We start from the raw sequence: 53589 nt of genomic DNA on the forward strand, positions 1-53589 counted from the left end.
GGCAGCGGATGGTCGCAGCAGTGAATTCCTGCTCTGACTTAAGGGCAGTTCAGGCGGGCTCGGGCCTCACCTGCTCGACCAGCGCCACCAGTGCCACCCCGATCAGGAACAGGGCCGTGATCGCTCCGGTGAGCAGCAACATCGTCACCGGATCGGTGGAGGGGGTGAGCACGGCGCCGGCCAGGGCCGAGCCCAGCACCACCCAGCGCCAGGCCCCCAGCATCGTGCGGGATCCCACCAGCCCGAAGGCCCCGAGCAGCAGCTGCAGCACCGGCAGCTCGAAGGCCAGTCCGGTGGCCACCATCAGCAGCAGCACGAAGTCGAGGTAGCGCTCGATCGACCAGATCGGTTCAACCACATCGGCCCCGTAGTTCACTAGGAAGCGCAGAGCTGCCGGCACCAGCGCCCACCAGGCGAAGGCCAGGCCGGCGATGAACAGCACAGCTGATGCCGCAACCGCGGGGGCCACCAGTCGCCGCTCGCGCCGGGTGAGCCCAGGCAGCACGAAGGAAAGCAGCTCATAGAGGATGTAGGGGAGCACCAGGGTGAGTCCGGCGTAGCCGGCCACCTTCAGGGAGACGAACAGGAATTCGCCAGGTGCCAGTTGCAGAAAGCGCATGCCTACTGCCGGCACCTGCAGCACACGCACCAGGGGGCGCACCAGCACCAGACAGACGGCCGCCGAAACCACCAGGGCCAGCAGGCTGCGCAGCACGCGACGCCGCAGCTCCTCCAGGTGTTCCACCAGGGTCATCTCCACTTCTGCGGGGAACTCATCCGGGCGGCTCACGCGGATGGGTGCCGGCGCGGGCAGGGCGGTTCCGGTGGCTCCGCCGCTGGCTGTGGATGGGGTTGGTTCGCTCATGGCCCTGGCTCCGCTGGGACCTTAGGCACAGATTCCGCCGTCGCGAGCCAGTGGGCGGCCCGCTCGGGCGATGCCCAGACCACCTCCCCTCCCTTGTGGGTCACGGTGCCGGCGGCAGCCCCGGCAAGTCGTTGCAGCTGATCGCAGGGCACCTTCAACACCGGCACCCTCACATTTTGACGAGCTCGGCTGAAGTGGGCGGCCAGATCAGCGGCCAGCTGGAGGTCGGCGTCGGCTGCCACAGAAGCTGAGGCCTTGAGCATCACATGACTGCCAGGGCATTCCTGGGCGTGGAACCAGAGATCACCTCGGCGGGCCTGGCGGATGCTGATCCACTCGTTCTGGCGGTGGTTGCGGCCCACCTGCACCCGCAGGCCGCCGGGCGTCAGCAGCTCCAGGGGGGAAGGGATGCTGGCCGGGCCTGGGCGGGGCGGACCGCGGCGGCCGGAGCGGCGCCCTTCGGTGCCCCCCCTGGCCAGCAGCTCCTCGCTCTCCTGCTCAAGGGCCTCCAGCTGGCTGAGGGCTTCCTCCAGGTCTCCGTACGGGTGGCCGCGGCCGGGGCTGATCTCAGGGCTGTGCAGGGCGAGGAAGGCCAGGCTGGCGTCGATCCGCTCCAGCTGGCGCTGATGGAGCTCCAGCCGTGGGGTGATCGAGACCACCGAGCGCCGCAGCCGCCGGGCACGTCGGTAGAGGGCCTGGGCCTCGGCCACCTGCTCGCGGCTGGGGGCCCCCAGACAGAGCAGCGCGTCGGCTTGGCGTCGCAGATCATCCCCGCTCTCCACCTGATCGAGCAGGGCTTGCTGCTGCTGCCGCTGGCGTTCTTCCCGCTCCCGGGCCGCCAGCAGTTTCAGCTCCAGGCTCGCCCGGCGTCGCTGCAGTTCCCCCTGGCCGAGCCGCTGCCGGTAGTAGGCCGCCAGGGGGGCGTTCACGGGGCCTTGGCTGGCGGTGCCCCAGCAGCGGTAGTGGCTGGAGCCGCCAGAGCCAGTCGTGGAGTCACAGTCTTCCCAGCCGAAGCGCTCCTGCTCCAGGTCCTGCAGCCAGCGCTGCCAGTTCGCCCAGAGGTGATCCCAGTCCTCCTGCCTGAGTTCGCCCACCGGTTGGGCCAGCAACTCCACCGCCGGCACCGGCGCCCCATCGGCCAGCTGCAGCGCCAGGGCTGGACTGATCCCCTGGTAAGTCTGTTGCAGGGCCTGACGCAAGGACACCGGCACCAGCTGCAGCCGCCGCAGCCAGCGTTCCTGGGGCTCCTTGAGGCTGGGTGGATCCGACTGCAGGGCCGGTGGGCGTACGTAGCTGGAGCCACTGGCGATCGGCCGCAGCCGTGACTGCTGCTCCCGTACCTGGCGGGCCAGGCTCACCACCCGCCCCTGGGCATCGAGCAGGAACACGTTGCTGTGGCGGCCCATCAGTTCCACCACCAGACGGCGGCCACTGGGTTCCCCGGGCCGGGGCGCGAAATGCAGATCCACCACCCGCTCGAAGCCCTCCTGCTCGATCGCCACCAAGGCCAGCCCAGACAGGCCGTGATGGAGAACGCGGGCCAGGGTGCTGCCGTCCCCCTGCTTCGGCGGCGGATCGATCGCCAGCAATCGTGGGGCTGCTGCCAGCCAGCTGATCTCCAGCCAGCGCATCCCGCTCAGACCGCGCAGCCCCAGCTGCAGGGTGTGGGGATTGGGCTGCTGAGCCTTCTCGAAGCGTGCCGGCACCAGCAGGGGACGCAGCTCCGCCAGCACCGCCCGCAGGGTGGTGAGATCCATGGCCTGGATGGCCGGGCTTGGCTGGGTCTGGGGCGCCATGGGCTGCCGCTCCACGCCGGAGCGTGCGGTGGGACCCCTCTACTCTGCTGGCCAGCCGAAGACCCCCATGGGATCGCCTTCAACGCCAGGACGGCTCACCGTGATCAGCGGCCCCAGTGGTGTGGGCAAGGGCACGCTCGTGGCGGCTCTTCTGCAGCGCCATCCCGATCTCTGGCTGTCGGTGTCGGCCACCACCCGTGCGCCCAGGCCTGGTGAGATCGATGGAGCCAACTATCACTTTTTCGATCGCGAGCGCTTTGAGTACCAGGTGCAGGCAGGTGGCTTTCTGGAATGGGCCGAGTTTGCCGGCAACCTCTACGGCACACCGCGGCCGCCTGTGGAGCAGCATCTGGCCCAGGGACGGCCAGTGTTGCTGGAGATCGAGCTTGAGGGGGCCCGTCAGGTGCGGCGCAGCTTCCCGGCTGGGTTTCAGGTGTTCATCAAGCCCCCCAGTTTCGAGGAGCTGGAGCGGCGCATCCGTGGAAGGGGCACCGACGACGAGGAGGCCATCAAGCGGCGGCTGGCGCGCGCACGCCAGGAACTGATGGCCGAGGCTGAGTTCGACGCTGTGCTGGTGAACGCCGACCTTGGCGTGGCCCTGGAGGAGCTGGAGCTGCTGCTGGGGTTCGGTGATGCCTGCCATGTCCAATAGACGAGACATGCGACGACTGGAACCCAAGGAGGGAGGAGCAGACATGAAAAAAGCGGCCTGTTGAAGGGCCGCTTTGAACGATCAATGAGGCCTGATGCAGGCTTCAGAGGGGGTGGATGATCAGATCCGGGAAGAAGCGGAAAATCTCGATGGTGATACCGGCCGTGAGCGTGAACCAGACGGCGGCAACAACGGGGGCGGTGGTGAGGAATTTCTTCATGGGTCCAGGAATCAGCGGGGGGAAACGGTCACTTTGGCGTCGGCTTCCACCATTTTTCCGCTGGCGAACTCACTGAAGGCTGCCAGGGGCCAGACGGCTGCGGACAGGGTGGATTTGAACGCCAGGGGCAGATCGATCTGAATTTCACGCATGGTGGCGTCCTTGCTGCCGCGGATGGCAATCAGGTAGCTACGGCCGGCCCAGCCGATCGTGCCAGCGATGTAGAGGAAGAGGAGGCCCGGGATGAGGAAATCAGCGGCATGGCTGAAGCGGCCATCAACGATCAGACGGGGCAGTCCATCGGTGCCACAGAGGGCCTGGCTGTAATTCGCGAACCGGGCCTTGGCCTGGTCGGTGGTGGCTTGGCTCGCCCGCTGCTGGAAACGGGTGCTCTCAGCACAGGGGGTCAGCCCAGCCAGATCGGCGTGCGCCATGGGGGCGAAGCCGAAGATCAGGAAGGCTGAAATCAGAACAGCAAAGAGACGGCGCATCGTGTCCGGTGCTGGGATTAAGACCTGCCGGAAGGCAGGATGTCACAGCCGGACAGTAGGGGACTTCCCTGGAGCCCATGCCCACCGTTCTGGCCGTCGAAACAAGTTGTGACGAGTCCGCCGCCGCCGTCGTGCGTGATCGTGACGTGCTCGCCAGCGCTGTGGCCTCCCAGGTGGAGGAGCACGCCCGCTGGGGAGGTGTGGTGCCGGAAATCGCCTCCCGGCGCCATGTGGAGGCCCTGCCCCAGCTTGTGGAGCGGGTGATGGCGGAGTCGGGGCTGAACTACGACGATCTTGACGGAATCGCGGCCACGGTGGCGCCAGGGTTGGTGGGAGCCCTGCTGGTGGGATCGATCACTGGTCGCACCCTTGCCCGCCTGCACGGTCTGCCCTTTCTGGGGGTGCATCACCTGGAGGGGCACCTCTGCTCGGTACAGCTGGGGGAGCCCCTGCCACCAGGCCCGTACCTGGTGCTGCTGGTCAGCGGCGGCCACACGGAGCTGGTGCGAGTCGAGGGGGTCGGCTCCTACCAGCGGCTCGGACGCAGCCATGACGATGCGGCCGGGGAGGCCTTCGACAAGGTCGCGCGGCTGCTGGGACTGGGCTACCCCGGCGGCCCCGCCATCCAGGCGGCCGCGGCCGCCGGCGATTCGAAGCGCTTCCCCTTGCCCAAGGGCCGGGTGTCCAGGCCAGAGGGTGGGTTCCATCCCTACGACTTCAGCTTCAGTGGTCTCAAGACCGCAGTGCTGCGGCTGGTGCAGCGCCTCGCGCAGGAGCCTCAGGAGCTTCCTGTGGCCGACATCGCCGCCAGTTTCGAGCGGGTGGTGGCTGAGGTGCTGGTGGAGCGCAGCTGCCGCTGCGCTCTGGATGAGGGGCTGGACACGGTGGTGCTGGTGGGCGGCGTGGCGGCCAACCGCCGCCTGCGCCAGACCATGGAGGAGCGCTGCGCCGCCCTTGGCCTGCAGTGGCGCGTCGCTCCCCTGGCCTACTGCACTGACAACGCCGCCATGATCGGCGTGGCAGCCGCGGCTCGCCTGGCCTGCGGGGCCCGTAGTGGCTGCGATCTGGGGGTGATGGCACGCCTTCCGCTCGAGCAGGCAGGCAGCCTTTACGAAATGCAGTCCGGTTGTAAGTCCCCTTAGAGTATTGACAACTCTGTCTTGGGACGAGGACAAATGGCCCCTGCCGAGATCAGCGAGAACCTGCTTGAGCCAGTCGATGTCGACCCACAGGAACTCAACGCCTGGCGCCGTGGTTTCACTCCCCAGGCTGAGATCTGGAACGGGCGCCTGGCCATGCTTGGCCTGTCTCTGGGATTGGCGACTCTGCTGCTGATCCGTCTGGTCACCCGCTCCTGAGCGGCGTCGGCACCCTCAGCTGATCCTGCCGCGCAGGGTCTGGGCCAGCTCGTTCGGTTTGAGACTGTGGGAGAGCGCTTCGCGGGGATCCACCTGACCCTCTTCCACAAGTGCGGCCAGTGATTGATTGATGGTCTGCATTCCGTCAAAGGCGCTGCGGGCCATGATCTGCTCCACCTCGTCGAGATCCCCGCGCTGGATGTAGTCGCGGCAGGCTTCCGTATTGACCAGCAGATCGTGATAGGCCCTGCGCCGCCCGTCCACGGTGCGGATCAACCCCTGGGAGATCACCGCCAGCAGGGATTCCGCCAGCTCGCGGCGCATCTGTTCCTTACTGGCCGGATCGAACAGTCCCATGACCCGGTCCACCGTGCGAACGGCTGAATTGGTGTGGAGGGTTCCGAAGACCAGGTGGCCGGTCTGGGCGGCTTCAAGGGCGGTGGTGAGGGTGTCGCGGTCGCGGATTTCACCGATCAGGATCACATCGGGATCCTCCCTAAGCGCCGCTCTCAGGGCGGTGTGGAAGTGCTTGGTGTGATGCCCCACCTCCCGCTGTCGAATCAGGCAGGTGCGGCTGGTGTGCACGAATTCCACCGGATCTTCGATCGTGATGACGTGCTTGGCTGCGGTTCGGTTGATCCAGTCGATCATCGCGGCCAGGGTGGTGCTCTTGCCGCAGCCCGTGGGGCCGGTCATCAGCACCAGCCCCTTCGGATAGTTGGCCAGCTGCTTCATCACCGGCGGCATCGCCAGTTGATCCAGGCTTGGCACCTCTAACGGGATGAGCCGCAGCACCATCGCAGGGCCGCGCACGCTCTCCAGCAGGTTGATGCGGACGCGCGCGAAGGGGAATGCGTAAGCCCCGTCGAAGTCCAGGTCGCGACGGAAACGATCCAGGTCGGCGGGCTCGACGATCTCCTCCAGCCAGCGCCGGAATTGCTCCCGGTCGGTGGTGGGCCAGCCCGTGTTCACCATCACCCCCTGGTCGCGATAGCGGGGCGTTTCGCCCACGCTGATGTGCACGTCGGAGAAGTCCCTGGCTTCGGCGATTGCCACGATCGCTTCAAGGCTGGGAGGCAGATCGCCGAAGGTCGGGCGCACGGATTCCGGCGTTGGATGGACCGAATCCACAGGGGCCGGAGCCGGCGGAGGTGGGGGCGGCAGCCTGATTGCTGCGCCATCGACCAGGGCCTGGGGAGCGTTGCTGCTCTCGAGCGGGTTCACAGGTTGGCTGCGGCCAGTGCAAGCAGCATTGCTCGAAACTGAGCCCCTGTCACGGAAGAGCCTGCGGGCCCCCTTCCCTAGGATCCGAGCCACTGCCTCGCCCCCTTGTCCGCCACCGCACCGCTCGTGAGCATCGTGCTGGGCACCCGGCCAGAAGCGATCAAGCTGGCGCCGGTGATCCTGGCTTTTCAGCGCGATCCAGGCTTCCGCACCCGGGTGGTGCTCACGGGTCAGCACCGGGAGATGGTGGCCCAGGTGATGGATCTGTTCGGGCTCACCCCTGACCGCGACCTGGCCCTGATGGCCCCGAAGCAAACCCTCACCCATGTCACCTGCGCGGCACTGCAGGGACTACGCGAGGAGTTCCTGGAGCATCGACCCGAGCTGGTGCTGGTGCAGGGCGACACCACCACCGCCTTCGCTTCGGCCCTGGCGGCCTTCTACGAGCAGATCCCCGTGGGCCACGTGGAGGCCGGGCTGCGTACCGACAACCTGCTCGATCCCTTCCCGGAGGAGGCGAACCGGCGCCTGATCTCCCAGGTGGCCCAGCTGCACTTCGCCCCCACCAGTGTCTCCGAGGCGAACCTGAAGGCGTCAGGCGTGGTGGGGCAGATCCTGGTCACGGGCAACACGGTGATCGATGCGCTGCTGCTGATGGCCGCCTCGGCACCCCTGCCCCAGGTCCCAGGTCTCGACTGGGAGCGGCAGCGGGTGATTCTGGCCACTGTCCACCGCCGAGAGAACTGGGGGGAGCGTCTCACCAGCATCGGAGAGGGATTCCGCCAGCTGCTGGACCGCCACCCTGACACAGCCCTGCTGTTGCCCTTGCACCGCAACCCCACGGTGCGGGAGCCCCTGCAGGAGCTGCTGGGCGACCATCCCCGCGCTCACCTGTGCGAACCGCTCGACTACGACGAGCTGGTGGGGGCGATCCGGGGCTGCACCCTGCTGCTCTCAGATTCCGGCGGTCTGCAGGAGGAGGCGCCGGCCCTGGGCAAGCCGGTGCTGGTGCTGCGGAGAACCACGGAACGGCCAGAAGCGGTGACGGCCGGAACGGCACGCCTGATCGGCACCGACAGGGAGTCGATCGTGGACGAGGCCAGCCGGCTGCTGGACGATCCCCAGGCCTATGCCGCCATGGCCCAGGCCCGAAACCCCTTCGGCGATGGCCAGGCCAGTGGACGGATTCTCGAGGCCAGCAGGCGCTTCCTGAGGGGAGCTCCGAACTGATCGGTTCTCTGGTCCCCGTCAGGAATCTCGCTTCTTCGCCCAGGGGGGCAGGTCGATGAACACCCTGGTGCCTTCCTTGAGACCTGTGATGATCTGTGTGTTGCGACCACTGCTCGAGCCCAGGGTCACCGGCTGAAAGCGGGGCTGATTGTCCTTGCCCACCAGCAGCACTCCCGGCCGTCCTTCCTCAGTCACCACCGCCACGGTGGGTATCAGGGTCTGTGGGGGAAGGCTGCCGGTCTGAAAGTCGATGTCGGCGGTCATGCCGATGCGCAGCAGGTTGTTGGGATCGCTGAGCGAGAGCTTCACCTCGAACGACGTGACGTTGTTGTTTTTCACCGCCCGCGGTGCCACCTGGATCACCCGTGCTGCGAATCTCTTGTCGGGGAAGGCATCGACTCGCACGCTGGCGCTCTGGCCGATGCTGATCCGGCCGATGTCGTTCTCGGGAACCTTGGCGACCACCTCCAGTCCCTGGGCCAGCTCCACCACCGATGAGCTGGAGGCGCCGGCGTTGGCCGAGGCGGAGGTGGTGGGCGTCACGAAAGCGCCGGGATCGGCGAAGCGCTGGGTGATCACCCCACCGAAGGGGGCCCGGATCGTGAGCTCAGCGCGTTCCACCGTGCGCTGGTTGAAGCGCTTGCGAGCAACGTCGAGTGAGGCCCGGGCTGTGAGGGCACGGGTGCGGAAGGACACGATGTCGTCTTCGCTGATGGCCCCCTGCTCAAACAGCTTGAGGCGGCGTTCGTAGTCGGAGCGGGCGCGGCTCTCTTCCGCTTCCGCCAGGCGCACCTGAGCCTCGAGTTCCAGCTCCCGTTGGCGCAGGTCACCGCTGTCCATCAGGGCGATCGGCTGGCCCCTGCTGACCCGGTCGCCTTCATCGACGAACAGCGACTCGAGCACCCCGCCGCGCTTGGGGCTCACGTTGACGCTGCGGCCTGCCTCCAGCTCGCCACTGGCGCTCACCACACCCGGCAGGGTGCCGCGCTGGGCCACGACGGTGAAATCGGCCAGGTTGCTGCGCTTGGCGGCCTGGCGCTGGCGCTGCCAGACGGTCACACCGCCCACGACCACAAGCAAGGCCACGGCCCCGGCCGCCACTCGCCACCAGCGGCGTCGCGGAGCCGGGGCTACCGGCCCGGCTCCAGTTGTTGCGGATACGCCGGGGGTCAGCGGAGCCTGGGGCGGCTTCGGGGCTGGGGGTTGTTCGAGCATCCGCGTGGCGATGGCCGTGCTCCATTCACTGCGACCAGTCTTCCTGGTGTTGCTCCCAGCTGTGGCCCTGTCCCCGGATGAGCCCCCGTCTAGATTTCGCCCCATGCTCAAAGCTGGAATCGTGGGGCTGCCCAACGTGGGCAAATCCACCCTGTTCAACGCCCTGGTGGCCAACGCCCAGGCCCAGGCGGCCAATTTCCCCTTCTGCACGATCGAGCCGAATGTGGGCGTTGTGGCAGTGCCTGACGGCCGGCTGCAGAGGCTCTCGGATCTCTCCAGCTCTCGTGAGATCGTCCCCACTCGGGTGGAGTTCGTCGACATCGCCGGTCTGGTGAAGGGAGCCAGTCAGGGGGAGGGCCTGGGTAACAAGTTCCTTGCCAACATCCGCGAGGTTGACGCGATCGTGCACGTGGTCCGCTGCTTCGAGGACGACGACGTCATCCACGTGTCTGGTGAGGTGGATCCGGTGCGCGACGCCGAAGTGATCAATCTGGAGCTGGGTCTGGCGGATCTGGGCCAGATCGAGAAGCGCCGCGAGCGGCTGAAGAAGCAGGCGCGCACCAGTAAGGAGGCCCAGGCCGAGGATGCCGCCCTGGCGCGGATCCAGGCGGAGCTCGAGCAGGGAGGTGCCGCCCGCAACGTGGAGCTGGGGGAGGAGGAGGTGCCCATGCTCAAGCCCCTCGGGCTGCTCACCGCCAAGCCGATCATCTACGCCACCAACGTCTCGGAAGACGATCTGGCCGAGGGCAATGCCCACAGCCGCTCCGTGGAGGAGCTGGCTTTGAAGGAAGGTGCCGAGGCCGTGCGCATCTCGGCCCAGGTGGAGGCGGAGCTGATTGAGCTGGGCGAGGCTGAGCGCGCTGACTATCTGGAGGGCCTGGGGGTCAGCGAGGGTGGGCTGCAGAGCCTGATCCACGCCACCTACCGCCTGCTGGGCCTGCGCACTTACTTCACCACCGGCGAGAAGGAAACCCGCGCCTGGACGATCACCGCCGGTATGACCGCCCCCCAGGCCGCCGGGGTGATCCACACCGACTTCGAGCGGGGCTTCATCCGTGCCCAGACCGTGGCCTATGCCCAGCTCGTGGAGGCCGGCTCCCTGCCGGAAGCCCGCAACCGCGGCTGGCTGCGCAGTGAGGGTAAGGAGTACGTGGTCCAGGAAGGAGACGTGATGGAGTTTCTGTTCAACGTCTGAGCAGATCGGCTCTCCCAGGCTCAGGTCAGGGCTCTGGATAGTTGAAGACCATCCCCTGCGGCACCCACTCGTGGTGGATGCTTGCGTCATAGACATACCAGGGGTCGGTGCGGGCGTAATCCTCCGGAAGGGTGTCCAGCAGTACCCAGGCGATGAATGCCACGGCCAGTTCCGTGGGGATCAAGTTGGGCTGGTTCATGCGGAAAAAGGCCGCCATCTCGAAGTCGGCCGGATCGGGAGTGCGCAGATCCGCCTGCATGTCCGTATCCACTTCCCCGGGGATCAGCTCGGCCACCGCCATGGTGGCCGAGCACTCCAGCTGCAGGGAGCGGCTCACGGAATGCAGGGCATGTTTGCTCATGCAGTAGAGGGAGAGCCCTGGGAAGGTTTCGTGGGCTGAGCGGGTGGAGAGATTCAGCACCCGGACTGCGGGCAGCATGCGCTGCGCCAAGGCCACACTCAGCCGCGCGGGGGCAATGGCCATGAGCGTCAGAGCCGCCGTCATGGCGTTGCTGGAGTGAGCCACCAGCGGACCGACCGGCGTGACCGCCCCGGCTCCATTCACCAGGGCTGCGATGCTCCGGGCGCCCAGGGCAAGCTCGATGCCCTCGATGGCAGCCTCGATTCCGGCGGGGGTGGAAAGATCAGCTTCCACCAGTTGCAGATCGTCGTCGTCGGCTGGCAGGGTGCAGCTCTCAATCCTGCGCACCACAGCAATCACGGGACGCCCGCGCTGGCGGAGCTGATTCACAAGCTCGCGGCCCAGGCCGCGACTGGCACCGGTGACCACGACGACGCCCGCTGGCAGTTGGTCAATCTGTGACATCGTAAAAACAATGGACGGTTAAAACCAATGGCTGGAACTCTGATGGGGTCAGGCTCCGCTTGGTGCATCAGTCTGCAGCCAGATCGAGGTTGAACCAGACTCGCTGGCGGGATTGGGATACTTGATCGCGATCACCATCGAGTCGGGCCCGAAGGGATGCTCCATCAGCGTTGTCGAGAATCCGGCCTCCTTCATCCAGCCGGTGTAGTCGGCGCAGTCGGCGCCTGTGTCATCGAAGCCGCCTGGTGTTTCGAGGAGCATGTTCATACTTATCAGCAGTCCAAAAGAATTCTGGAATCGATCGTCGTCTGAGGTACACGGCCATACCGGTCTGCAGGATTTTTTCAGGATTCACGGCTGCTGCATGGATGTCTGCTTGCCTGACTCGGTCACTCTGAATACAGGGCTCAAGACCAGTCCAGAGCCGGAAGCCCGCGGAAGGCGTGGCGTACGCCGGTGCTCCAGCCGGTGCTCAGGGCTGAGAAGTAGGGGTCGCCATCGAGGAAGCGGCGTCTGTGGCGAATGGCCAGGCTGTCGCGCTCGTACCAGATCAGGTCGATCGGCATGCCCACCGACAGATTGCTGCGCATGGTGGAATCGAAGGACACCAGTACGCATTTGGTGGCATCAGCCAATGTCGTGGCCGGGGTGATCACACGGTCGATGATCGGCTTGCCGTATTTCGCTTCGCCGGTCTGCAGGAAGGGTGTGTCTTCGCCAGCTTCGATGAAGTTGCCTTCGGCGTAGATGCGAAACAGCCGCGGGGCTTCCCCCCTGATCTGGCCGCCCAGAATGAATGAGGCGTTGAATTTCAGTGCACTGCCCTCCATGAAGGGGGCATCGCGATGCTCGATGTCGCGCATCGCATCCGATACCAGCATGGCCACATCGAACAGGGTCTGGGCGTTCCACAGGGTGGAGGTGCCATCGTTGCGACTGGCCCGCTGTTGCAGCAGGCTCACCACCGCCTGGGTGCCGGCCAGGCTGCCCGAACTGAGCAGAACGATCACCCGATCACCGGGCCGCTCAAAGGTGGTCATCTTGCAGAACCTGGCGAAATCATCGACGCCGGCATTGGTGCGCGAATCGGAGGCCATCACCAGACCCTCCTGCAGCAGCATGCCCACGCAATACGTCACAGTCTGATTTTCGCTTTGGCGGCTCCATTTTTACGGTGGACCCGCTCCAGCGTCTGTCCCGGCGGCGCCCCACTGAGGGGGGACAATGGGAGCAGCTGCAGTGGCCGGTGATGCCCACATCCCAGACGTCTCCCGCCAACGATCCGGAAGCGCCAATCAATCCGGCCGCTCCCGCCGATCACCCCCACAACTTCGAGGTTCAGAAGGAACTGCACCAGCGGATCCGCAACGACCCCGACTACGACGACTGGGAATACGGCACCGAGCCGCTCCCCCATGAGTCGGAAGCCTGGATCCGTGCCCAGAAGGCCAACGCCAACACCCAGGTCGAGGGCACCTGAGGGGCGCGCCATTGCTCAGGGGCCCGCCTGGATCCGCCGCTGACCGGGGTGGGGATGGAAGCGGTTCAGCTCCCCCACCAGCAGCAGCCCCAGCAGGCTCAGCATTGTCATCAAGAGCCAGAGGCCGGCTCCGTGCCGTTGGTTTTCCAGCAGCCAGCCCCCCACCAGAGGAGCCACAAACGAGCTGATCGCGAAGCACTGGGAGAACAGGGCCAGAGCCATCCCCTGGTGCGTTGCCGGAGTGATTTCGATCACCGCTTCACTGGCGGTTGGGAGGAAGGCCGCCGCCGCTGCCGCCAGGGGTACCTGGGCCAGCACCAGCAGGGGCAGGCTCTGCCAGCCCAGGGCTGAGAGGGCCAGCAGCAGGCTGCCGAGCGCAAAGCCAAGCAGGCTCCAGCCCAACCCAAAGGCCACCGGCCGCTCCGACAGCCAGCGCCCCAGAGGCCACTGGAACAGCAGCAGCAAGCTGAGCTGCAGGCCCAGCAGCAGGGCCCCGAGACTCTCGGGCAGCGGTGCCCGCTCCAGCCCACCGCGCACCAGATCCAGCGGCAAGGCGCTCTGCAGGAGCGACACCATGGCCGTGGCCAGCAGCGTCACCCCCAGCAGGGGGAGCAGGGGCTTCACCCACTGGCGCCAGGGCAGCCGGCGATCCCCGTCGCTGCTGGCGGCCGCCACGGGCAGAGGCGAGCGCAGCAGCAGGGTGATCACCACCACCATGCAGGCGATGTCGACCAGATAGATGCCGCGCAGGTGTCGGCTGCCCGCCAGCAGGGCTCCCAGCAGCACCCCCAGGGCCACGCCCAGGGCATCACCGGTTCTGACCAGCGCGTAGGCACGGCTGGTGGGCAGGGGCGGCGCACTCAGGGGAACCGCCAGCTCGATCGCCGGCCAGTAGATCCCCATCGCCGTGCCCAGCAGCACCTGCCCCAGCACGAAGGCGACGAAGGTTTCCGCCCTGAACAGCTGGCTGTCGGCCAGCACTGAGATCAGTGCCGCCAGCAGCACCGGCCGGGTGGTGCTGAGGCCATGGTCGAGCCACCAGCCGCTCAGCAGCCGCCCCAGGGTGCCGGCCAGTGCCGCGGCGGCCAGGCCCTGACCCACCTCCAGGGCCGAGAACTGCGCCTGGTGAAACACCACCGGGGTGAGATAGAGGATCCCCCCAGCCCCGAAGCTGCCCACCAGCCGGATCACGGTCAGTTCGCGCAGCGGCGCGGGAAACTGGAGCCACCAGATCGGTTGGCTTGCTCCTGCCTGCGGCTCAGTCACAACACGTTCGCCGGGGGCTGGCACTCCTGACCAGTCTGCTGGTGGGCTCGGCGACGCCGCTGCTGGCAGTTTCAGCTCGGGCCGCCGACCGGCTGGATGTGCAGCTCGATGGCCTCTCGCTGCCCCTCGATCTGCACCAGCTCGATGCCTGGAGCCGGGACCCGAAGGGCAGCCGCAGTGAACTGGCCATCTGGTTCGAGCTGCTCGATGAGCGCAGTCGCGACGATCTGGTGTCCTTGCTGCGGGCACCCCTGCTGCGTGACCGCGGCTTCGCTCTGCAGTTGCTGCAGAGCTGGGCTGGCCGCCAGGTGCTGCAGGAGGTGGGCGAACTGTTCGCTGGAGGGAAACCCGGCAGCGGCGTGCTGCTGCTCACCACCCTGCGGGAGCGGCTGCAGCGGCCCGAGCCGATTCGGTTCGTGGAACTGTTGCTGGCGGTGCCCACTCCCCAGCTCACCCTCGATCTCGATGGGCTGCTGCAGCTCGCGGGCCTCTGGCGGCAGCAGCTGGACGAGCAGGCTCTTGCGCTGAAGAGATTACGGGACCTGCCGCTGCGCATCCGGAAGGATTCAGCGACCAGGGAACGGCTCTCGGCGATTCAGCCTGAGCTCAGTCCCAGATCCATTGCCCTGACGGTGGCCCACCGGTCAGCCCCGCTGGAGCTTGAACTCTGGCCGGCCGCGACGCCCCGCCAGGGTTCATGGGTGGTGCTGATGCCGGGACTGGGGGGCAGCAGTGCCCAGCTCGGCTGGATGGCCCAGGGCCTGGCGGCCAGGGGCTGGCCGGTGGTTCTGATCGAGCACCCCGGCAGCAACGAGACGGCGGTGCGCCAGATGCTCGATGGCCAGCGCCCTCCGCCCGGGGCTGAAACCTTGCCCGATCGTCTGGCGGATGTGGAGGCGGTCCTGGCGGCGGAGGGGCAGGGGCAGATTCCCCGGCTTGGCCACTCGGTGGTGTTGATGGGCCACTCCCTGGGGGGGCTTTCGGCGCTGCTGGCGAGCGGTCTGCGCCCGGCCCCGGGCCTGGCCCGCCGCTGCGACCGGGCTCTGGATGTGATCCCCCTGATCAACATCTCCAGATTGCTGCAATGTCAGCTTCAGGAGGTGGCCCTGCCGGAGCCGGCCAGCGGCCAGCCGAGAACCCTGGCTGCCGTGGTGAGCCTGAACGGCTTCGGCAGCCTGCTCTGGCCTGGCCGTGGTCTGGAGCGGCTCAAGGCCCCGCTGCTGATCACAGGCGGCGGGCTGGATCTGGTCACCCCGCCGGTGAGCGAGCAGCTGGCACTGTTCCTGCAGCACCCGGATCCACGCAGCCGTCTGGTGATGGTGGAGGGCGGCAGCCACTTCTCCGTGGTGCGCGTCAAGGAGCACGAGCAGGCGCTCTGGCGGCTCGGTGATGGCCTGGTGGGGGTGGAGCCGGTGCGGGTCCAGGAGCTGCTGCTCAGCCTCACCAGCGAGTTCCTGGCGTCAGTGGACACGGCCGCGCCGATGGCCCCTCAGCGCCGCAGCCGCGATGGCGTGACGGCCTATGTGCTTGACGGCCGCAATGCCCGGCGCTGGCGCAGCCGCATCGGCCGCTGAAGGCGTGGCTCAGAAGCGGATGCGTGGATCCAGCACCGCCACCAGCATGTCCACCGTCACGCTCACCAGCACCACCAGGGCCGCCACCACCACCACAATCCCCTGCACCAGGGGGTAGTCGCGCTGGCCGATGGCCTCCTGCAGCCGGAAGGCGATGCCGGGCCAGGAGTAGGTGACCTCGATCAGCAGGGCGCCACCGATCAGAGACGCCACGGTGATACCTGTGATCGTGAGCACTGGCAGCAGCGCATTCGGCAGGGCATGGCGCAGCACCACCCGGGTTTCACTCAGGCCCCGGCTGCGGGCCGCTTCCACGTAGTCGGAGCGCAGCACCCTGCGGAGGTTGAGTCGCAGGGCGTTGGCGAAGATGCCGCTGAGCAGCAGGCCCAGGGTGCTGGCGGGCAGCACCAGGTGCCGCAGGCTGCCGGCCAGCTGCTGGGGATTGCCGGCGCGCAGGCTGTCGAGCAGATAGAAGCCGCTGCCGCTGGGAGGCATCAGGGTGGCGGGGAAGCGCCCTCCCACCGGCAGCCAGCCCAGCCAGACGGCGAAGATCAGCTGGATCACCATTGCGGCCCAGAACGGCGGCAGGGCATAGGTGCCGATGCCATAGAGCCTGCCGGCCAGATCGAGCCTGCCCTCGGGGCGAGCGATGCCGCTGAAGCCCACCGCCAACCCGAGCACCGCGGCGATCAGCAGCGCACACAGTCCCAGTTCGAGGCTGGCCGGCAGGCTCTGGCGGATCACCTCCAGCACCGGTGTCTGGTTGGTGAGCGATTCCCCCAGATTCCCCTTGACCAGATCGGCCAGGAAGTGGCCGTATTGGGCCGGCAGGGGCTGGTCGAGCCCCAGCTGCTGGCGCAGGGCCTGACGCGCCGCCTCCGGCGCCCGTGTGCCCAGCAGGGCGTCGATGGGATCCCCGGGCGCCAGCCGCAGCAGCAGAAACACCAGAGTGGCGATCAGCCAGAGCATCACAGGAGCGAGCAGCAGCCGGCTGCCCAGGTAGCCCAGCAGCTGACGGCGGCGGCTCATGGCGCAGGCCTCGAAGCGGCAGGCCGCTGCTGAAGCTGGCTGAGCACCACGCGGCCGGAACCATCGAACACGGGAGTGCTCAGGCTGGCCTGGGCCCAGGCCCGTGGCGCCACCAGCCAGACCGGGATGTAGGGGGCGGCGGCGGCGGTGTCCCGCTGCAGACGCCTCAGCAGCTCGATCCGCTCGCTTCCCTCCAGGCTCTGGCTGAGGAGCAGCTCCTCGTTCAGGCCCGGGCGGGTCCAGAAGCTGCCGCTGGCGGCACTGGGCCCTTCCAGGCAGCGATAGCCCACGGCCTTGTTGCAGCCCAGCAGCGGCTGCAGGTAGTTGTCGGCGTCGGGATAGTCGCCCATCCACTCCAGCAGGATCGAGGCGAAGGCCCCCTCGCCGAGCTGACGGTAGGCGGTGGTGGATTCCATGCCGCTCACCTCCAGAACGATGCAGTCACCCAGATCCCGGCGCAGCTGTTCCTTCCAGATCAGGGCGAAGAGTTTGTCGGCGGGGATGTTGGAGCGGAAGGTGAAGGGCAGGTTCAGCGTGCGGCCCCGGCAGTAGCCGGCCTGCTCGAACAGCCGCCGCGCCTGCGCCGGGTCGTAGGCCGGCCAGGCCGTCGGTTCGGAGCCGCTCAGGCTGGGGGGCACCAGATCTCGCAGCGGCGGCCGCAGGCCATGGGTCACCCGCTGGCTGATCAGTTCGTGGTCAAGGCTGTGGGCAATGGCACGGCGTACCAGCGGGTTCTTCAGGGGCGGCTGGTCGCTGAGCAGGGTCAGGTACCCGATCTCCAGCGCCGGACCAACCCCTTCCAGCAACCGTCCCCGTTGGGCGTCCTGGTGCAGGGAGAGCTGCTGGTCGCCCTCCAGGCTCGTGGAGAGCAGCACATCCACCTCGCCGCTGCGCATGGCCCCGTAGAGAGCCGTGGAGTTGCTGAGGTTGACCAGGTCAAGCCCCTTGTTGGCTGGACGCTCCCCCCAGTAGTCGTTGAAGGGCTCCAGCCGCTGCTGCTGGTCGGCGAAGAAGGTGAGCTTGTAAGGGCCAGTGCCCACGAAGCGGTCGTTGAGGAAGCGCTTGTCGTGGCTTCGGTAGGCAGTGGGGGAAAGGGGCGTGAGACTGACGGCGCTCAGCATCTGGGGCAGGGCGGTGAAGGGGCGCCGCAGCTTCAGTTCCAGCTCATGGCTGCCACTGGCCCGCACTGAAACGATTCGATCCCCCAGCAGATAACTGAGCTTGCCGATGGCCAGAAACCGCTCCAGGGTGAACACCATGGCGGCGGCATCGAAGCGGGTGCCGTCGTGGAAGCGGACTCCCTGCCGCAGCGGCACCCAGGCGGTGAGCCGATCCGGACTCAGCCTCGGCAGGGCCGTGGCCAGCCGTGGCTCCAGCTGACCCTTGGCATCGATCACGTAGAGCGGATCGCCGATGGCGCTGATCAGCTGGAGAGCCCCGAAGCTGTAGGTGGCGGCCGGGTCCACCGAATCGATCCTGGTGCGGCTGCCCACCACCAGCCGCCCCCCGGGCCCTTGGGGCTGACAACCCAGCAGCGCCCCCATCAGGATGGCCAGCAAGGACACCGTGCGCAGCCGCTTCAAGCCAGGCAAAGCGTTCAGGAGGCTCCTGGAGGATGGTCAGAGGCCCCCATTCAAGACCGCGACGGGCAGCTCTGGGAATGGGGCAGGTGATGAAGTTCCACCTGGCGGATCGACACCTCGAACACCGGAGAGCCGTGCCGCGCCAGGGGCCAGCGGCGCACCCAGCAGCGGTCATGGGGTGCATCGACACCGATCACCTGATACAGGCCATCGCTCGTGGGTCCGGCGCTGAGCGCCATGTCGGCACTGAGGTGAACGCAGTCACCCTGATGGAGGGTCATGGCGGTCGCTGGGCTGTGGGGCGAACGGCAGCCCTGATCGGGGCTGGCAGGGACGGCGGACAGGGCTGGGTACCGGGAAGCGGAGGAGTGGGGAAAAGCCGTTGTCGGCTCAGGATTTCGCAGGGGTTGCTCAGGTGGCGTTCAACCTGGACAACATGCGGCGCCAGGTGAGCGGATGAGCATCCGAATACTGCTGACGGAATGTTTATATCTTGGCCCTGCACGGCCCCTGCCCGTCAAGCGCAGCGGCATGAGCACTCGTTTTGGCCACCAGCAGGTCTGCTGATGGCCTCAGGGCCTCAGAGGGTGCGCAGGCAGGCTGCCACGCTCTGGACCCCTGAGATGGCCTGGATCGCGGCCAGGGCCGCCTGGAACCGGGCCTCCTCCACCTCGTGGGTGATCACCACGATTTCAGCCTGTCCACCGCTGGCCTCCAGCTGCACGATCGACTGGATCGAGACGTCCTCGTGACCGAAGCAACTGCCGATGCGGCCGATCACTCCGGCCTGGTCGCTGGTCTGCAGGCGCACGTAATTCCGGTGGCTGGTGCGGGAACTCTCCACCAGGCTGCAGCTGCGCCAGCGGCTGGCCGCCAGCAGGGGATCCAGCCCTCCGCCGGTGCCGCCCATCTGGCGGATGCCGGCGATGTTGAGGATGTCGGCCACCACGGCCGAAGCGGTGGGGCCTGCCCCTGCCCCAGGGCCGTAGAACATCACTTGTCCCACGGGATCTCCCTCCACCAGGATCGCGTTGTTGACCCCATTCACCACCGCCAGTGGATGGTCAGAGGGGACGAGCGTCGGATGCACACGCACATCAAGGCATTCGCTGCCATCTGCCGCAGTGCCAAGGTGCTGGGCCACCGCCAGCAGTTTCACCCGGTAGCCCAGCTGGCTGGCGTAGCTCACATCCCTCGCCTGCAGGTCACTGATGCCGACGGTGGGAATCAAGGAACGCTCCACCGAGCCGCCGAAGGCCAGCCCGGCGAGGATCGCGATTTTGTCGGCCGCGTCATGGCCCTCAACATCGGCGGCGGGATCGGCTTCGGCGTAACCCAGCTTCTGGGCCTCCGCCAGGACCTCGGCGTAAGCAGCCCCCTCATCCGTCATGCGGCTGAGGATGTAATTGGTGGTGCCGTTGATGATGCCGCTCACCCGTTGGATGCGGTTGCCTCCAAGGGATTGCTTGAGGGGCTCGATGATGGGAATGCCTCCGCCCACCGCCGCTTCGATCAGCACATAAACCCCTTGGCGGGCTGCTGCATCGGCGATTTCCTCGCCATGGCGGGCGATCACGGCCTTGTTGGCCGTCACCACCGACTTGCCGGCGGCAATGGCCGCGAGGATCAGGCTGCGGGCCGGCTCCAGCCCACCCATCACCTCCACGACGATCTCCACCGAGGGATCGTTCACCACCTCCGCCGGGTCAGTGCTGAGCAGCTCGGGTGGCAGGGCCACGGGCCGGGGGCGGCTCGGATCGCGCACGGCGATGCGCCGCAGCTCCAGCTCCGCCACCAGTGGATGGCGCCCTTCTGGGGAGGTGAGGATCTCGGCGACACCGGCTCCCACCGTGCCCAGACCGAGCAAGCCGATGCCGATGGTCATACCGATAACACCGCGAAACCGATGATCCTAGAAATCATTCCGCCGCCAGGCTCCTGGCCTGGGCCTGCATCATCTTGAGAATGTTCAGGAATCCATTGGCTCGGGAGGGGGTGAGGCTGGCCTGAAGGCCTGTCTCGGCCAGAAAGCCAGGGTCCAGACCAGCGGCCTGGTTGGGCGCCAGACCCTCCAGACCGGCGATCAGCAGTGCCAGCAGCCCCTTGGTGATCTGGGCATCGGAATCCCCCTGCCAGTGGAGCTTGCCGTCGACCAGTTGCCCCACCACATACACCTGGGAGACACAGCCTTTCACCTTGAACACCTCCTGCCGGAATTCCTCGGGCAGGGGGGCGAGCTTCTTGGCCAGCCACAGCACGTACTCGTAGCGGCGCTTGGGGTCGCTGGTGCCCCGCAGCCGCTCCACGATCGCGTCAAGGCTGTCGCTGCCGGTGCTCATGGACTGGGTCAAAAGAGAAGTGACCCCAGTGTGGCGCTTGCTCTCAGCCGCGGCGGCGCTGCTGGATCGCCAGCCCACCCACCAGAGCGCCCAGCCCGGTGATCCCGCCAATCAGCAGCAGCGATCGATGTTCATGCACTGAGAACAGCGTGGGCTTCAGCTCCGGATCGGAACTGCTCACCCGATCGAGCTGGGCCTGGCCCGCCTGGGTTGGCACCTCAAGGAAATCCCGGTGTCCGGGACCTGCATCCACCTGTAACTCCCAGTTGCCGTCAGCCCCCTTGGGCATGTTGAAGCTGAGGCGCCCCTTGGCATCGATCTGACCCACCTCCACGGGCTGGCCCCCATCGGGGGGCACCAGCCTCACTGTGGCGCCCTTCACGGGTTCACCATTGGAGAAGTGGCTCTCGAGCATCAGCCCGTCGCGCAGGGATTCCAGCCGATCCAGACTGGATTCGATCGCGTGGGCCTCGACCCTGCCTGGAGCCGCGATCAAGCCAACCAATGCCGCCAGCGCCGCGAGGGTGAGCTGGCTGGAGAGCCCGGTGAAACGTGGAGTCGTCATCGGCAGGGCGTGGTCGCGTCCGAGGGAAGTGGCTCTAAAACTAAGGCGACTTCAGGAGGCTGACCAGCGGCTGCCGGCAGCCTGACCCTTGCCGGCCTGGACCATGCGCACCATCGAGCTGACCATCATCGAGAGAGCTTCACTCGGCTGGGAGCGGTGGCCAAGCTCAGCGGCCATCACCCGCTCGGGCACCGTGCCGGCTCCGAATGCGGTGGCACCGACCCGACGGGCGGGAGAGGGGCGGGAGTGAACGAAGCTGAGGTCCAAGGAAGTTAGGGCTCGAACCCGGGGATCCTGGCAAAGGGATCGACGCTGGGACGATCAAAGTCCGGACCTCTCAACAGGTTGCAACCATTCGATCCCCGCTTCGCTGAGCCAGCCATCGAAGGGAACATCCCACGGGTCCACCGGCAATTGCTCCACCGCGCAGGTGGCGGGGGCCACGATCAGGGCCGGCACCGCGCGCCAGGAGGGATCGGCTCGCAGCCGATCGAACCAACCACCGCCGTAGCCCAGCCGGAAGCCGCGTCTGTCGAAGGCGAGGGCCGGCACCAGCAGCAGGCCAAGGGCCGTGGCTGGCAGCGGCCTGCCTGCAGGTGCCGGCGCCGGCACCCCCGCGGCATCGAGCCGGAGAGGATCCGCGCTCTTCCAGACCTCGTAGCCGAGCCTCCTGTTCTCTGCCAGAGCCCGGATGGCAGGCAGGGCCAGCCGGCCTGGAAGCGCCCGGGCCAGTTCACGCAGATCCGGCTCACCGGCCAGAGGCCAGTAAAGGCCAAGCCGCTGGTCTGGCCTGAGCAGGGGCGGCACCCCGCTCAGGGCCTGCTCCAGCAGCCGTTCCTGCTGCGCCTCCGGTTGATCAGCCCGCCGCTGGCGGAAGTGCCGGCGCCAGACGGGTTTGGGGTCGTCCAGCCCCGGTTCGCCCGCCATCAGCGCTGAAACCAGCCGGTGAGGGCCACGGCGAGGGCATCGGCGGCGTCATCGGGGCGGGGGGGATGCTCCAGCTCCAGTTCCCGCATGACGGCGTCGAGCACGTCATTTTTGTCGGCATGGCCTGAGCCCGTCAGGGCCAGCTTGATCTGCATCGGCGGGTATTCCACCACCGGCACCTTCAGCCGGGCCAGGGTCATCATCACCACGCCGCGGGCCTGCACAACCGAAATCGTGGTGCTGGAGCGGTAGAAGAAGAATTTCTCGACGGAGGCCAGGTCTGGGCTCCAGCGGCGGACCAGCCAGCGCAGGTCGCGGGCGATCTCCACCAGCCGCTCACCCTCCGGAGTGCCGGCCTCGGTGCGGATCATGCCGCAGTCCAGCAGTCGCTGCGGCGGGCCGGTCTCGATCAGGCCGTAGCCGACGCGGGCCAGGCCAGGATCGATGCCGAGGATGCGCAAGGACTCAGGCCGCCAGGGCCAGCTGGAAGGCGTCGCGGGCGGTGTCCGCCATCTCGAAGATCTTGCAGAACACCTTGATGACGCGATCGCCGGAGTCGATCTGCTCCAGCGGATCCTTGCGCAGCCTGTGGCGCAGGCAGCAGGCCACCACCCGGGCCACGTCGTCGTCGCTCACTTCGCTGCGGCCTTCGAAGGCGGCCAGGGCCCTTGCCGCCCGGTTGGTGACGATGTCGCCGCGCAGGCCGTCCACGTCCAGCTCACCGCACACCGCCGAGATGCGGATGCGCAGATCAGGGTCGATCAGCACCTGGGGGAGCCGCTGCTGGGCCTGCACCACGCGCTCCTGCAGCGCCTCCTGGGCACCTTGGTGATGGCTGTTGAAGCCGTCAGGATCGCTGTCATAGCCAGTGCGCTGATCCACCACCTGCACCCGCAGCTCCGGATTCCGCACCGTGCGCACCTCCACGCTCATGCCGAAGCGATCCAGGAGCTGGGGGCGCAGTTCCCCTTCCTCCGGGTTGCCCGAGCCGATCAGCACGAAGCGGGCCGGATGGCGCACCGAGATTCCTTCCCGCTCCACAGTGTTCCACCCGGACGCGGCCGAATCCAGAAGCACGTCCACCAGGTGGTCGTCGAGCAGGTTCACTTCATCGACGTACAGCAGGCCCCGGTTGGCCTTGGCCAGCAGGCCCGGCTCGAAGGCCCGCACCCCTTCGCTCAGGGCTTTCTCGATGTCGATCGTGCCGCAGAGACGGTCTTCGGTGGCGCCCAGGGGCAGATCCACCATCGGCACCTGGCGCCGCTCCAGCGGCAGCGTTTCGCCGTTCTCCGCCCGCTCGCGCACCTCGGCGCTCTGGAGGTCGGGGTCGCTGGGGGAGCTGTTGTAAGGGTCGCCGGCAACGACATCGATCTCCGGCAGCAGATCCGCGAGGGCGCGGATAGCGGTGGACTTGCCCGTGCCCCGGTCGCCCATGATCATCACCCCACCGATGCGTGGATCGATCACGTTCAACAGCAGGGCGAGCTTCATCTCCTCCTGGCCGACGATGGCGGTGAAGGGAAACGCCCTGCGTTTGCGGGTCTGACTCACGGACGGGGGGCCGGCACGGATTCGGATTGTTTCACAGCTGCCTGTGGGAGCGCGGGAGCGGGCAGCAGGCTCAGCGCCTGAGGGGGCGTGGCGTCGGCGGGGTAGATCAGTCGCACCCTCACCTGCCGCTGCTGTCCGGGGGCCAGGCTGATGCGTCCAAGGCTGGGGCCCTTCTCTCCCTGGCGCTGCACAAGATGGAACCAGCGCCGACCGGCGGGGCGGCCCGCCGGCCCATCGAGTCCACTCACTTCCACCGTGCCGCGGAAGACAACGGCCCGCGGCGGGTTGAGGTTGAAGCGCAGGCCACCTTCGGCCCTGTCGGTCTTGCGGGGGGATTCCAGGGCCAGATCGAGGGCCACTGGCCCCTTGCTGTCGTTCACAAGAGGGAGGATCAGGTCGTATTCCACGCCGTAGTTGCCGTGGGCGGCCCAGGCGGTTCCCGGGTAGAAGGCCTTTAGCTCAGCAGTCTGGACCTGACCGCTGCCCAGGCTGCCCCGCTCCAGCGAGGCGATCGGCCAGGACACCGGCGCACTGCGAACGGAGAGCAGCTTGCTGCCTGGATCGGTGAGTTGGGCACTCCAGCGGCTGCCGGTTTGCACCCCGCTCACCCTTGAGTAGATGATGCCTCCGGTTTGGCCCCTGGGCGTGGGCACATGCTCCTTGGCGCTGAGCCCGGCGCGCAGCAGGCCGCTCCAGACGTCCGGCCCCGGCGGCTGCTCGCCACCGAAGGCGGCCAGGGTGGCCAACTGCACGGGGCCGTCACTCTCCAGCCGCAGCTGCAGGTTGCGGCCATTGAGCAGGGGATCGAGCCCTTTCACGGGAATCGGCAGGGCCAGCATGGTGGTGAGCTGGCCCGGGGCCAGGGTCCATTCCTGGGGAATCCCTGCGCCTCGGCGGTTCTGGAGCAGTTCAGCCGCCACGCGTGAGCCGGGGCCGGCAAACACCGAACTGCCGTCGTGGGACATCAGCGCAGGCAGGGGCAGGAAGGGGGCCGCCGGTTGGCTTGGATCACTCGACTGGGAGAGGGCCGTGGATCCGCCCAGCACCCGCAGCCGCACCGGCTTGCTGTTCACCGGGGCCGCAACCACCCCCAGCCAGAGCACCGACTCGAGGGTTTCGGGGCGCCCGGCATAGACGTGGTGACTGAACAGGTCGAAGCGTCCTTGCAGGGGAACGTTCAGGTGCGCGTCGGGGCTCGAGAACGGCTGGCCGGCGAGGCTCCCGCGGCCGTTGAAGGTGGAGAGCAGGATGCCGGGCTTGATGATCAGCTCGGGGTTGTTGTCGTTGACGACAGGCACCCGGTCGAGCCCGCCGCTGAGTGGACGCACCTGCTGGGGTCTCAGCTCCGTGCTGGCGGGCGGTGCCGCTGCTGGAGCCGCGCCGGCCGAGAGCAGCAGCCCGGCGGCCATGGTCAGGAATGGCATCAGGGCTCAGCGCGGTTGGGATGAGGGGTCGCTGCGACCCACGAGGGTCTGGCTTACTGCGGCGGCCATGGCGCGGATCAGATCGGTGGAGCGAGGGTCGTTGAACGGGCCTTTGACCATGAACCCTGCCACGGCTCTCTTGCCGTTGGGGAGTTCGATCAGCCCGGCGTCGGCGTAGGCGATGCCGATGTCGCCGGTTTTGTTGAGCACGGTCAGTCCCCGGGCCATCAGCTCGCTGTCGGGGTCGCTGGAGGTGCCCCCCAGACCCTTGAGCAGACCTGCGGGCAGCAGGGTGTTGGTGCGGGAGGTGGCCATGATCGTGCGGAAATGGTCGCGGGCCCGGGGGCTGAGTTTCTCGCCGATGTCAACCAGGGCGATCGAGCGGGCCAGGTCACGGGGGCTGGTGGTGTTGGTGCCCTCGAGATCGGGCAGCCAGTTGTTGATCACCGTGGATGGAAGGCCCAGGGCCTGGAAATGGGCATTGGTGGCGGCCTTGCCCCCGAGGCGCTTGATCAGCAGGTTGGTGGCGGTGTTGTCGCTCACCCGGATCATCTCGGTGGCGGCCTCATAAAAGGGGAAGCGGGTGCCCAGCGGTCGGCTGGCCATCCAGCCGGCTCCCCCACCCATCACCTCCTTGGTGAGGGGCAGCGGCTCGTTCCAGCGCAGCTTGCCGGCGTCCAGGTCGTCGAGGGCCGCCAGCAGGATCGGGGTCTTGATCGAGCTGGCCGCTGGCAGGGGTATGTCGGGATTGAGCTGGGCGAAACGGCCGTCATCGAGAACCAGCAGGAAGCCGCCCACCTTCAGATCCTTGTGCTCGGCGGCCAGGGCCTTCCAGCTCTGGCTGAGCTTGGTGAGCTCCACCCTGGGCTCGAAGCGGCCCAGGGCCAGCCCGCCCCTGGGGGTGGGTACCGGTGAGCTGGCGCTGCTGGCCTTGGGGGCTTCCATCGCCCCCTGGGCCAGCTTCGGAGCCAGTTGTTTCAAGGCGGTGCCGGTGAGCACCCCGAGGCCGAGGCCCATCACCAGCAGGCGCAGGACAAGAGCCAGGGGTTGAAACCAGCCGGGGGATCCGGAACGGGGGGAGCGACCCGTACGCACGATGCAGCCAGGGGCGACGGAGATGGCAGGACCTTAGGGGGTTCCCCGCTGGCTGGCCCAGCGCAGCTGACGGACCATGCCCCGGACCAGGGCCACTTCCTCGGCGCTGATCTGGGCACGCTGCAGCAGCGCCCGCAGCTTGGCCATCCGGGCATGGGCCGTGTGGGGGAGAACAAACCCCACTGCCAGCAGCAGTTCCTCGGCATCGACGAGGGCTGCTTCGAGCAGCTCCCGAGCAGCGGGTTCTGGCCCGATCAGCGGGGTCGGGCCGCCTGGTCGGGTTGCAGTTTCCCCCTGCTGGCAGCTGCGCAGTTCATGCAGGGTGATGGCCACCGCATGGGACAGGTTGAGGGAGGGGTAGCCTGCGTCGGTGCCGATCTGCAGGATGCGGCCCGCCTGGAGCAGTTCGTCGGTGCTCAGGCCCCGGTCTTCCCGCCCGAAAACCAGCGCCCCGGCACTGGTTCGTTGCGCTGGCCCAGGCCCGCTCGGGTGTCCAAGCAACCAGGGGATGGCCTGGGCGGGTCCTTCGATGGGCACCGCCTGCGAGTCCACCCGTCCGTTGGCAGCGACCACCCGGGTGCGGTCGGCGATGGCTGCCGCCAGATCCGGATAGACCTTGGCAGCTTCAAGCAGCGTCCCAGCGTGGACAGCCATCCGCCGGGCTTCCTCGCCGAGGTGATCACAGCGGGGAGCCACCAGCCGCAGGTCGTGAACTGCGAAATTGGCGCAGAGCCTGGCCACGCTGCCCACATTCAAGGGACCGGCTGGCTCCACCAGCACCAAGGCCAGATCTGGGCAGTTGGGCGTCGAGCCGACCCTCACTCCAGGCTGCGGAGATGGGCCAGCAGGTCGGCCATGGCCTGGGGTTCGGGCTGGAAGCGCGGCATCGGCGGAGTGCGGCCGCTCACCACCTGGCGGATCAGCTGGCGGTCGTTGCGGCGCCGGCTCACCCCATGCAGGCTGGGACCCACCAGTCCCTGGGCGGCGATGCCGTGGCAGCCGGCACAGTTCATCCGAAACAGCCGAGCCCCGGTTTCAGGGGAGCCCGAAAGCTCCAGGGTGCGGCGGGTGTACGGATCACTGCGGGCCGCCGGAAGGAGGAGCAAAAGCAGCAGGATGCATCCTGCTGCTGCCAGCAGCACCAGGGCGGTGATCAGGCCCTGACGCTGAGCCGGCGCCTGGGGGGCCTCCAGAATGGTGGAAGGATCGCCGGTCACGGATCACTCGGAAGACCCTCCCAGCCTGCCTTGGCCGTGGGAGAATTGCGGGAGGCAAATCTTCCGGCTCCCGATGATTGAACCCCTCCTCTGCGGCATCGTTCTGGGTTTGATCCCGATCACCCTGGTGGGCCTGTTCGTGGCGGCCTGGAACCAGTACCGCCGTGGCAGTGCTCTGGGCGGCTGAGTCAGGCCGCAGGCACCAGAATCATCAGACCGCAACTTCCATAGCGCCGCTGGTCGCTGAGCTGCCAGCCGGAAGGAATCTCCGGGAAAATCTCGCTTGAGCATTCCCACAGCAGTCTTCCCCCTGCGGCCAGCCAGCCGGCCGCGGCCACCGCTTCGGCAATCGGGGCATGAAGACCTGATGCGTAGGGGGGATCGGCGTAGATCAGATCGAAGCCGCCCGCCGCTTCCTCCCCCAACTGTTGCTCTGGGCCAGGCATCAGCCACCGCGGCAGGTCTGCTCTGATCACCCGTAGGTCGCTGGCCGGATTCACACCAGCCTTGACGGCCTCCAGATTGCGACGGGCGATGTCGAGGGTGGTCCGGTTGTGATCCAGGGCTACAACCAGCTTGGCGCCTCTTTGCAGGGCCTCGCAGCCCATCACCCCGCTGCCGCAGCAGAGATCGAGCCAGCGGCAACCACTCAGTTCACTCGCCAGCAGATTGAGCACCGCCAAGCGCACTCTTGAGGCGGTCGGGCGGGTGTGCTGCCCTGGCGGACTGAGCAGTTTCCGCCCGCCACTCAGCCGCAGGCTCACGTCCCGCCCTCTTCCACCCAGCCCAGCCAGCGCTCAAGCATGCGCTGCCCTTGGGGGCCAGACTTTTCCGGGTGAAACTGGCAGGCCGCCAGGGCTCCCTGCCACACCGCCGCGGTCACCGGCTGATCGGCGAAAAGCACCTCTGCCGTGGTGCAGGCCGGGTCATCGGGAGCGGCGGCGTAGGAGTGCACGAAATAGACCCAGGCGGCCGAATGGCCCTCGGGGAGCAAGGGGCTCGGATTGGTGGAGATCAGGGGAGCCCAGCCCATGTGGGGAATCGGATGCCCCGGACTGGACGGCAGGGCCCGCACCCTGCCCTTGAGCAGCCCGAGGCCTGGCGCTTTTCCCTCGTCGCTCCCCTCGAACAGCAACTGCAGCCCCAGGCAGATCCCCAGCAGGGGGCGTTCCCTGGCGCTCCACTCCCGCAGGGGATCCGCCAGACCGGCCAGGTGAAGACGCTCCATGGCCGGATCGAATGAACCCACCCCCGGCAGGATCAGGGCGGCGCACTCCTCCATCGCGGGGGCATCCAGTACGTGAATCAGCTCGGCGCCAAGACGCTCCACGGCCCTGGCCACCGAATGCAGGTTGCCCATGCCGTAATCGATCAGGCCGATCCGCAGGCTCATGGCTGTGGTTCCAGACAGTTGCGTTGCTCCGGATGGATCAGGTCATCGCAACGGGGCAGATCGAGGGCGTTGATGGTGGCGATGAGCTGGTAAAGGCGGCCGACGCAGCGTTGATCGAAGTCGAAGTGAAGGCAGGGGCGCAGGCGATCGTTGTCGTCGCAGCTTTCCCCCAGCTCGAAATCGCCGCTTCGCAGCAGATCCTGGAAGCCGGAGCGGATGGCCAGCAGATCAGCCTCCGCCAGCGGCACGTGCAGAAGCAGCTCCAGCCCATCGTCGGTGACTCGGGTGGTGTGGAACACCCGGTAGAAGTGCCGGATCAGCTCGATCGCCTCGCGGGCAGAGCTGGCGTGGCTGAGCAGGCCCCTGTCGTCTGGTCCGATCAATCCGTCGCTCTCGAGGCCGCTGAGGAGGTCCTGAGGCCAGTCCTGCCAGAGCTCATGGCCCGGCGGCGCCAGCAGCACCACCGGAATCGGAGCGGTGCGTCCTGTCTGGATCAGGGTGAGTGCTTCGAACAGTTCATCGAGGGTGCCGAAGCCGCCAGGGAGTACCACCAGGGCATCGCTCTCACGCAGGAAGAAAAGTTTGCGTGTGAAAAAGTAACGAAAATGAACCAGGCGGTCGCCGGCTGCTGCGACATAGGGGTTGGGTTCCTGCTCAAAGGGCAGCTGGATGTTGAGCCCGAAGCTGTGCTCCGCTCCCGCTCCCCGGTTCGCCGCTTCCATCACCCCGCCGCCAGCGCCGGTGATCACATCAAAGCCGCTGGCCATGGCCTCACGGCCGACCTCCTCGGCCAGCTGGTAGGTGGAGCTCTCCGGCAGGCTGCGGGCTGATCCGAACACCGCCACCTTGCGGGTGGTGCGGTGGGGATGGAAGGCAGCCAGGGCCTCATGCAGATCGCTGAGGGCACCGCAGATCAGCTGCCAGTCGTCGGTGTGATCGGCAATGCTGGCCATCTCCAGGATCGAGTGAAGCGAGCGCTCGATCAGCAGGCGATGGGGGTTGTTGACCAGGGAATGGCCCAACCGCTCCAGTGAGGGAGAGGCTGGGGACATCAGTGAAGATGGGGCGAGGGAAGCTGGAGGAATGCTCAGAGGTATTTGGCGATCGTGCCGGAAAGGGTGTTCTTGGGAACCGCGCCCACAACAGTGTCAACTTTCTGGCCACCCTTGAAGATCATCAGGGTGGGGATGCTGCGGATGCCGTACTGGCTGGCGACGTTGGGGTTCTCGTCGGTGTTGAGTTTGTAGACCTTCAGCTTGCCCTCGAATTCCTTGGCGATTTCGTCGACGATCGGGGCCACCATGCGGCAGGGGCCGCACCAAGGGGCCCAGAAATCCACCAGCACGGGCACGTCACTCTTGAGCACATCCAGCTCAAAGGAAGCATCGGTGACGGCAGTGGCGCTGGACATCCGAGGGAGGAGACAAGGTGCCTGGAATCTAGCAACGAGGATCCTGAATCCCCGATAACCGCGGGGCAACCGTAGGAAGACAAAATGCCCGGGCGCGCCGGGCGGGTTGGTGTGAGGAGTGTGCGAGCCGGAGCCCCCACACCTTGAGGTTAACGCCCATCTTCGCCGCGATTCTGTCGTTTCAGGCCGGAATCAACAGCCCAGGTGCGGGGGGTTACTTACCCATGCCCAGCTGCTGGGCTTTCTGATACACCTTCCCCTCGGTGAGCAGGGATGGGGCCACCACCACCTCGACCTGTTGCATCTCCTTGATGGTGCGCGCACCAAGAGTGCCCATCGAAGTACGCAGGGCGCCGAGCAGGTTCTGGGTGCCGTCGTCGAGGCTGGCCGGCCCGCGCAGGATCTTCTCCAGACTGCCAGTGGTTCCCACGCTGATCCTGGTGCCCCTGGGCAGCACCGGACTGGGGGTGGCCATGCCCCAGTGGAAGCCTCGCCCGGGGGCTTCGCTGGCCCGCGCGATCGGCGAGCCGATCATCACCGCATCGGCGCCGCAGGCGATGCATTTGCAGATGTCACCACCGGTGACGATGCCGCCGTCGGCGACGATCGGCACGTAAACACCTGTCTCCCGCTCGTGATCGTCGCGGGCGGAGGCGCAATCGGCCACCGCCGTGGCCTGGGGGATGCCCACGCCCAGCACGCCCCTTGACGTGCAGGCGGCGCCGGGGCCGATACCCACCATCACGGCGGCCGCGCCCGCGCGCATCAGCTCGAGAGCCACGTCGTAGGTGACACAGTTGCCGATCACCACGGGAATGCCGAAATCACGGCAGAGGGTGGCCAGATCGAGGGTCGCGCGTCCGGCCGGGCCGATGTGATCGGTGGAGACCACCGTGGCCTGGACGAAGAAGAGGTCAGCGCCAGCTTCTGCCACCGCCTGGCCGAAGCGCAGGGCCGCGGCTGGGGTGGCGCTGACGGCGGCGATGCCACCGGCGGTCTTGATCGCCGCAATGCGCTGGCGGATCAGGTCTTCGCGCACGGGCTGGGCGTAGAGCTCCTGCATCAGGGGCACGAAGGCCTCCTTGCCCACCGCAGCGATGCGATCCAGGATTGGATTCGGGTCGTCGTAGCGGCACTGGACCCCCTCCAGGTTCAACACCCCCAGGGCCCCGAGCCGGGAGAGTTCCACCGCCATCGATACATCCACCACACCGTCCATGGCGCTGGCGATGATCGGGATTTCCCTCTCGATGCCACCGATGGTCCAGCGGCTATCGGTCACCTCGGGATCCACGGTGCGACCGCCGGGTACCAGGGCGATCTCGTCGATCCCATAGGCGCGGCGGACGGTTCGGGATCGGCCTAACTGAATGGACACCACTGGGGTTTCTGCAGTCGGGACAAGCTATCAACCGGTCTGGCCCGCTCCAGGCTGCAATGAACCTGGCCTCAGGGCTGGCCGCGGAACGACGCCCAGCGCTCCCGCCACGAGGCCAGCAGCTTCTGGCGGTCGCTGCTGCGCACCAGGCGCGTGACCCCGAAGCGGCTCAGCCAGAACACCCCGGCCAGCTCCAGCAGTCCGGGAACCAGGGGCAGGCTTTCAATCGCTCCCAGCAGGGCGGCGTAGATCCTGAGCAGCAGTAGCAGGACCACAAAGCCCGCCAGCAGCTTCAGGGGGCCGCTGTACTGCTTCAGCTGCTGCTGGAAGTCAGCGCGGCTGAAGAAGTCACGGACCTTGCCCGTGAGCAGCTCCCACTCTCCACCTCCCTCCCCGTCGATGCTTGCTTCGCTGGCCGGGATGTGCAGGGTTGTGGCCACGGCTGGATCGGCCGAGGGCTCAACAAACGATGCGGGCGCAGGTTCAGGCTCAGCAGGCGGTGGAGTTTCAAGCTCCTCGATTGGTTGCGGATCGGGCTCCACGGTGGAGTCGGCACCAGCCCTCGGCTCGCCATCAGTGCTCACCTCTTCCTCGCTTGCTGATGGACCAGGGCCAGGCTCAGCGCTGAGATCAGCCTCGCTGAGTGGGGGCGTTGATGGCAGGTCCTGGCCCTCTTCGGGCTCATGGGACGCAGCAGAGGACTCGACCACCGGTTGACGCGCGAAAACGCGGGTGGAGCTTACGCTGTTTCCTCCGGCTTGTCCCCGCCGCTGCCGCGGTTGCTGCGGCGCTCAGCCCTCGAGCGGAATCAGGCCCGGGCGGTCACTCAAGGGGAGCAGGGGAAGCCTCAGGGGAAATGAGCCATCGCGTAGGCGCTGGATCAGCCCGGAGCTGATCTCCTCAGCCAGGCGGGGGCTGTGGGCAGGTGCGCAGCGCAGGCGGCGGGCGTCCACCTGGATCTCGCCGGCGAGCAGGTGGCTGTAGGGAACGAAGCCGAAGCTCGGTCGGATGCGGCGGGGAATCGAGAAATCCAGCACGGGTGCCTCGAGCTGGTCGTCGCGGCAGGCCGCCTGGCGGGCCACGGCCAGGTTGATCAGGGGAACCGGTGCCGCGATCGCCACCAGCAGGGCACTGCCATGGCCTTCGAAGTGGCAGGGGCGGATCCACGCAGCCCTCAGCTCCGCCAGATCGACGCTCACCGCCGCCACGGCCCCCGGCCCGCGGGCATGGCCGCTCGGCAGCCGCCGGATCTGGGGCTGGTGGCCGCTGCCGCTGCCGATCACCCAGCCGATCGCGCCTCCCACCAGCACGGGCGAGCCGGGGCCGAGCAAGCTGAGGCCAGGCATGGTCAGACCGATGCTGCGGCAGCCGCCACTGCTGTAGAGAGCGCTGCCGTAAGGGCCCAGCAGGGGGCCATAGGGGCTGTGGGTGACCCCTTCGGCGCTGCTCACCGCCACGATGCCGTTCTCGCTGATGGCGCGGTGCAGCAGCAGGCGTGCCACGCCCAGGCGTTGGAGCTGGAGCCGGGTCTGGAGTTCACGGCGAGGGTGCAGGGCCGTGCCTTCACCGCTGGCCACCAGCTCCACCTCCTGGCCAGCCAGCAGCTTGCCCAGCACCTGGGCGCCGCCCCGGCGCTCCGGGTCCGAGATGCCGCCTCCGATCGGCAGGGTCAGGCCACCGCTGCCGCTGGCCCCCAGGGCTGTGACCCCGTCAAGCCGCGCTTCGCGCAGGCGCATGGGTGGATCACAGGGTCCGAGGCTGAGCTGGAGCGTGGCCTGGTCGGTGAACTCGGCGTTGGCCGCCACCACCACGTCGGTGCAGGCGTAGGCCGCCTCCAGTCCCTCGGCGGCCACCAGGGCGCGGAAGTCCATAGCGCTGAGCACCGCCAGGTCGCCGGTGTTCTGGCGCTCCCGCAGCTGCGCTTCTGTGCGGGAGCGGGGGGGGGCGGAGCCCATCGGCGCTGGCAACCACGAAGGGGTGGACCCAGCCTCGCTTAACCTGGCCTTCGGCAGTGTGGTGCGAGATGGCGGATCCAACGGGTCCCGGCGAGTCCGACGGACGGATCATCCAGACCGACCTGCGCAATGAGATGTCGCGCTCCTACCTGGAGTACGCGATGAGCGTGATCGTGGGCCGGGCTCTGCCCGACGCCCGCGACGGGCTCAAACCGGTGCACCGGCGCATCCTCTACGCGATGTATGAGCTCGGCCTCACCAGCGACCGGCCTTACCGAAAATGCGCCCGGGTGGTGGGCGAGGTGCTCGGCAAGTACCACCCCCATGGGGATACCGCCGTCTATGACGCCCTGGTGCGCATGGCCCAGGACTTCTCGATGCGCATGCCGCTCATCGATGGCCACGGCAACTTCGGCTCGGTCGACAACGATCCCCCGGCCGCGATGCGGTATACCGAATCGCGGCTGCAGGCGCTCACCACAGACAGCCTGCTGGAAGACATCGAAGCGGAAACCGTCGATTACATCGACAACTTCGACGGCTCCCAGCAGGAACCCACGGTGATGCCGGCGCGGGTTCCGCATCTGCTGCTGAACGGGTCGTCGGGCATCGCGGTGGGCATGGCCACCAACATTCCGCCCCACAATCTCACCGAACTGATCAATGGCCTGCTGGCCCTGATCGCTGATCCCGAGATCGAGGATCGGGCTTTGCTGGCTCTGATTCCCGGTCCTGATTTTCCCACCGGCGGGCAGATCCTTGGCCGCCGCGGCATCCGCGAGACCTACACCACCGGCCGCGGCTCGGTGACGATGCGCGGTGTGGCCTCGATTGAAACGCTGGAAGTCCCCGGCCGGCCGGATCGCGATGCGGTGATCATCACCGAGCTCCCTTATCAGACCAACAAGGCGGCGCTGATCGAGCGCATCGCCGAGATGGTGAACGACAAGAAGCTCGATGGCATCTCCGACATCCGCGACGAGAGCGATCGCGACGGTATGCGGATCGTGATCGAATTGCGCAGGGATGCCTATCCCCAGGTGGTGCTCAACAACCTGTTCAAGCTCACGCCCCTGCAGAGCAACTTCAGTGCCCACATGCTGGCGCTGGTCAACAGCGAACCGGTGTTGCTCACCCTGCGGCGAATGCTGGAGGTGTTCCTCGAGTTCCGCATCGAGACGATTGAGCGGCGTACCCGCTACCTGCTGCGCAAGGCGGAGGAACGGGATCACATCCTGCTGGGTCTGCTGCTTGCCCTCGATCAGCTTGATCCGATCATCGCTCTGATCCGGGCGGCCTCGGATGCGGCTACGGCCCGGTTGCAGTTGCAGGAGCGCCATGGACTGAGTGAGATCCAGGCCGATGCGATTCTGCAGATGCAGCTGCGCCGGCTCACGGCTCTTGAAGCCGACAAGATCCGCCTGGAGCATGAGGATCTTGTCACCAAGATCGCCGACTACAAAGACATTCTGGGCAGGCGCGAGCGGGTGCTTGGTCTGATCGAAGCTGAATTGATTCAGCTGCGGGAGCGCTATCCCTCTGAACGTCGCACCGAGATTCTTGATCTTGAGGGTGGACTTGAAGACATCGATCTGATCGCCAATGAACGCTCCGTGGTTCTGCTCACCGAGAACGGCTATCTGAAGCGCATGCCGGTGAGTGAGTTCGAGGCCACTAGTCGCGGTACCCGCGGCAAGGCCGGAACCCGCAGCCAGGGTGAGGAGGCCGTGCGCTTGTTCATCAGCTGCAATGACCACGACACCCTGCTGTTGTTCAGCGATCGCGGTGTGGTCTATGCCGTTCCTGCCTACCGGGTGCCGATTGGCAGCCGCGGTGCGAAGGGCACCCCGGTGGTGCAGCTGCTGCCGATTCCCCGTGAAGAGCAGATCACTTCGCTGGTGGCGGTGAGTGCCTTCGACGACGATGTTCAACTGCTGATGCTCACCAGCGGCGGCTACATCAAGCGCACCAGGCTTTCGGCCTTCGCCAACATCCGCTCCAACGGTCTGATCGCGATCAGCCTTGAAGATGGTGATGCCCTGCGCTGGGCGCGGCTCGCCCTGCCAGGCGACAGCGTATTGATCGGCTCGCTGAAGGGGATGACCATCCACTTCCGCCTTGTTGATAGCGAACTGCGGCCCCTGGGTCGCACCGCCCGGGGCGTGCGCGCGATGGCGCTGCGGCCGGGGGATGAGCTGGTGAGCATGGACGTGTTGCCCGCTGAACTGGCCGATCAGGTGGCCAGTTCGGCGGCGGCAGAGAGCGACGACGAGGAGGAGGCTCCGGAAGCTGGCGACAGCGCCGAGGGCCCCTGGGTGCTGGTGGCATCCGCCAGTGGGCTGGGCAAGCGGGTGCCGGTGACCCAGTTCCGCCTGCAGCGCCGGGCCGGCCTGGGTCTGCGCGCCATCAAGTTCCGTCGCGACGGGGACGTGCTGGTGGGGTTGACGGTGATGGGCCCCGGGGAGGAACTGCTGCTGGTGAGTGAGCGGGGAGTGATCGTGCGGATGCAGGCCGATGCGATTCCCCAGCAGTCGCGGGCCGCCACGGGTGTGCGTCTGCAGAAGCTCGACAGCGGTGATCGTCTCAGTGAGGTGGTGCTTGTGCCGCCGGCCCCTGAAGACGATGTGCTCGAAGGCACTCCTGATGCCTCCACGGCACCGGAGTCTCCCTGACGCTTCCCGCCGCGGCCGATGTGCTGGTGCTCGGTGCCGGACCGGCGGGACTGGCGATCGCCAGTGAGCTCGTCGATCTTGGTCTGCGGGTGATGGGGCTGGCGGCTGACGATCCCGCCAGCCCCTGGCAGAACACCTACGGCATCTGGGCCGCCGAGCTGGACCAGCTCAATCTGGCCCATCTTCTTGAGCATCGCTGGTCGAACTGCGTCAGTTATTTCGGCGCCGATCCAGTGGCCCTCGGCCACGACTACGGCCTTTTTGATCGCACGAAACTCCAGGCCTACTGGCTGGGGCGCTGCTCCGGCATGGACTGGCGGCGGGGACTGGCGGCTGAGCTGATCCACGACGCAGAGGGCTCCCAGGTGACCACCCGGGAGGGGGAGGTGCTGAGGGCCCGCCTGGTGATCGACACCACCGGCCACGACCCGGTGTTCGTGCGCCGGCCGGCCCTGGGACCAGTGGCCGCCCAGGCTGCTTACGGAATCGTGGGCAGCTTCACGGCGGATCCCGTGCCCCCTGGCCAGTTCGTGCTGATGGACTACCGCTGCGACCACCTGAGCCCGGAGGAGCGGCAGGGTCCGCCAACCTTCCTGTACGCCATGGACCTGGGCGGGGGACGCTTTTTCGTGGAGGAAACCTCCCTGGCCCTGGCGCCACCGGTGTCGATTGAAGTGCTCCGGGATCGCCTGCTCAGGAGGCTGGCCCATCGGGGCGTGGCGGTGGTGCAGGTGGAGCACGAGGAGCGCTGCCTGTTCCCGATGAACCTGCCGCTGCCTGATCTCAGCCAGCGGGTGCTGGGCTTCGGAGGTGCCGCCAGCCTGGTACATCCCGCTTCGGGCTACATGGTGGGCTCCCTGCTGCGGCGTGCCCCGGGCCTGGCCGCGGCGATCTTCGCCGCCTTGGACCGGCCTGAGTTCACAGCTGCCCAGGTGGCCGAGACGGCCTGGGGCGCCCTCTGGACCCCGGAGCTGGTGCGCAAGCACGGGATCTACCAGTTCGGCCTCGAGAAGCTGATGCGTTTCTCCGAGCAGGATCTGCGTGCGTTCTTCAGCACCTTTTTCGCCCTCCCCGAGCAGCAGTGGTACGGCTTCCTGACCAACACCCTCAGTCTCAGCGAACTGGTGGCGGCGATGGTTCGCCTGTTTGCTCAGGCGCCAGCCGATGTTCGCTGGGGGCTGATGCAGCCGAAGGGGCGCGAAGGGGCGTTGCTCTGGCGGGCACTGCGGGGTTAGCTGCCCGGCGGACGTTCAGCGGAACACCAGGACCGGCAGGGGGGAACGGATCAGCACTCTCTGGGTCTGACTGCCCAGCAACAGTCCACTCAGGCCCCGGCGCCCGTGGGAGGCCATGAAGATCAGATCACAGCCGTGGTGAGCGGCCGCCTCGATGATGGCCTCATGGGGTAGATCGTTGATCACTCCCTCACTGCTGCAGGGCACACCGGCACTTTCCGCCACAGCCTGGGCGTCCGCCAGAACGCGCTCGGCATTTTCCCGTGCCACAAGGCTGAGGTGCTCCAGTGTGCTGGCATCGAGCATGGTGCCGGTGCCCACCATCGACACAGGCAGAACACTGCGGGCATTGAGGAAGGTGATACGGGCTCCCATCTCCTTGGCGAAGGCCACGGCCCCATGAACGGCCTTCAGGGAGACGTCGGATCCGTCGATGGGAACGAGCAGATGTGAGTACATGGCTGGAGGCCTGGGGTATGGCAAGCCCGAGGAAGTCCTTGCCAAGGAGCGTAGGCGGGCTGGTGCACGAGCTCTTCAGCCAGGGGCGGTGGCAGGCCGCTGAAGCCTTTGCACAGCGGCGTCGTAGAGGGCTTGACCTGTCCAGGAGGCCGCCACGATCACCGGTAGGGCCAAAAGGAGCAGCACGGCGAGCTGAGGCCCTGCGCTGCTGGGGAATCCGCGGCTGGTGAAGAGCAGGAAAATGGGCCGGTGAAAGAGGTACATGAAGAAGCTGGCGGTGCTGATCGCCAGGATCAGGGGGGGCAGGCGCAGATGGCGGCCCCAGCGTTCACAGACCAGAAAGGTCAGCAGTGGACCGAACACGGCCAGGGGGATGGCACTGAGGCTCTCGTCGATCCGGGCCTGGTGGTGGAAGGAGAACAGGGTGGCTGCCACGGTGGCCAGAGCCGTTACGGCGATGCTGCGGCCGCTCACCCGCGGCTCCACCAGCGAGGGGGAGAGCACCAGGCCTGCAACGAAGGACGGGAAGTAGAGGAACAGGCGCGGATCCACCCCACCCAGCAGCCTGCCCAGCAGCACGTTGAGGCCGATGATCCCGGCGCACACCACCAGCCGGTTCGCTGTCCAGCGCCAGGGTGACTTGCTCAGGCTGTGCACCAGCAGGAGAAGCAACGGGGCGAGCAGATAGAACACCACGATCATCGAGATGTACCAGAGGGTCAGGGGTGGCTCCAGGCTGAAACTCGCAGTCAGCAGCGCCGCCCCGACGAACTGCCCCGGCTTGAGCAGTCCACAGAGATCGAAGAGCAGCAGGGCCGCCAGGTAGGGGGGATAGATCCGGACCATCCGTCGCCGGTAGAACCGCCAGACCTCGGCTGCGTTGGTGATCCGGGCCCTGCCGATCAGATGCCCCGAGATGAATACAAACAGCCCCAGCACCACCACTGTCAGCCGGTAGGTGAGGTCGTTTTTGTAGCCATCGATCGAGGGGGCGTAACCCAGCAGGTGCCAGAAGCCAACGATCCAGAGGATGCAGGTGGCGCGCATCAGATCGATGGCCTGGTCGCGCCGGCGCGGGGCTGGTGAGTCAGGCATGGGTGATGGGTCGCTCGTCGGTTGGTGGAGAGGTCTGCTGGCCGCTGACACTGGCCCAGTCCGCCGCGTTCAGCTGGGGAAAGAGACCATCGTCGGTCTCAATGCTCTCGATCCAGCCATCGGGCAACGCCGCGCCGGTGTCGATGGCATGCATCAGCCGCCAGAAACGATCGAGATGACGGTGGATCCTCTCCCGGGCCAGTCCGGTGGTGGTGCCGGCCCGAAGGATGAAACTCCAGTCTGAGCTCTGGGCCAGCAGCAGCTCCCGTCCCGCCTGGGTGAGCAGCCTCCGCTGGTGATCCGAGGCCACGCCGCCATTCACCCGCTTCACCATCGCCGCGGAGGCGCGATGCCACTCCGGCACGACCCAGGCATTGCTCTGGTGGAGCCAGTAGTGGTGGTAGCCGCCCTGCCCCCAGCTCGAGGGTGAAGGGCGGCAGACCTGCAGAGGTTCTTCCCGCATGAGGGCGCCGCGCAGGCTGCTGAACTCGACCCCTGCGGCAGGCGCCTGACGGAACAGCTCGGCGAGAAATCGGGGACCCTCATACCACCAGTGGCCGAACAGCTCGGCATCGAACGGTGCCACCAGCAGGGGGGGGCGGGCCATGGCCGCAGCCAGGCTTTCCAGCTCCTCGCTGCGGCCGGCCAGGTAGGCGCTGGCATGCTCCACCGCCCGCTGGGCGGCTGCCTCCGGGTCGTAGGGCAGTTTCTGATCGAGAGCAGAGCCCTGGCTGCTGACTGCGTGCAGTTTCAGCCCCAGGGGTCTGGCGGAGTTGATGCCATGGGCGAGCAGCTCCGCTTCGGGCAGGTCCCAGCCCAGGTCGCGGTGAAATTCCCGGTAGCTGCCATCGCCTGGATAGCCTTCCGAAGCCGACCACACCGGCAGGGTGGCGGCACCATCGCGGGCAAAGAAGGCGATGCCGGCAGGCGAGCAGATCGGCGCGTAGACCCCGTAGCGCGGCCGCGGCAAGGCATGCAGCAGGCCATGGGCATCGAGCACCGAGTAGCGCAGACCGCACTGCCGCAGGAGCAGATCCAGTCCTTCGTAGTACGCGCACTCCGGCAGCCAGATCCCGAGCGGCCGCTCCCCCAGCAACCGTTGGTGCTCGCGCACGGCATTGATCAGCTGGGCCCGCACGGCTTCGGGGCTGTGGCGCAGCAGCGGCAGGTAGCCGTGGGTGGCGGCGCAGGTGAGCAGGTCGAGCACTCCGTCCTGCTGCAGTTGCCGGAAGCGGTGCAGCAGCTGGCCGCCGCTCTCGATCCAGCCCTGGCGGGTGCTCTCCAGGGTCTCGGCCAGGGCGGTGGCAGCGCTGCGGTGGCTGGATGGGGCCTGCTGCAGCAACAGTTGGCGCTGGGCGAGCCAGTCGGGGAAGCGTGCGCTCAGCACGGGATCGCTGATCAGGCTCAGCAGGGTTGGCGAGAGCCCGAGGCTGAGGCAGGGCCGCTGGGCCGGATCATCCCGGCTGTCTTCCAGCACCTGCAGCAGCGGCAGATAGCTCTCCAGCAGGGCCTGGAAGTACCAGTCTTCCTCCAGAGAGCCGGGCTGGCTGTCCCGGACGAAGGGGAGATGGGCATGAAGGACCAGGGCCAGGGTGCCTGTGGCCATCGACCATCCATCAATGAAGCCACCTTACGGGGCACCCTTCTGTGAGTACTGAAGAGCACACGTCTCTACGCTGAAGTGATGAGGCGTGATGGGTTGCAGGTGGATCAAGGCAAGATTCGGCGCGTGGTGATCGTGGATGGCCACGGCATGTTCTATGCCCAGCAGAAGCTGGGCTGGTTCTTCGATCCACGCCGGTTGCTGGAGTTGGCCACTGCCGATGCCGGCGTGGAACTCGATGGCGCCTACTGGTACACGGGCCTGAAGGATCCAGCCGATCAGCGGCCCTTCCGTGATGCGCTCACCAGCCTCGGCTACACGGTTCGCAGCAAACCCCTGCGGGAGTTCGGCGCGGATCCCGACCATCGCCAGTTCGCCCGGGCGAACCTGGATGTGGAGATCTGCCTGGATCTGATGCTGGTGGCCCACCGCCTCGATGAGGTCTGGCTGCTCAGCGGCAGCCGGGATCTGGAGCGGGTTGTTGAAACCCTGCGGGCGAAGGGAATCCGGATCACGCTGCTCAACGCCGATGGGATGGTGCCAAGGGAGCTGCGCAACGCCGTGGATGTCTTTCTGGATCTGGCCGACTGGCGCAAGCAACTGGAGAAGGCCGAAGCGGTCCAGGCGCCGGTGTTTCAGCGGGGCCTGGAGGGTCCGGTGAGGGTCGAGCCGCTCAGCCGGGAGCTGGTGCGCCGTCCGCAGGAGTCTGGGGAGAGCCGTCTCAGCCAGGTGGTGATCTCCCCGCCCCTCTAGGATCGATTCAACTCATAGTCACATCGACTTGCAACGGTCATGGCCAAGGACCCGGGCCGCGTACTGATCTTCGACACCACCCTGCGGGATGGTGAACAGTCCCCGGGGGCCAGCCTCAACCTGGAGGAGAAGCTGGCGATCGCCCACCAGCTCGCCCGCCTCCGCGTCGACATCATCGAAGCCGGCTTCCCCTTTGCCAGCCCTGGCGATTTCAATGCTGTCCAGCGCATCGCCGCCGCCGTCGGCACCCCCGACGGGCCGGTGATCTGTGGTCTGGCCCGGGCAGCCCGCGGTGACATCAAGGCCTGCGCTGAGGCGGTGGCCCCCGCCGCCAATCGCCGCATTCACACCTTCATCGCCACCAGCGACATCCATCTGGAGCACAAGCTGCGCAAGAGCCGTGCCGAGGTGGTGGCGATCACCGCGGAGATGGTGGCCTATGCCCGCTCCCTCGTCGATGACGTGGAATTCTCCTGCGAAGATGCGGGCCGCTCCGATCCAAACTACCTCTATGAGGTGATCGAAGCCGCCATCGCTGCTGGCGCCACCACGATCAACATCCCTGACACCGTGGGCTACGCCACCCCGGCCGAATTCGGGAGCCTGATCGCCGGCATCAATGTGCATGTGCCCAACATCGACCAGGCGGTGATCTCCGTGCACGGTCACAACGACCTTGGTCTGGCGGTGGCCAACTTCCTCGAGGCGGTCAAGAACGGAGCCCGTCAGCTGGAGTGCACGATCAACGGCATCGGCGAGCGTGCAGGCAATGCCTCGCTTGAGGAGCTGGTGATGGCGCTGCACGTGCGCCGTGCCTACTTCAACCCCTTCCTCGGCCGTCCGGCCGGCAGCAGCGAGCCGCTGACGGGGGTGCGCACCGAGGAGATCTACAAGACGTCCCGCCTGGTGAGCAACCTCACCGGCATGGTGGTGCAGCCCAACAAGGCGATCGTAGGTGCCAACGCCTTCGCCCATGAATCGGGCATTCACCAGGACGGCGTTTTAAAGAACCGCCTCACCTACGAGATCGTCGATGCCCGCACCATCGGCCTGGCCGACAACCGCATCTCTCTGGGCAAGCTGAGCGGCCGCAGTGCCTTCCGGGCTCGCCTGGAGGAGCTGGGTTACAGCCTCGATCGTGACGACCTCGACGAGGCCTTCGCCCGTTTCAAGGAACTGGCTGATCGCAAGCGGGAAATCACCGACCGGGATCTGGAGGCGATCGTCAGCGATCAGGCCCAGCAGCCCGAGGCCCGCTACGTGCTCAAGCTGGTTCAGGTGAGCACCGGCACCAACCTGCGGCCCACGGCCACCGTCACCCTCACCACCAGTGATGGCGCCGAGCTGACCGAAGCCGCCATCGGCACCGGCCCGGTCGATGCCGTCTGCCAGGCCCTCAACAGCCTGGCGCGGGTGCCCAACGAGCTGGTGGAGTTCAGCGTCAAGTCGGTCACAGGCGGCATCGATGCCATGGGGGAGGTCACGATCCGCCTGCGCCATCAAGGGGTGCTCTACGCAGGCCATGCCGCCGACACCGACATCGTGGTGGCCGCGGCCCAGGCCTTCGTCAACGCCCTCAACCGGCTGGTGCACGGCATGGAGCGCCAGCCACTGCATCCCCAGATGGCGTCTGTGCCGGTGGCGGAGCTGCCGCGGCTGTGAAGGAGCAGCGGCCTCTCTGGGCGAGCGCCCTGCAACTGGGTGCCCTGTTGCTGCTGGCCCTGCTGATGCTCGTGCCCCTGCTCTGGCTGGTGAGCACCTCGCTCAAGGGACCCGCCGAGGACATCTTTTCAACCCCGCCATCCCTGATCCCGGCCCAGCCGAGCCTGGAGGCCTACGGCCGCCTCTTCGCCGACCATCCCCTGGGCCTCTACCTGTTCAACAGCACGGTGGTGAGCCTGCTGGCGGTGCTGGGCAACCTGCTGTTCTGCTCGCTGGCGGCCTATCCGCTGGCGCGGATGCGCTTCGCCGGTCGGGGCCTGGTGTTTGCCCTGGTGGTGGCCACCATCCTGATTCCCTTCCAGGTGGTGATGATTCCGCTCTATTTATTGATGGTCCAGCTGGGCCTGAGAAACACCCTCTGGGCCTTGATTGTGCCTCAGGCAGCAACGGCTTTCGGCATCTTTCTGCTGCGTCAGAGTTTTCTCGGTGTGCCGGTGGAGCTGGAGGAGGCGGCCCGCATCGATGGCTGTACCCCGGCGGGTGAATGGTGGAATGTGATGATCCCCGCTGCCCGGGCCGACCTGATCACCCTGGCGATGTTTGTGTTCATCGGCACCTGGAGTGATTTCCTCTGGCCCCTGGTGATCCTCGATGACCCCAGGCTTTACACCCTGCCCCTGGGACTGCAGCAGCTGGCCAGCAGCTTTTCGCTCGACTGGCGGCTGGTGGCGGCAGGGTCGGTGGTTTCGATCCTGCCGGTGCTTGTGCTGTTCGTACTGCTGCAGCGCTACATCCTCCCCAGCGCCAGCGGCGATGCGGTGAAGGGCTGAGGCTCACCGGTTCCTAGAACTGGAGCTCTGAGCTGGTTCTCCGCGCCTGAGCTGGTTCTCTGCACTTGAGCTGGTCCATGTCGTTTCGATCTGTGCTGATCGCATCGGCCGCCCGGACCCTTCCAGGCGGCCCCGATAGCCTCCCCTCCACGTTCAGCAGGTAGCCGGGCCGCCGATGGAGACCAGCCTGGTTCTGCAGAACCTGCTCTCGCCACCGGTGCTGTTCTTCGCGCTCGGGGTGATCGCGGTGCTGGTGGGATCCGACCTGGAGATCCCGGCGCCGCTGCCGAAGCTGTTCTCCCTTTATCTGCTGCTGGCGATCGGCTTCAAGGGGGGTGTGGAGCTGCTGCAGAGCGGCCTCGGCCCCCAGGTGATCAGCACGATCGCGGCAGCGATGCTGATGTCGGCTCTGGTGCCCCTCTACAGCTTCCTGGTGCTGAAGCGGCAGCTCGACACCTACAACGCAGCCGCGATCGCCGCCACCTACGGCTCCATCAGTGCCGTCACCTTCATCACAGCGGAGAGCTTCCTGGGCCTCACCGGCATGCCCCACGACGGCTTCATGGTGGCGGCGCTGGCGTTGATGGAATCCCCGGCCATCATCGTCGGCCTGCTGCTGGTGAAGCTGGCTGGGGGGAAGCCGTCGCCGGGTGAGGGTGAGGGCATGCGCTGGGGTGCGCTGCTGCACGAGGCGTTCCTGAACAGTTCTGTGTTCCTGCTGGTGGGCAGCCTGGTGATCGGTGTGCTGGTGGCGGGCTACAGCCCCTCGGGTCTGGAGAAGATGGAGCCCTTCACCGGCAAGCTCTTCTACGGAGCCCTCAGTTTCTTCCTGCTCGACATGGGCATCGTGGCGGCCCAGCGGGTGGCAGATCTCAAGCGGGCCGGGGCCTTCCTGATCGGCTTCGCGGTGCTCATGCCCCTGTTCAATGCAGGCGTGGGGCTGGCGGTGTCGTGGCTGCTGGGACTGCCCCAGGGGGATGCGCTCCTGTTCATCGTGCTCAGCGCCAGTGCCTCTTACATCGCGGTGCCAGCGGCGATGCGGATGACCGTGCCCCAGGCCAGCCCGAGCCTTTACATTTCCACGGCCCTGGGGGTGACCTTTCCGTTCAACATCATCGTGGGCATCCCGCTTTACATGGCGATGGTGAGGCTGGTCATCCCTGCCGTCTGATTCCTGTCTGACTGTCCGGCTTCTGCCATGCAACGTCTTGATCTGATCTGCAGTGAACGGGAACTCGAGAAGGTGGTGCAGCTGATCGATGCCGCCGGCGTCCCCGGTTACTCGGTTGTCCGTCATGTCACGGGGCGCGGGCCCCATGGCTCCGTCTCGGAATCGATGGAATTCAGCGGCCTGGGCGCCAATGTTCACGTCATGGTGTTCTGCGAGAGCGAGGCGATCGAGACCCTCCGCCAGGGGTTGCGGCCGATCCTGGAGTACTACGGAGGAGTTGGCTTCGTCTCCCAGGCCGAGCCGCTCTGAGCACCAGCCCCAAGCACTCCATGGCCAGCGATCCCGCCATCGCCGCGTTCGGCTCCAGTTTCACGGCGATCACCCTGGCGGAGCTGGGGGACAAGACCTTTTTCGTGGCCTTTCTGCTGGCCGCCCGCCACCGGGCCCGCTGGGTCTTCATCGGGGCGTTCGCCGCCCTGGCGGGAGTCACGCTGATTTCCCTGGCCCTGGGCCTGGGGCTGCGCAGTTTGCTGCCGCCTCAGCTGGTGCCCTGGCTGGCGGCCGTGCTCTTCGGTGGCTTCGGTCTGAAGCTGCTGATTGATGCCCAGGGCATGGGTGACCAGGCCGCCGAGCAGGAGGCCCAGGAGGCCGAGGATCTGGTCAATGCCGCCGAAGCCAGCCAGGACCGGAGTCGGGCGGGGGGCTGGCTGGTGGTGCGGGAAGCCTTCCTGCTGGTTTTCATGGCCGAACTGGGCGATCGCACCCAGTTCGCCACCGTCTTTCTGGCCACCGCGCCTGGGTTCCCCTTCAACGCCCTGCTGGCGGGAACCCTGGCGGGTCATGCCCTGGTCACCGGTCTGGCGGTTGGGGCGGGCAAATGGATCGGCCAGCTCCTCTCCGAGCGTCTGCTTTACCGGCTCAGTGGGGGTCTGTTTCTGGCGTTTGCCGCGGTGGCCCTGCGCCAGGCCCTGAGCTGAGGGCGTACTGCTGAGGACGTACCGCTGAGCCCGCTTCAGCCCTGCCGGCCGCTGTAATGGGCGCAACGCTCACAGGGGCCGTCCGGGAGCACGGCACAGCGCAACAGCGGTGAACGGGCGTTGAAGCGGCAGCTGGGGTCGCCGATCACCCAGCCTCCGTTCCACCAGCGCGCCTCCCTGGGCTGGCGCTCCGCTTTCACCTGCAGGGCCACCGTGGCCAGTTCGTAGCGTCCATTGCGCAGCTGGTAGCGGTGGTGCCGCTGCAGCACCAGGAAGCTGCGGCTTCCATGTAGAAACCAACGGCCGGGCTGGGGAATCTCACCCAGCTCATCGAGCTCCAGCTGGGCCAGCAGCAGGCCACTGCCGGCCTGTCGAAGTTCGATGCGCAAGGGCTTCAGGGGTTCACCTCACCGGCCTCGCCGCTGATTCGTCTGGAGAACCCCCAGAGGAACAGGCCCGCCACCAGGAGCAGCAGGGTCCACTCAGGCGGCACCAGCTGGGGCAGCCCGAGGCGGAGCAGCAGGCGCAGCCCCACCAGCCCGACAGCCAGGTACCCGGCCCGCTCCAGGTTGGTGTACACAGCCAGCCAACGGATGAACAGCTCGGCGGTGAGGCGCAGGGCGATCACGCCGATCACCCCGCCGGTCATCACCAGCCAGAGCCGATCACTGACGGCCACAGCGGCGGACACGCTGTCGAGGGAGAAGGCGAGGTCGGTGACCGCCAGGGTGAGCACCACCGACCCCAGTCCGCCAGCGCCGTGATGGCCGTCCGAATCGTTGCCCGCATGGTCATGAAGGGCCGTGGCGGCAGCGGCATCACTGGCCGGCTCCGGCCCGTCGTCGCTGGTTTCATCGCCGGGTCGCAGCAGGTTGGTCCCGCACAGCCAGAGCAGATAGCCGGCGGCGGCCAGCTGCAGGGGCCAGAAGTTCAGCACCCAGCGGGCCAGCAGGATCAACCCCAGGCGAAACACCAGGGCCAGGCCCAGTCCCAGGTTGAGGGCCTGACGCTGGCGTTGCGGATCATGCAGCCGCCGGGAGATGGCGGCCAGGGCGATGGCGTTGTCGGCGGAGAGCACCGCTTCGAGAGCCACCAGCAGTGGCAGCAGCAGCAGCAGCTCCCCCCACTGATCCGCCCCTTCCAGCAGGGGAGTGAGGGAGGGGATCGACTCCGCTTCCATTGGCGTGCAGCGGGTTCGGTGGCGCCACTCTAGAAAGTCACTGTCACCGGCCTCCCCCGCCATGCTGCTCCGGGCACGACTGGCCCATGCCGACTCCGGCCAGCGGGTGGTGGAGATGAGCGCCTGGGAAAATGGCCGTTGCCTGGGCAGCGCCCTCGGGGAGGCCCCCACGGCTGAGGCCGCCGAAGACAGGGCGCTGCAGCGGCTGCTGCTGCGGCTGAAAGAGCCTGCCGGGCTGTCACATCCGATCGGTGCTCACCAGCCGGCAGCGCAGCCACATGAGCGCCCGGCTCCGCCTGCCGGTCCAGCATCAGCGCCTGCAGCGCCTTCAGCGCCTGCTCCGGCCCTGGAAGCCCCCGCGGCTCCTGGCCGGCCGGCTGCCGCGGAAGCCGAACCGCTGGCTGATCCCGACGACTGGAGCGAGGAACTGGCCGAGCTGGAGCGGCTGCTGAGACAGCTGGGCTGGGAGCGGGAGCAGGAGTCGATCTACCTGGAGCGGGCCTTCGGGCATCCCAGCCGCAGCCGCCTGATCCGCTACGCCGATCTGCTCGCCTACCTCGGCGCCCTGCGACGGCTGGAGCCTGGGGTGGATCCGGCCCAGGCCGCCCTGCCCCTGCGCCGCGCCGACCTCCTGCGGAGCTCCGATGTGCTGCTGGCGCGGTTGGGCTGGGGAGCGGCGGAGGGGCGCGCCCTGCTGGAGCGCGACTTCAACCTGGCCAGCCGTCAGCAGCTCAGCGACGACGATCTGCTGCGCTTCAACGCACTCCTGGCCCAGCGGCTGGAAGCCCCAACCGCGCCCTGCCCGGAGCACGACATTCCTTCGCCAGCAGGGCCGGCCCCAGGCTGAGCTGGTTCTGGTTGGCATAGGCCTCCTGCTCCAGTCGGATCTCAGTGGGGCTGGCCTTGGCATAGACGGGATCCTCCAGATTGCGCTGGCTGATCGGATCCAGCACGATCGAAAGTCCGAGCAGGCTGGGCCGGGCCCCCAGTCCGCCACGACGGCAGCTCTGGGCCACGTGAATCGCCTCGTGGTTGAGCACCCTGGCGAACTCCACGCTCCCCTTCTCGATCACATCGGGGCGGATGCGCAGGGTGCGGGCTGCCGGTTCCCACTCCCCTGCGGCCCGGGCTTTGCGGGGCGGTCCGATCACCACCTGCACCCCCGCCCGCTCGAGCATGGTCAGCAGGCTGGCGATGGCGTCGTGTTCCGCCTGGTAGCTGGGGGGATTGAGGCGCAGTGCCTCGATCTGGGCGATGGTCAGCGGTGGATCCTCGAGGCGCCTTTTGTAGAGATAGCGGATGCGGCCGTTGCCGAGGGGCTCGGCCCGTGGCAGCCAGCTCCGATCGGCTGTCCTCAGCTGGGCCAGAAGCTCAGGCAGATCAACGCTGGTGAGCACCCGATCGCCGGGCCGCGGCGGCTGTGGACGGCTGGCAAGCACCACCTCCTGCAGCTGGATGGTGAGGTCGTGCAGAGCCAGGAGAGTGTCGTTGTGGCCTGGCTGGGGGGAGAGCAGCGCCAGGGCGGCCAGAGCGCCCCCGGCGCTGAGGAGCATGCCCATCAGCAGAGCACCGAGCCCCCCCACGGATCTTCGGGGCCTCTGGCCACTGGGGCGGCGGGCTGGGCGAGATCGGCGCGAGGGACGGCGGGCATTGCTCATGACGGCGCCAGGCGCACGGATGGAGGCAGGTGCTGATGGCCTCAGGTTCTGTTCATAGCGCGTGGGATGGACCCTGGCGGCAGGCCGCGGCCGCCGCCGCCGCTTGCGAAGATCAATCTTCCTGCCTGCCTGCTCCCCGATGCCCCTCACAGCCCTGGTGCGCCAGCTCGAGCAGGTGCCCCTCACCGGGGAGGTGCTTGAGCGCAGTGGGCGGCCCGAGCGTTTGCGGCTGAGTGGGGCGTCCCGGGCGGCCCGGGCGTTGATCGCCAGTGCCTTGGCCCGTCGCGGCGGCAGGCCCCTGGTGGTGATCGTGCCCACCCTGGAGGAGGCCGGCCGCTGGGCGTCACTGCTGGAGCTGATGGGCTGGCCCACAGCCCAGCTGTATCCCACCAGCGAGGGCTCCCCTTACGAACCCTTCGATCCCACCAGCGAGATCACCTGGGGCCAGCTGCAGGTGCTCAGTGAATTGATCGACGCCACCGGCCGCTCCTGGTCGGGGGCGATCGTGGCCACGGAGCGCGCCCTGCAGCCCCACCTGCCGCCGCCTGCAGCCCTGGCCGCCCGCTGCCTGAGCCTGCGTAAAGGCAGCAGCATCGACCTCGAGGAACTGGCCGCCACCCTCACCCGCCTGGGCTACGAGCGGGTGCCGACGATCGAGCAGGAAGGAAGCTGGAGCCGCCGCGGCGACATCGTCGATGTGTACCCGGTGAGTGCCGAGCTGCCGGTGCGGCTGGAGTTCTTCGGGGAAGACCTGGAGAAGTTGCGGGAATTCGATCCCGCCACCCAGCGCTCCCTCGACGCGATCGAGGCGGTGCGGCTCACCCCCACGGGCTATGCCCCGCTGATCGCTGACGCCTTGCGCGAGTCGATGCCGGAGGCGCTCACGGAGCTGCTGGGCGCTGAGGCCCTCGAGCAGTTGCTGGAGGGGGGTACGCCTGAGGGGATGCGTCGCCTGATGGGGTTGGCCTGGGAGCAGCCCGCCTCCCTGCTCGACTACCTCCCAGGCGCCACCCTGATCGCCGTGGATGAACGCCGCCAGGGACTTGCCCACGGCCAGCAGTGGTTCGACCACGCCAGCGACCACCACGCCGAGGTGAGTGCCGCGCTGCCACCGGACTGCCTGCCACCGTCGTTGCACCGGCCGGTGGCGGAAGCCCTGGCGGCGGCCGATCGCTTCGCCGGCTTCGATCTGGCCGAGCTGCACGAGAGCGACCGCCACCCCAACGCCTTCGATCTCTCCAGCCGTCCGGTGCCGGCCCACCCCAACCAGTTCGGCCGCCTGGCTGCGCTGGTGAAGGGGTATCAGCAGGAGAAGAGCCGGGTGTGGCTGGTCTCGGCCCAGCCCTCGCGGGCGGTGGCGCTGCTGGAGGAGCACGACTGCATCGCCCGCTTCGTGCCCAACCCCAATGATGTGCCGGCGATCGAGCGCCTGATCGAGCAGGCCACGCCGGTGGCGCTGAAGCTCAAGGGCACCGCCGAGCTGGAGGGGCTGCAGCTGCCGGCCTGGAAGCTGGTGCTACTCACCGACCGAGAATTCTTCGGCCAGCACAGCCTGGCTGCCTCGGGCTACGTGCGCCGGCGCCGCAAGGCGGCCAGCCGCACGGTGGACCCCAACAAGATGCGTCCCGGCGACTTCGTGGTGCACCGCAACCATGGCATCGGCCGCTTCCTGAAGCTGGAGAAGCTGGCGATCAGCGGTGAGTCGCGCGACTACCTGGTGGTGCAGTACGCCGATGGGCTGCTGCGGGTGGCGGCCGACCAGCTGGGCAGCCTGGGGCGTTTCCGCGCCAGCACCGACAGTCCGCCGGAGCTGAACCGCATGGGCGGGGTGGCCTGGAGCCGGGCCAAGGAGCGCGCCCGCAAGGCGGTGCGCAAGGTGGCGATGGACCTGGTGAAGCTCTATGCGGAGCGTCAGCAGGCGGCCGGCTTCCCGTTCCCCCCCGATGGCCCGTGGCAGGGAGAGCTTGAAGACTCCTTCCCCTACGAGCCCACGCCCGATCAGGTCAAAGCGATCGCGGATGTGAAGCGCGACATGGAGAAGCCCGAGCCGATGGATCGGTTGGTGTGCGGCGATGTGGGCTTCGGCAAGACGGAAGTGGCGATCCGGGCCGTGTTCAAGGCAGTGACCGCCGGCAAGCAATGTGCCCTGCTGGCGCCCACCACCGTGCTGGCCCAGCAGCACTGGCGCACGCTCAGCGAACGCTTCGCTCCTTACCCGCTCAAGGTGGCCCTGCTCAACCGCTTCCGCACCACCACCGAGCGCAAGACGATTCTTGAAGGCCTCAAGAACGGAACGGTGGATGTTGTTGTGGGCACCCACCAGCTGCTGAGCAAGGGCACCCACTTCGAGAAACTCGGTCTGCTGGTGGTGGATGAGGAGCAGCGCTTCGGGGTGAACCAGAAGGAGAAGATCAAGGCGCTGCGCAAAGACGTGGATGTGCTCACTCTCTCCGCCACACCGATTCCGCGCACGCTCTACATGAGCCTCTCGGGGGTGCGGGAGATGAGCCTGATCACCACCCCACCGCCCCTGCGGCGCCCGATCAAGACCCACCTGGCCGCCCGCGATGAGGAGGCGGTGCGCAGCGCCATCCGCCAGGAGCTCGACCGCGGCGGCCAGGTGTTCTACGTGGTGCCGCGGGTGGAGGGGATCGAGGAGGTGGCGGGCCAGTTGCGCGAGATGCTGCCGGGCCTGAAGCTGCTGGTGGCCCACGGCCAGATGGCGGAGGGGGAACTGGAGAGCGCGATGGTGGCCTTCAACGCCGGTGAGGCCGACGTGATGCTCTGCACCACGATCATCGAATCGGGCCTCGATATTCCGCGCGTCAACACGATTCTGGTGGAAGACGCCCACCGCTTCGGTCTCGCCCAGCTGTATCAGTTGCGCGGCCGGGTGGGCCGCAGCGGCATCCAGGCCCATGCCTGGTTGTTCTATCCCGGTGATGCCTCCCTGAGTGAGGCGGCGCGGCAACGGTTGCGGGCGATCCAGGAATTCGCCCAACTTGGTTCCGGTTATCAGCTGGCCATGCGCGACATGGAGATCCGCGGCGTGGGCAATCTGCTGGGGGTGGAGCAGAGCGGCCAGATGGAGGTGATCGGCTTCGATCTCTATATGGAGATGCTGCAGGAATCGCTGGCTGAGATCCAGGGCCAGGACATTCCCGTGGTGGAGGAGACCCAGATCGATCTGCCGATCACCGCCTTCATCCCCGCCGACTGGATTCCCGAGAGCGACGAGAAGATGGCCGCCTACCGCGCCGCCGCCGACTGCCGCGCCCGCGAGGAGCTGGTGCAGCTGGCCGCCGACTGGGTGGACCGCTACGGCGCCTTGCCCTCGCCGGTGGCGAGCCTGCTGCAGCTGATGGAGCTGAAGCTGCTGGCGCGGCGTTGCGGCTTCTCGCGCATCCGGCTGGAGAAGCCCAACCTCGTGCTGGAAACCCCGATGGAGGAACCCGCCTTCCGCCTGCTGCGCCAGGGTCTGCCCCAGCATCTGCACGGCCGGCTGGTGTATCAGGGCGGCGGCGGCAGCACGGCTAAGGTGCTGGCCCGGGGGCTGAATGTGCTGGCTGCCGAACGCCAGCTCGACACCCTCAAGGAGTGGCTCTCGGCCATGGCCGAGCAGATCCCCGGAGCCGATGGCCTCACCGACGCCCAGCGGATCGAGCAGCTCAGGGCGAAGAACGAGGCGGTGCTGGTGGTGTGAATCCCTTGGTGCGTGATTTCCTGAGCCGCTATGTGGATGCCCGCAGTCAGCGCCTGGAGGCGTTGGCCAGTTTTGAAGCGGTCGCCGCCAGCAGCCAAGGCATCAGCCACCAACCCTGGAGCCGAGAATCCCTGTACGAACGCACCTGATGCGGGTGTTCGTTGACACCAACCTCTGGTGACCCGCTAACTTCAGCGGTTACTTGGTGATGCAGAGATCACGGCTCTGCTTACAGCCATGGCTGGCGTTGAGGTTGTCAGCACGGAGCTGAATCTAATTCTCGATGCCCATCAGATGGCGTTGCGGCACCAGCCCAGCTGGTTCGATGCTCTGAAAGTAAAAGCAGCCTTCCGCAGCGGCTGTCCGGCGCTATTCGGCAAAAATTTAAACATTAATCTCGAATGGGTAAGCTGCAGCTGATCAATCCACTTCTTGACTGAATGGGATGTCTGCGCTGTGGGCTACCCCATCACGTCGTTGAGTATACGGAGCCGATGGCCGGGTTATGATCTATCGCACAACCAAGTAGATGGTGCATGTTCTTCGCAGGCAGGATGGCCGTCAGCGCCGACTTGCATTCATGAACCACCTGCAATGCGATTCAATTGTCAAGTCATGTACCTTGCTTATGGAGGAAGAACGAGGCGGTTAGCCCCCTCGGGACTGGCAGCTAGCCTTCCCAGCCTGTTCACACTTGAATCAGGATATCGGTCCTCAGAATTTATACCTGTGATCATCACTCCAAGAGACGTGGCCTGAGGCCCATCCTCTTGGCAATCGCGGTGCTGGTTTCGCCGCCGCAGCAGGCCAGAACGATCTGAGTGCGCTGCACGATTGAATGCGGCAGAGTCCGTGGGTTGGCGATGCCCTGGAGCTGTTGAACTTCGTTGTCGCTTAGGACCAGCGTCGGCATCGGACGACCACGCGCCAAGTTATACCCTGGGAGACACTACTAATCGCAGCCGCTGCTGGTGACGCTTCTGGGCTACTGCGCCGACGCCCTCGTCACATTGTGCTTCTTTCCGTATGCGATCAAGCCGTTGCGCAGCGGCGATACCTGGGGGCGAACTCCCCCTCTGCCCCCATGTCCAAGACAGAAGCGGCCAAAAATGTAGCGGTGAATACCGCTCTTGAGGATTTGCCTGGATCTTGGTCTCAAATCAGGTATCCGGGGTCTTAACTGAAGTAAAGGGCACCTCGAATAATCGGTTAAATCGGCGCCAACAAGAAAGCAGGAACCAACTCAGCCCGGCATGCCACGGCTACACCAAGGGCCTTATCGCACAGATAAATATGTTCTCTAGTCCTTCGGGAAGTTCAGCCAGCGACGGC

The 53589-nt window shown here is 67.0% G+C and carries 58 protein-coding genes (1 of these 58 cut by a window edge); 21 read left to right on the top strand and 37 right to left on the bottom strand.

The window, feature by feature from the left end; translation table 11 throughout:
• Positions 1 to 37, top strand: the 3' portion of a protein-coding gene (locus CJZ82_RS03140) for a DUF3067 family protein (protein ID WP_094554332.1). It extends 314 nt beyond the left edge of the window; the window shows 37 of its 351 coding nt (coding positions 315-351); its start codon lies beyond the left edge, outside the window; its stop codon occupies positions 35 to 37.
• Between the two features lie 12 nt (positions 38 to 49).
• Here CJZ82_RS03140 and tatC read toward each other — a convergent pair whose 3' ends face one another.
• Positions 50 to 865 (bottom strand): twin-arginine translocase subunit TatC, encoded by an 816-nt coding sequence (tatC, locus tag CJZ82_RS03145; protein ID WP_094554333.1) that lies wholly within the window; start codon positions 863 to 865, stop codon positions 50 to 52.
• Positions 862 to 2622 carry an NFACT family protein gene (locus CJZ82_RS03150; protein ID WP_094554334.1) on the bottom strand — a complete coding sequence of 587 codons (1761 nt, stop codon included), beginning with the start codon at positions 2620 to 2622 and terminating at the stop codon, positions 862 to 864. Before CJZ82_RS03150 ends, tatC begins: the two co-directional genes overlap by 4 nt.
• 106 nt (positions 2623 to 2728) lie before the next feature.
• Here CJZ82_RS03150 and gmk point away from each other — a divergent pair, with 106 nt between their 5' ends.
• Positions 2729 to 3313 (top strand): guanylate kinase, encoded by a 585-nt coding sequence (gene gmk / locus CJZ82_RS03155; RefSeq protein WP_233130011.1) that lies wholly within the window; start codon positions 2729 to 2731, stop codon positions 3311 to 3313.
• 103 nt (positions 3314 to 3416) lie between these two features.
• Here gmk and psaJ read toward each other — a convergent pair whose 3' ends face one another.
• Both psaJ and CJZ82_RS03165 read right to left on the bottom strand, forming a co-directional pair.
• Entirely contained in the window at positions 3417 to 3533 is a 117-nt protein-coding gene (gene psaJ, locus CJZ82_RS03160) for a photosystem I reaction center subunit IX (protein WP_094554336.1), read from the bottom strand.
• 11 nt (positions 3534 to 3544) lie between these two features.
• Complete coding sequence (locus CJZ82_RS03165) at positions 3545 to 4024, bottom strand: Photosystem I reaction center subunit III (protein WP_094554337.1); 480 nt, start codon at positions 4022 to 4024, stop codon at positions 3545 to 3547.
• A gap of 77 nt (positions 4025 to 4101) precedes the next feature.
• Between CJZ82_RS03165 and tsaD the strand changes: the two genes are divergently transcribed.
• Both tsaD and CJZ82_RS03175 read left to right on the top strand, forming a co-directional pair.
• Positions 4102 to 5166, top strand: a complete 1065-nt coding sequence (gene tsaD / locus CJZ82_RS03170; protein ID WP_094554338.1) for a tRNA (adenosine(37)-N6)-threonylcarbamoyltransferase complex transferase subunit TsaD — start codon at positions 4102 to 4104, stop codon at positions 5164 to 5166.
• Positions 5167 to 5199: 33 nt separating this feature from the next.
• Positions 5200 to 5382, top strand: coding sequence for a high light inducible protein (locus tag CJZ82_RS03175; RefSeq protein WP_094554339.1), 183 nt, complete (start codon positions 5200 to 5202; stop codon positions 5380 to 5382).
• 15 nt (positions 5383 to 5397) lie between these two features.
• Here CJZ82_RS03175 and CJZ82_RS03180 read toward each other — a convergent pair whose 3' ends face one another.
• Positions 5398 to 6606, bottom strand: coding sequence for a type IV pilus twitching motility protein PilT (locus CJZ82_RS03180; RefSeq protein ID WP_094554340.1), 1209 nt, complete (start codon positions 6604 to 6606; stop codon positions 5398 to 5400).
• A 105-nt stretch (positions 6607 to 6711) separates the two neighbouring features.
• Between CJZ82_RS03180 and wecB the strand changes: the two genes are divergently transcribed.
• On the top strand, positions 6712 to 7836 hold the full coding sequence (gene wecB / locus CJZ82_RS03185) for a non-hydrolyzing UDP-N-acetylglucosamine 2-epimerase (RefSeq protein ID WP_094554341.1): 1125 nt from the start codon (positions 6712 to 6714) through the stop codon (positions 7834 to 7836).
• A gap of 18 nt (positions 7837 to 7854) precedes the next feature.
• Here the strand turns inward: wecB and CJZ82_RS03190 are convergent, their stop codons facing one another.
• Positions 7855 to 9051: an efflux RND transporter periplasmic adaptor subunit gene (locus CJZ82_RS03190; protein WP_233129999.1), complete on the bottom strand. Its 1197-nt coding sequence runs from the start codon at positions 9049 to 9051 to the stop codon at positions 7855 to 7857.
• Positions 9052 to 9154: 103 nt separating this feature from the next.
• On the opposite strand from CJZ82_RS03190, the gene ychF reads away from it, so the two are divergent.
• Positions 9155 to 10246 carry a redox-regulated ATPase YchF gene (gene ychF, locus CJZ82_RS03195; RefSeq protein WP_094554343.1) on the top strand — a complete coding sequence of 364 codons (1092 nt, stop codon included), beginning with the start codon at positions 9155 to 9157 and terminating at the stop codon, positions 10244 to 10246.
• 25 nt (positions 10247 to 10271) lie between these two features.
• On the opposite strand, the gene CJZ82_RS03200 is transcribed toward ychF, so the two are convergent.
• The 3 genes from CJZ82_RS03200 to CJZ82_RS03210 form a co-directional block, all read right to left on the bottom strand.
• Complete coding sequence (locus CJZ82_RS03200; protein WP_094554344.1) at positions 10272 to 11072, bottom strand: SDR family NAD(P)-dependent oxidoreductase; 801 nt, start codon at positions 11070 to 11072, stop codon at positions 10272 to 10274.
• Between the two features lie 48 nt (positions 11073 to 11120).
• Positions 11121 to 11333 carry a hypothetical protein gene (locus CJZ82_RS03205; RefSeq protein WP_233130000.1) on the bottom strand — a complete coding sequence of 71 codons (213 nt, stop codon included), beginning with the start codon at positions 11331 to 11333 and terminating at the stop codon, positions 11121 to 11123.
• A 146-nt stretch (positions 11334 to 11479) separates the two neighbouring features.
• Entirely contained in the window at positions 11480 to 12193 is a 714-nt protein-coding gene (locus CJZ82_RS03210) for a peptidase (RefSeq protein ID WP_198949632.1), read from the bottom strand.
• Positions 12194 to 12321: 128 nt separating this feature from the next.
• Between CJZ82_RS03210 and CJZ82_RS03215 the strand changes: the two genes are divergently transcribed.
• Positions 12322 to 12552, top strand: coding sequence for a hypothetical protein (locus CJZ82_RS03215; RefSeq protein ID WP_094554346.1), 231 nt, complete (start codon positions 12322 to 12324; stop codon positions 12550 to 12552).
• Between the two features lie 15 nt (positions 12553 to 12567).
• On the opposite strand, the gene CJZ82_RS03220 is transcribed toward CJZ82_RS03215, so the two are convergent.
• Positions 12568 to 13818 (bottom strand): MFS transporter, encoded by a 1251-nt coding sequence (locus CJZ82_RS03220; RefSeq protein WP_233130001.1) that lies wholly within the window; start codon positions 13816 to 13818, stop codon positions 12568 to 12570.
• Between CJZ82_RS03220 and CJZ82_RS03225 the strand changes: the two genes are divergently transcribed.
• Positions 13794 to 15392, top strand: a complete 1599-nt coding sequence (locus tag CJZ82_RS03225) for an alpha/beta fold hydrolase (protein WP_094554348.1) — start codon at positions 13794 to 13796, stop codon at positions 15390 to 15392. The two genes, CJZ82_RS03220 and CJZ82_RS03225, sit on opposite strands and share 25 nt — an antisense overlap.
• A gap of 9 nt (positions 15393 to 15401) precedes the next feature.
• On the opposite strand, the gene CJZ82_RS03230 is transcribed toward CJZ82_RS03225, so the two are convergent.
• From CJZ82_RS03230 to CJZ82_RS03295, 14 genes are all read right to left on the bottom strand, one after another.
• The gene (locus CJZ82_RS03230; protein ID WP_094554349.1) at positions 15402 to 16421 is read right to left on the bottom strand and encodes an ABC transporter permease; all 1020 of its coding nucleotides are present in this window, start codon (positions 16419 to 16421) and stop codon (positions 15402 to 15404) included.
• Positions 16418 to 17965, bottom strand: a complete 1548-nt coding sequence (locus CJZ82_RS03235; protein ID WP_233130012.1) for an ABC transporter substrate-binding protein — start codon at positions 17963 to 17965, stop codon at positions 16418 to 16420. Before CJZ82_RS03235 ends, CJZ82_RS03230 begins: the two co-directional genes overlap by 4 nt.
• An 89-nt stretch (positions 17966 to 18054) precedes the next feature.
• Positions 18055 to 18285, bottom strand: coding sequence for a hypothetical protein (locus CJZ82_RS03240; RefSeq protein WP_094554351.1), 231 nt, complete (start codon positions 18283 to 18285; stop codon positions 18055 to 18057).
• Positions 18286 to 18584: 299 nt separating this feature from the next.
• Positions 18585 to 19889 carry a homoserine dehydrogenase gene (locus CJZ82_RS03245; RefSeq protein ID WP_198949633.1) on the bottom strand — a complete coding sequence of 435 codons (1305 nt, stop codon included), beginning with the start codon at positions 19887 to 19889 and terminating at the stop codon, positions 18585 to 18587.
• Positions 19890 to 19923: 34 nt separating this feature from the next.
• Positions 19924 to 20343 (bottom strand): SufE family protein, encoded by a 420-nt coding sequence (locus tag CJZ82_RS03250; RefSeq protein WP_094554415.1) that lies wholly within the window; start codon positions 20341 to 20343, stop codon positions 19924 to 19926.
• Positions 20344 to 20386: 43 nt separating this feature from the next.
• The gene (locus CJZ82_RS03255; protein WP_233130002.1) at positions 20387 to 20908 is read right to left on the bottom strand and encodes a hypothetical protein; all 522 of its coding nucleotides are present in this window, start codon (positions 20906 to 20908) and stop codon (positions 20387 to 20389) included.
• A gap of 51 nt (positions 20909 to 20959) precedes the next feature.
• The gene (locus CJZ82_RS03260; RefSeq protein ID WP_094554353.1) at positions 20960 to 21175 is read right to left on the bottom strand and encodes a hypothetical protein; all 216 of its coding nucleotides are present in this window, start codon (positions 21173 to 21175) and stop codon (positions 20960 to 20962) included.
• 54 nt (positions 21176 to 21229) lie between these two features.
• Positions 21230 to 21835: a 5-formyltetrahydrofolate cyclo-ligase gene (locus CJZ82_RS03265; protein WP_094554354.1), complete on the bottom strand. Its 606-nt coding sequence runs from the start codon at positions 21833 to 21835 to the stop codon at positions 21230 to 21232.
• Positions 21835 to 22296, bottom strand: coding sequence for a crossover junction endodeoxyribonuclease RuvC (gene ruvC / locus CJZ82_RS03270; protein ID WP_094554355.1), 462 nt, complete (start codon positions 22294 to 22296; stop codon positions 21835 to 21837). The genes CJZ82_RS03265 and ruvC overlap by 1 nt, the downstream gene beginning before the upstream one ends.
• A 4-nt stretch (positions 22297 to 22300) precedes the next feature.
• A complete protein-coding gene (gene bchI, locus CJZ82_RS03275) occupies positions 22301 to 23386 on the bottom strand; it encodes a magnesium chelatase ATPase subunit I (protein ID WP_094554356.1) in 1086 nt (361 codons plus the stop codon).
• Complete coding sequence (locus tag CJZ82_RS03280) at positions 23383 to 24810, bottom strand: DUF3370 domain-containing protein (RefSeq protein WP_094554357.1); 1428 nt, start codon at positions 24808 to 24810, stop codon at positions 23383 to 23385. The genes bchI and CJZ82_RS03280 overlap by 4 nt, the downstream gene beginning before the upstream one ends.
• A gap of 6 nt (positions 24811 to 24816) precedes the next feature.
• The gene (locus CJZ82_RS03285) at positions 24817 to 25905 is read right to left on the bottom strand and encodes a serine hydrolase (RefSeq protein WP_094554358.1); all 1089 of its coding nucleotides are present in this window, start codon (positions 25903 to 25905) and stop codon (positions 24817 to 24819) included.
• A 33-nt stretch (positions 25906 to 25938) separates the two neighbouring features.
• Positions 25939 to 26727, bottom strand: a complete 789-nt coding sequence (locus CJZ82_RS03290) for an RNA methyltransferase (protein ID WP_094554359.1) — start codon at positions 26725 to 26727, stop codon at positions 25939 to 25941.
• Positions 26724 to 27122 (bottom strand): cytochrome c, encoded by a 399-nt coding sequence (locus tag CJZ82_RS03295; RefSeq protein ID WP_094554360.1) that lies wholly within the window; start codon positions 27120 to 27122, stop codon positions 26724 to 26726. Before CJZ82_RS03295 ends, CJZ82_RS03290 begins: the two co-directional genes overlap by 4 nt.
• Positions 27123 to 27195: 73 nt before the next feature.
• Between CJZ82_RS03295 and petG the strand changes: the two genes are divergently transcribed.
• Positions 27196 to 27309 carry a cytochrome b6-f complex subunit V gene (gene petG / locus CJZ82_RS03300; protein ID WP_006170345.1) on the top strand — a complete coding sequence of 38 codons (114 nt, stop codon included), beginning with the start codon at positions 27196 to 27198 and terminating at the stop codon, positions 27307 to 27309.
• Between the two features lies 1 nt (position 27310).
• Here the strand turns inward: petG and rsmD are convergent, their stop codons facing one another.
• The 7 genes from rsmD to CJZ82_RS03335 all read right to left on the bottom strand — a co-directional run bounded on the left by rsmD (position 27311) and on the right by CJZ82_RS03335 (position 33259).
• Complete coding sequence (rsmD, locus tag CJZ82_RS03305) at positions 27311 to 27886, bottom strand: 16S rRNA (guanine(966)-N(2))-methyltransferase RsmD (RefSeq protein WP_094554361.1); 576 nt, start codon at positions 27884 to 27886, stop codon at positions 27311 to 27313.
• Positions 27883 to 28515: an imidazole glycerol phosphate synthase subunit HisH gene (gene hisH, locus CJZ82_RS03310; RefSeq protein ID WP_094554362.1), complete on the bottom strand. Its 633-nt coding sequence runs from the start codon at positions 28513 to 28515 to the stop codon at positions 27883 to 27885. The genes rsmD and hisH overlap by 4 nt, the downstream gene beginning before the upstream one ends.
• Positions 28512 to 29567: an LOG family protein gene (locus tag CJZ82_RS03315; RefSeq protein ID WP_094554363.1), complete on the bottom strand. Its 1056-nt coding sequence runs from the start codon at positions 29565 to 29567 to the stop codon at positions 28512 to 28514. Before CJZ82_RS03315 ends, hisH begins: the two co-directional genes overlap by 4 nt.
• 35 nt (positions 29568 to 29602) lie before the next feature.
• Positions 29603 to 29926, bottom strand: coding sequence for a thioredoxin (trxA, locus tag CJZ82_RS03320; protein ID WP_006170349.1), 324 nt, complete (start codon positions 29924 to 29926; stop codon positions 29603 to 29605).
• Between the two features lie 214 nt (positions 29927 to 30140).
• Positions 30141 to 31304, bottom strand: a complete 1164-nt coding sequence (locus tag CJZ82_RS03325) for a GuaB3 family IMP dehydrogenase-related protein (protein WP_094554417.1) — start codon at positions 31302 to 31304, stop codon at positions 30141 to 30143.
• Positions 31305 to 31375: 71 nt separating this feature from the next.
• Positions 31376 to 32014, bottom strand: coding sequence for a CAAD domain-containing protein (locus tag CJZ82_RS03330; protein ID WP_094554364.1), 639 nt, complete (start codon positions 32012 to 32014; stop codon positions 31376 to 31378).
• Between the two features lie 81 nt (positions 32015 to 32095).
• Positions 32096 to 33259, bottom strand: a complete 1164-nt coding sequence (locus tag CJZ82_RS03335; protein ID WP_094554365.1) for a homocysteine biosynthesis protein — start codon at positions 33257 to 33259, stop codon at positions 32096 to 32098.
• A 68-nt stretch (positions 33260 to 33327) separates the two neighbouring features.
• On the opposite strand from CJZ82_RS03335, the gene gyrA reads away from it, so the two are divergent.
• Positions 33328 to 35931 carry a DNA gyrase subunit A gene (gene gyrA, locus CJZ82_RS03340; protein WP_094554366.1) on the top strand — a complete coding sequence of 868 codons (2604 nt, stop codon included), beginning with the start codon at positions 33328 to 33330 and terminating at the stop codon, positions 35929 to 35931.
• Positions 35928 to 37166 (top strand): lycopene beta cyclase, encoded by a 1239-nt coding sequence (crtL, locus tag CJZ82_RS03345; protein WP_094554367.1) that lies wholly within the window; start codon positions 35928 to 35930, stop codon positions 37164 to 37166. The genes gyrA and crtL overlap by 4 nt, the downstream gene beginning before the upstream one ends.
• 15 nt (positions 37167 to 37181) lie before the next feature.
• On the opposite strand, the gene CJZ82_RS03350 is transcribed toward crtL, so the two are convergent.
• The 3 genes from CJZ82_RS03350 to CJZ82_RS03360 form a co-directional block, all read right to left on the bottom strand.
• On the bottom strand, positions 37182 to 37625 hold the full coding sequence (locus CJZ82_RS03350) for a universal stress protein (RefSeq protein WP_094554368.1): 444 nt from the start codon (positions 37623 to 37625) through the stop codon (positions 37182 to 37184).
• 75 nt (positions 37626 to 37700) lie between these two features.
• Entirely contained in the window at positions 37701 to 38720 is a 1020-nt protein-coding gene (locus CJZ82_RS03355; RefSeq protein WP_094554369.1) for an acyltransferase, read from the bottom strand.
• A complete protein-coding gene (locus CJZ82_RS03360; protein ID WP_094554370.1) occupies positions 38713 to 40326 on the bottom strand; it encodes a glycoside hydrolase family 57 protein in 1614 nt (537 codons plus the stop codon). The genes CJZ82_RS03355 and CJZ82_RS03360 overlap by 8 nt, the downstream gene beginning before the upstream one ends.
• 78 nt (positions 40327 to 40404) lie before the next feature.
• Here CJZ82_RS03360 and CJZ82_RS03365 point away from each other — a divergent pair, with 78 nt between their 5' ends.
• From CJZ82_RS03365 to CJZ82_RS03390, 6 genes are all read left to right on the top strand, one after another.
• Positions 40405 to 41076: an NYN domain-containing protein gene (locus CJZ82_RS03365; RefSeq protein WP_094554371.1), complete on the top strand. Its 672-nt coding sequence runs from the start codon at positions 40405 to 40407 to the stop codon at positions 41074 to 41076.
• Between the two features lie 39 nt (positions 41077 to 41115).
• Complete coding sequence (locus CJZ82_RS03370) at positions 41116 to 42738, top strand: 2-isopropylmalate synthase (protein ID WP_094554372.1); 1623 nt, start codon at positions 41116 to 41118, stop codon at positions 42736 to 42738.
• Positions 42735 to 43568, top strand: a complete 834-nt coding sequence (locus tag CJZ82_RS03375; RefSeq protein WP_094554373.1) for a carbohydrate ABC transporter permease — start codon at positions 42735 to 42737, stop codon at positions 43566 to 43568. The genes CJZ82_RS03370 and CJZ82_RS03375 overlap by 4 nt, the downstream gene beginning before the upstream one ends.
• Positions 43569 to 43743: 175 nt before the next feature.
• A complete protein-coding gene (locus CJZ82_RS03380) occupies positions 43744 to 44739 on the top strand; it encodes a sodium-dependent bicarbonate transport family permease (protein WP_094554374.1) in 996 nt (331 codons plus the stop codon).
• Between the two features lie 27 nt (positions 44740 to 44766).
• Positions 44767 to 45048, top strand: a complete 282-nt coding sequence (locus CJZ82_RS03385; RefSeq protein WP_094554375.1) for a transcriptional regulator — start codon at positions 44767 to 44769, stop codon at positions 45046 to 45048.
• A 20-nt stretch (positions 45049 to 45068) separates the two neighbouring features.
• A complete protein-coding gene (locus CJZ82_RS03390) occupies positions 45069 to 45716 on the top strand; it encodes a TMEM165/GDT1 family protein (protein WP_094554376.1) in 648 nt (215 codons plus the stop codon).
• 35 nt (positions 45717 to 45751) lie between these two features.
• On the opposite strand, the gene CJZ82_RS03395 is transcribed toward CJZ82_RS03390, so the two are convergent.
• Both CJZ82_RS03395 and CJZ82_RS03400 read right to left on the bottom strand, forming a co-directional pair.
• A complete protein-coding gene (locus tag CJZ82_RS03395) occupies positions 45752 to 46105 on the bottom strand; it encodes a DUF6464 family protein (RefSeq protein ID WP_094554377.1) in 354 nt (117 codons plus the stop codon).
• A 5-nt stretch (positions 46106 to 46110) separates the two neighbouring features.
• The gene (locus CJZ82_RS03400) at positions 46111 to 46896 is read right to left on the bottom strand and encodes a TerC family protein (protein ID WP_094554378.1); all 786 of its coding nucleotides are present in this window, start codon (positions 46894 to 46896) and stop codon (positions 46111 to 46113) included.
• Between the two features lie 61 nt (positions 46897 to 46957).
• Between CJZ82_RS03400 and CJZ82_RS03405 the strand changes: the two genes are divergently transcribed.
• Positions 46958 to 47743 (top strand): hypothetical protein, encoded by a 786-nt coding sequence (locus tag CJZ82_RS03405; protein WP_094554379.1) that lies wholly within the window; start codon positions 46958 to 46960, stop codon positions 47741 to 47743.
• On the opposite strand, the gene CJZ82_RS03410 is transcribed toward CJZ82_RS03405, so the two are convergent.
• On the bottom strand, positions 47652 to 48554 hold the full coding sequence (locus CJZ82_RS03410; RefSeq protein ID WP_233130003.1) for a hypothetical protein: 903 nt from the start codon (positions 48552 to 48554) through the stop codon (positions 47652 to 47654). The two genes, CJZ82_RS03405 and CJZ82_RS03410, sit on opposite strands and share 92 nt — an antisense overlap.
• Positions 48555 to 48693: 139 nt before the next feature.
• On the opposite strand from CJZ82_RS03410, the gene mfd reads away from it, so the two are divergent.
• From mfd to CJZ82_RS17655, 3 genes are all read left to right on the top strand, one after another.
• Entirely contained in the window at positions 48694 to 52257 is a 3564-nt protein-coding gene (gene mfd / locus CJZ82_RS03415) for a transcription-repair coupling factor (RefSeq protein WP_094554380.1), read from the top strand.
• A gap of 5 nt (positions 52258 to 52262) precedes the next feature.
• Positions 52263 to 52406: a hypothetical protein gene (locus CJZ82_RS18225; RefSeq protein ID WP_233130004.1), complete on the top strand. Its 144-nt coding sequence runs from the start codon at positions 52263 to 52265 to the stop codon at positions 52404 to 52406.
• Between the two features lie 88 nt (positions 52407 to 52494).
• Positions 52495 to 52677: a PIN domain-containing protein gene (locus CJZ82_RS17655; protein ID WP_143593521.1), complete on the top strand. Its 183-nt coding sequence runs from the start codon at positions 52495 to 52497 to the stop codon at positions 52675 to 52677.
• The last annotated feature ends 912 nt before the right edge of the window (positions 52678 to 53589 follow it).

Source organism: Synechococcus sp. 1G10 (assembly GCF_002252625.1).
Lineage (GTDB): Bacteria > Cyanobacteriota > Cyanobacteriia > PCC-6307 > Cyanobiaceae > Regnicoccus_A.

Coding starts and splice junctions, on each gene's coding strand:
- CJZ82_RS03380 (WP_094554374.1), top strand. CDS start 43,744: ATGGAGACCAGCCTGGTTCTGCAGAACCTGCTCTCGCCACCGGTGCTG.
- CJZ82_RS03200 (WP_094554344.1), bottom strand. CDS start 11,072: ATGTCACAGATTGACCAACTGCCAGCGGGCGTCGTCGTGGTCACCGGT.
- gmk (WP_233130011.1), top strand. CDS start 2,729: ATGGGATCGCCTTCAACGCCAGGACGGCTCACCGTGATCAGCGGCCCC.
- CJZ82_RS03410 (WP_233130003.1), bottom strand. CDS start 48,554: ATGAGCAATGCCCGCCGTCCCTCGCGCCGATCTCGCCCAGCCCGCCGC.
- CJZ82_RS03400 (WP_094554378.1), bottom strand. CDS start 46,896: ATGGAAGCGGAGTCGATCCCCTCCCTCACTCCCCTGCTGGAAGGGGCG.
- CJZ82_RS03390 (WP_094554376.1), top strand. CDS start 45,069: ATGGCCAGCGATCCCGCCATCGCCGCGTTCGGCTCCAGTTTCACGGCG.
- CJZ82_RS03175 (WP_094554339.1), top strand. CDS start 5,200: ATGGCCCCTGCCGAGATCAGCGAGAACCTGCTTGAGCCAGTCGATGTC.
- CJZ82_RS03190 (WP_233129999.1), bottom strand. CDS start 9,051: ATGCTCGAACAACCCCCAGCCCCGAAGCCGCCCCAGGCTCCGCTGACC.
- CJZ82_RS03235 (WP_233130012.1), bottom strand. CDS start 17,965: ATGGGGGCGCTGCTGGGTTGTCAGCCCCAAGGGCCCGGGGGGCGGCTG.
- CJZ82_RS03165 (WP_094554337.1), bottom strand. CDS start 4,024: ATGCGCCGTCTCTTTGCTGTTCTGATTTCAGCCTTCCTGATCTTCGGC.
- CJZ82_RS03365 (WP_094554371.1), top strand. CDS start 40,405: ATGAGGCGTGATGGGTTGCAGGTGGATCAAGGCAAGATTCGGCGCGTG.
- CJZ82_RS03240 (WP_094554351.1), bottom strand. CDS start 18,285: ATGACCCTCCATCAGGGTGACTGCGTTCACCTCAGTGCCGACATGGCG.
- CJZ82_RS03205 (WP_233130000.1), bottom strand. CDS start 11,333: ATGCTCCTCGAAACACCAGGCGGCTTCGATGACACAGGCGCCGACTGC.
- petG (WP_006170345.1), top strand. CDS start 27,196: ATGATTGAACCCCTCCTCTGCGGCATCGTTCTGGGTTTGATCCCGATC.
- CJZ82_RS03405 (WP_094554379.1), top strand. CDS start 46,958: ATGCTGCTCCGGGCACGACTGGCCCATGCCGACTCCGGCCAGCGGGTG.
- trxA (WP_006170349.1), bottom strand. CDS start 29,926: ATGTCCAGCGCCACTGCCGTCACCGATGCTTCCTTTGAGCTGGATGTG.
- CJZ82_RS17655 (WP_143593521.1), top strand. CDS start 52,495: ATGGCTGGCGTTGAGGTTGTCAGCACGGAGCTGAATCTAATTCTCGAT.
- CJZ82_RS03265 (WP_094554354.1), bottom strand. CDS start 21,835: ATGGCGGGCGAACCGGGGCTGGACGACCCCAAACCCGTCTGGCGCCGG.
- CJZ82_RS03245 (WP_198949633.1), bottom strand. CDS start 19,889: ATGACCATCGGCATCGGCTTGCTCGGTCTGGGCACGGTGGGAGCCGGT.
- psaJ (WP_094554336.1), bottom strand. CDS start 3,533: ATGAAGAAATTCCTCACCACCGCCCCCGTTGTTGCCGCCGTCTGGTTC.
- CJZ82_RS03255 (WP_233130002.1), bottom strand. CDS start 20,908: ATGACGACTCCACGTTTCACCGGGCTCTCCAGCCAGCTCACCCTCGCG.
- mfd (WP_094554380.1), top strand. CDS start 48,694: ATGCCCCTCACAGCCCTGGTGCGCCAGCTCGAGCAGGTGCCCCTCACC.
- CJZ82_RS03150 (WP_094554334.1), bottom strand. CDS start 2,622: ATGGATCTCACCACCCTGCGGGCGGTGCTGGCGGAGCTGCGTCCCCTG.
- CJZ82_RS03385 (WP_094554375.1), top strand. CDS start 44,767: ATGCAACGTCTTGATCTGATCTGCAGTGAACGGGAACTCGAGAAGGTG.
- tsaD (WP_094554338.1), top strand. CDS start 4,102: ATGCCCACCGTTCTGGCCGTCGAAACAAGTTGTGACGAGTCCGCCGCC.
- CJZ82_RS03230 (WP_094554349.1), bottom strand. CDS start 16,421: ATGAGCCGCCGCCGTCAGCTGCTGGGCTACCTGGGCAGCCGGCTGCTG.
- CJZ82_RS03335 (WP_094554365.1), bottom strand. CDS start 33,259: ATGGGCTCCGCCCCCCCCCGCTCCCGCACAGAAGCGCAGCTGCGGGAG.
- hisH (WP_094554362.1), bottom strand. CDS start 28,515: ATGAGCCTGCGGATCGGCCTGATCGATTACGGCATGGGCAACCTGCAT.
- gyrA (WP_094554366.1), top strand. CDS start 33,328: ATGGCGGATCCAACGGGTCCCGGCGAGTCCGACGGACGGATCATCCAG.
- CJZ82_RS03315 (WP_094554363.1), bottom strand. CDS start 29,567: ATGTCCCCAGCCTCTCCCTCACTGGAGCGGTTGGGCCATTCCCTGGTC.
- CJZ82_RS03210 (WP_198949632.1), bottom strand. CDS start 12,193: ATGCTGCTGCAGGAGGGTCTGGTGATGGCCTCCGATTCGCGCACCAAT.
- tatC (WP_094554333.1), bottom strand. CDS start 865: ATGAGCGAACCAACCCCATCCACAGCCAGCGGCGGAGCCACCGGAACC.
- CJZ82_RS03370 (WP_094554372.1), top strand. CDS start 41,116: ATGGCCAAGGACCCGGGCCGCGTACTGATCTTCGACACCACCCTGCGG.
- CJZ82_RS03355 (WP_094554369.1), bottom strand. CDS start 38,720: ATGCCTGACTCACCAGCCCCGCGCCGGCGCGACCAGGCCATCGATCTG.
- ychF (WP_094554343.1), top strand. CDS start 9,155: ATGCTCAAAGCTGGAATCGTGGGGCTGCCCAACGTGGGCAAATCCACC.
- CJZ82_RS03250 (WP_094554415.1), bottom strand. CDS start 20,343: ATGAGCACCGGCAGCGACAGCCTTGACGCGATCGTGGAGCGGCTGCGG.
- CJZ82_RS03350 (WP_094554368.1), bottom strand. CDS start 37,625: ATGTACTCACATCTGCTCGTTCCCATCGACGGATCCGACGTCTCCCTG.
- CJZ82_RS03215 (WP_094554346.1), top strand. CDS start 12,322: ATGCCCACATCCCAGACGTCTCCCGCCAACGATCCGGAAGCGCCAATC.
- CJZ82_RS03360 (WP_094554370.1), bottom strand. CDS start 40,326: ATGGCCACAGGCACCCTGGCCCTGGTCCTTCATGCCCATCTCCCCTTC.
- CJZ82_RS03280 (WP_094554357.1), bottom strand. CDS start 24,810: ATGCCATTCCTGACCATGGCCGCCGGGCTGCTGCTCTCGGCCGGCGCG.